The organism is Dictyobacter kobayashii (genome assembly GCF_003967555.1).
Taxonomy (GTDB): domain Bacteria; phylum Chloroflexota; class Ktedonobacteria; order Ktedonobacterales; family Ktedonobacteraceae; genus Dictyobacter; species Dictyobacter kobayashii.
Genome location: NZ_BIFS01000002.1, coordinates 173015 through 230685, shown reverse-complemented (window position 1 = coordinate 230685; position 57671 = coordinate 173015). Strand labels below are relative to the sequence as shown.

48 protein-coding genes and 3 pseudogenes are annotated in these 57671 nt (G+C 52.1%); 31 read left to right on the top strand and 20 right to left on the bottom strand.

The window, feature by feature from the left end; genetic code table 11:
• Window positions 1–149 precede the first annotated feature (149 nt).
• A complete protein-coding gene (locus EL645_RS27830) occupies window positions 150–917 on the top strand; it encodes a sugar phosphate isomerase/epimerase family protein (protein WP_126554710.1) in 768 nt (255 codons plus the stop codon).
• A gap of 92 nt (window positions 918–1009) precedes the next feature.
• Window positions 1010–1222: a dodecin gene (locus EL645_RS27825; RefSeq protein WP_126554708.1), complete on the top strand. Its 213-nt coding sequence runs from the start codon at window positions 1010–1012 to the stop codon at window positions 1220–1222.
• 134 nt (window positions 1223–1356) lie between these two features.
• Here the strand turns inward: EL645_RS27825 and EL645_RS27820 are convergent, their stop codons facing one another.
• Window positions 1357–1818, bottom strand: coding sequence for an FHA domain-containing protein (locus EL645_RS27820; protein WP_161977754.1), 462 nt, complete (start codon window positions 1816–1818; stop codon window positions 1357–1359).
• A 279-nt stretch (window positions 1819–2097) separates the two neighbouring features.
• On the opposite strand from EL645_RS27820, the gene EL645_RS27815 reads away from it, so the two are divergent.
• Window positions 2098–3051 carry a GNAT family N-acetyltransferase gene (locus EL645_RS27815; RefSeq protein ID WP_126554705.1) on the top strand — a complete coding sequence of 318 codons (954 nt, stop codon included), beginning with the start codon at window positions 2098–2100 and terminating at the stop codon, window positions 3049–3051.
• A gap of 9 nt (window positions 3052–3060) precedes the next feature.
• On the opposite strand, the gene EL645_RS27810 is transcribed toward EL645_RS27815, so the two are convergent.
• The 5 genes and pseudogenes from EL645_RS27810 to EL645_RS27790 all read right to left on the bottom strand — a co-directional run bounded on the left by EL645_RS27810 (window position 3061) and on the right by EL645_RS27790 (window position 9343).
• Window positions 3061–3615, bottom strand: a complete 555-nt coding sequence (locus tag EL645_RS27810; protein ID WP_126554704.1) for a GNAT family N-acetyltransferase — start codon at window positions 3613–3615, stop codon at window positions 3061–3063.
• 177 nt (window positions 3616–3792) lie between these two features.
• Entirely contained in the window at window positions 3793–4980 is a 1188-nt protein-coding gene (locus EL645_RS27805; protein ID WP_126554703.1) for a cytochrome P450, read from the bottom strand.
• Window positions 4981–5021: 41 nt separating this feature from the next.
• Entirely contained in the window at window positions 5022–6263 is a 1242-nt protein-coding gene (locus EL645_RS27800; protein WP_126554701.1) for an RNA-guided endonuclease InsQ/TnpB family protein, read from the bottom strand.
• Window positions 6235–6853 (bottom strand): annotated as a pseudogene (locus tag EL645_RS27795) (IS607 family transposase). The gene EL645_RS27800 and the pseudogene EL645_RS27795 overlap by 29 nt, the downstream one beginning before the upstream one ends.
• A gap of 324 nt (window positions 6854–7177) precedes the next feature.
• Entirely contained in the window at window positions 7178–9343 is a 2166-nt protein-coding gene (locus tag EL645_RS27790; RefSeq protein ID WP_126554699.1) for a S9 family peptidase, read from the bottom strand.
• A gap of 368 nt (window positions 9344–9711) precedes the next feature.
• Here EL645_RS27790 and EL645_RS27785 point away from each other — a divergent pair, with 368 nt between their 5' ends.
• Window positions 9712–10344 carry a superoxide dismutase gene (locus EL645_RS27785; RefSeq protein ID WP_126554697.1) on the top strand — a complete coding sequence of 211 codons (633 nt, stop codon included), beginning with the start codon at window positions 9712–9714 and terminating at the stop codon, window positions 10342–10344.
• 132 nt (window positions 10345–10476) lie between these two features.
• Here EL645_RS27785 and EL645_RS27780 read toward each other — a convergent pair whose 3' ends face one another.
• Window positions 10477–11688, bottom strand: a complete 1212-nt coding sequence (locus EL645_RS27780; RefSeq protein WP_126554695.1) for a glycoside hydrolase 5 family protein — start codon at window positions 11686–11688, stop codon at window positions 10477–10479.
• Window positions 11689–11726: 38 nt separating this feature from the next.
• On the opposite strand from EL645_RS27780, the gene EL645_RS39635 reads away from it, so the two are divergent.
• The 5 genes from EL645_RS39635 to EL645_RS27765 all read left to right on the top strand — a co-directional run bounded on the left by EL645_RS39635 (window position 11727) and on the right by EL645_RS27765 (window position 16462).
• A complete protein-coding gene (locus EL645_RS39635) occupies window positions 11727–11867 on the top strand; it encodes a hypothetical protein (protein ID WP_161977753.1) in 141 nt (46 codons plus the stop codon).
• A 224-nt stretch (window positions 11868–12091) separates the two neighbouring features.
• Window positions 12092–13120, top strand: a complete 1029-nt coding sequence (locus EL645_RS27775; RefSeq protein ID WP_161977752.1) for a GntR family transcriptional regulator — start codon at window positions 12092–12094, stop codon at window positions 13118–13120.
• Window positions 13018–13245 carry a type 1 periplasmic-binding domain-containing protein gene (locus EL645_RS45860; protein WP_371865772.1) on the top strand — a complete coding sequence of 76 codons (228 nt, stop codon included), beginning with the start codon at window positions 13018–13020 and terminating at the stop codon, window positions 13243–13245. The genes EL645_RS27775 and EL645_RS45860 overlap by 103 nt, the downstream gene beginning before the upstream one ends.
• A gap of 377 nt (window positions 13246–13622) precedes the next feature.
• Window positions 13623–14417 carry a WD40/YVTN/BNR-like repeat-containing protein gene (locus EL645_RS27770; RefSeq protein ID WP_126554691.1) on the top strand — a complete coding sequence of 265 codons (795 nt, stop codon included), beginning with the start codon at window positions 13623–13625 and terminating at the stop codon, window positions 14415–14417.
• A complete protein-coding gene (locus EL645_RS27765; RefSeq protein ID WP_126554689.1) occupies window positions 14366–16462 on the top strand; it encodes an exo-alpha-sialidase in 2097 nt (698 codons plus the stop codon). The genes EL645_RS27770 and EL645_RS27765 overlap by 52 nt, the downstream gene beginning before the upstream one ends.
• 125 nt (window positions 16463–16587) lie before the next feature.
• Here the strand turns inward: EL645_RS27765 and EL645_RS27760 are convergent, their stop codons facing one another.
• Window positions 16588–17004: a MarR family winged helix-turn-helix transcriptional regulator gene (locus tag EL645_RS27760; protein WP_126554687.1), complete on the bottom strand. Its 417-nt coding sequence runs from the start codon at window positions 17002–17004 to the stop codon at window positions 16588–16590.
• 409 nt (window positions 17005–17413) lie between these two features.
• Between EL645_RS27760 and EL645_RS45855 the strand changes: the two are divergent.
• The 4 genes and pseudogenes from EL645_RS45855 (at window position 17414) to EL645_RS27740 (ending at window position 20521) form a co-directional block, all read left to right on the top strand.
• A pseudogene (locus EL645_RS45855) lies at window positions 17414–18213 on the top strand (alpha/beta fold hydrolase).
• 359 nt (window positions 18214–18572) lie between these two features.
• Window positions 18573–19148, top strand: coding sequence for an alpha-ketoglutarate-dependent dioxygenase AlkB family protein (locus EL645_RS27750; protein WP_126554685.1), 576 nt, complete (start codon window positions 18573–18575; stop codon window positions 19146–19148).
• A gap of 319 nt (window positions 19149–19467) precedes the next feature.
• Complete coding sequence (locus tag EL645_RS27745; RefSeq protein ID WP_126554683.1) at window positions 19468–19965, top strand: hypothetical protein; 498 nt, start codon at window positions 19468–19470, stop codon at window positions 19963–19965.
• Window positions 19966–20323: 358 nt separating this feature from the next.
• Window positions 20324–20521, top strand: a complete 198-nt coding sequence (locus tag EL645_RS27740; protein ID WP_126554681.1) for a hypothetical protein — start codon at window positions 20324–20326, stop codon at window positions 20519–20521.
• 332 nt (window positions 20522–20853) lie between these two features.
• Here the strand turns inward: EL645_RS27740 and EL645_RS27735 are convergent, their stop codons facing one another.
• Complete coding sequence (locus EL645_RS27735; RefSeq protein ID WP_126554679.1) at window positions 20854–21438, bottom strand: dihydrofolate reductase family protein; 585 nt, start codon at window positions 21436–21438, stop codon at window positions 20854–20856.
• A 478-nt stretch (window positions 21439–21916) separates the two neighbouring features.
• On the opposite strand from EL645_RS27735, the gene EL645_RS27730 reads away from it, so the two are divergent.
• Both EL645_RS27730 and EL645_RS39630 read left to right on the top strand, forming a co-directional pair.
• Window positions 21917–22540 (top strand): trimeric intracellular cation channel family protein, encoded by a 624-nt coding sequence (locus EL645_RS27730; RefSeq protein ID WP_126554677.1) that lies wholly within the window; start codon window positions 21917–21919, stop codon window positions 22538–22540.
• A 251-nt stretch (window positions 22541–22791) separates the two neighbouring features.
• The gene (locus EL645_RS39630) at window positions 22792–22962 is read left to right on the top strand and encodes a hypothetical protein (protein ID WP_161977751.1); all 171 of its coding nucleotides are present in this window, start codon (window positions 22792–22794) and stop codon (window positions 22960–22962) included.
• Between the two features lie 237 nt (window positions 22963–23199).
• On the opposite strand, the gene EL645_RS27725 is transcribed toward EL645_RS39630, so the two are convergent.
• The 3 genes from EL645_RS27725 to EL645_RS27715 form a co-directional block, all read right to left on the bottom strand.
• Window positions 23200–24180: a trypsin-like serine peptidase gene (locus EL645_RS27725; protein WP_126554675.1), complete on the bottom strand. Its 981-nt coding sequence runs from the start codon at window positions 24178–24180 to the stop codon at window positions 23200–23202.
• Window positions 24181–24210: 30 nt separating this feature from the next.
• Window positions 24211–24462, bottom strand: a complete 252-nt coding sequence (locus EL645_RS27720) for a hypothetical protein (protein ID WP_126554673.1) — start codon at window positions 24460–24462, stop codon at window positions 24211–24213.
• A gap of 492 nt (window positions 24463–24954) precedes the next feature.
• Window positions 24955–26010 carry a cytochrome P450 gene (locus EL645_RS27715; RefSeq protein WP_218032099.1) on the bottom strand — a complete coding sequence of 352 codons (1056 nt, stop codon included), beginning with the start codon at window positions 26008–26010 and terminating at the stop codon, window positions 24955–24957.
• Between the two features lie 867 nt (window positions 26011–26877).
• Here EL645_RS27715 and EL645_RS27710 point away from each other — a divergent pair.
• Window positions 26878–28218, top strand: a complete 1341-nt coding sequence (locus tag EL645_RS27710) for a glycoside hydrolase family 3 protein (protein ID WP_126554669.1) — start codon at window positions 26878–26880, stop codon at window positions 28216–28218.
• Window positions 28219–28616: 398 nt separating this feature from the next.
• On the opposite strand, the gene EL645_RS27705 is transcribed toward EL645_RS27710, so the two are convergent.
• The gene (locus EL645_RS27705; RefSeq protein WP_126554667.1) at window positions 28617–31028 is read right to left on the bottom strand and encodes a beta-galactosidase; all 2412 of its coding nucleotides are present in this window, start codon (window positions 31026–31028) and stop codon (window positions 28617–28619) included.
• Window positions 31029–31194: 166 nt separating this feature from the next.
• Between EL645_RS27705 and EL645_RS27700 the strand changes: the two genes are divergently transcribed.
• From EL645_RS27700 to EL645_RS27680, 6 genes are all read left to right on the top strand, one after another.
• Window positions 31195–32472, top strand: coding sequence for an ROK family transcriptional regulator (locus EL645_RS27700; RefSeq protein WP_126554665.1), 1278 nt, complete (start codon window positions 31195–31197; stop codon window positions 32470–32472).
• Between the two features lie 145 nt (window positions 32473–32617).
• A complete protein-coding gene (locus EL645_RS27695) occupies window positions 32618–34270 on the top strand; it encodes an ABC transporter substrate-binding protein (RefSeq protein ID WP_126554662.1) in 1653 nt (550 codons plus the stop codon).
• A 125-nt stretch (window positions 34271–34395) separates the two neighbouring features.
• Window positions 34396–35388, top strand: a complete 993-nt coding sequence (locus EL645_RS27690) for an ABC transporter permease (protein WP_126554660.1) — start codon at window positions 34396–34398, stop codon at window positions 35386–35388.
• Entirely contained in the window at window positions 35389–36021 is a 633-nt protein-coding gene (locus EL645_RS41500; protein ID WP_218032098.1) for an ABC transporter permease, read from the top strand.
• Window positions 36018–36377 (top strand): ABC transporter permease subunit, encoded by a 360-nt coding sequence (locus EL645_RS41495; protein WP_218032097.1) that lies wholly within the window; start codon window positions 36018–36020, stop codon window positions 36375–36377. Before EL645_RS41500 ends, EL645_RS41495 begins: the two co-directional genes overlap by 4 nt.
• A 4-nt stretch (window positions 36378–36381) precedes the next feature.
• A complete protein-coding gene (locus tag EL645_RS27680) occupies window positions 36382–38253 on the top strand; it encodes an ABC transporter ATP-binding protein (RefSeq protein WP_126554658.1) in 1872 nt (623 codons plus the stop codon).
• Window positions 38254–38439: 186 nt separating this feature from the next.
• Here EL645_RS27680 and EL645_RS27675 read toward each other — a convergent pair whose 3' ends face one another.
• Entirely contained in the window at window positions 38440–39507 is a 1068-nt protein-coding gene (locus EL645_RS27675; RefSeq protein WP_246035602.1) for an RNA polymerase subunit sigma-70, read from the bottom strand.
• A gap of 532 nt (window positions 39508–40039) precedes the next feature.
• Here EL645_RS27675 and EL645_RS27670 point away from each other — a divergent pair.
• The 3 genes and pseudogenes from EL645_RS27670 (at window position 40040) to EL645_RS27660 (ending at window position 42992) form a co-directional block, all read left to right on the top strand.
• Window positions 40040–40831, top strand: coding sequence for an SDR family NAD(P)-dependent oxidoreductase (locus EL645_RS27670; protein WP_126554654.1), 792 nt, complete (start codon window positions 40040–40042; stop codon window positions 40829–40831).
• Window positions 40832–41147: 316 nt separating this feature from the next.
• Window positions 41148–41345, top strand: a pseudogene (locus EL645_RS27665) (PadR family transcriptional regulator); the annotation flags it as partial.
• A 237-nt stretch (window positions 41346–41582) separates the two neighbouring features.
• Window positions 41583–42992, top strand: a complete 1410-nt coding sequence (locus EL645_RS27660; RefSeq protein ID WP_126554652.1) for a cytochrome P450 — start codon at window positions 41583–41585, stop codon at window positions 42990–42992.
• Window positions 42993–43171: 179 nt separating this feature from the next.
• Here EL645_RS27660 and EL645_RS27655 read toward each other — a convergent pair whose 3' ends face one another.
• The 3 genes from EL645_RS27655 to EL645_RS27645 all read right to left on the bottom strand — a co-directional run bounded on the left by EL645_RS27655 (window position 43172) and on the right by EL645_RS27645 (window position 45851).
• Window positions 43172–43867, bottom strand: coding sequence for a response regulator (locus tag EL645_RS27655; protein WP_126554650.1), 696 nt, complete (start codon window positions 43865–43867; stop codon window positions 43172–43174).
• Window positions 43868–43957: 90 nt separating this feature from the next.
• Window positions 43958–45121 (bottom strand): histidine kinase, encoded by a 1164-nt coding sequence (locus EL645_RS44610; RefSeq protein WP_281276426.1) that lies wholly within the window; start codon window positions 45119–45121, stop codon window positions 43958–43960.
• Between the two features lie 4 nt (window positions 45122–45125).
• Entirely contained in the window at window positions 45126–45851 is a 726-nt protein-coding gene (locus tag EL645_RS27645; protein WP_126554648.1) for an SDR family NAD(P)-dependent oxidoreductase, read from the bottom strand.
• Window positions 45852–46024: 173 nt separating this feature from the next.
• Here EL645_RS27645 and EL645_RS27640 point away from each other — a divergent pair, with 173 nt between their 5' ends.
• Both EL645_RS27640 and EL645_RS27635 read left to right on the top strand, forming a co-directional pair.
• Window positions 46025–46960, top strand: coding sequence for an AraC family transcriptional regulator (locus EL645_RS27640; RefSeq protein ID WP_126554646.1), 936 nt, complete (start codon window positions 46025–46027; stop codon window positions 46958–46960).
• Between the two features lie 400 nt (window positions 46961–47360).
• Window positions 47361–48236: a patatin-like phospholipase family protein gene (locus EL645_RS27635; RefSeq protein WP_126554644.1), complete on the top strand. Its 876-nt coding sequence runs from the start codon at window positions 47361–47363 to the stop codon at window positions 48234–48236.
• 204 nt (window positions 48237–48440) lie between these two features.
• Here EL645_RS27635 and EL645_RS27630 read toward each other — a convergent pair whose 3' ends face one another.
• Complete coding sequence (locus tag EL645_RS27630; protein ID WP_126554642.1) at window positions 48441–51719, bottom strand: AfsR/SARP family transcriptional regulator; 3279 nt, start codon at window positions 51717–51719, stop codon at window positions 48441–48443.
• Window positions 51720–52174: 455 nt separating this feature from the next.
• Between EL645_RS27630 and EL645_RS27625 the strand changes: the two genes are divergently transcribed.
• The 3 genes from EL645_RS27625 to EL645_RS27615 all read left to right on the top strand — a co-directional run bounded on the left by EL645_RS27625 (window position 52175) and on the right by EL645_RS27615 (window position 55570).
• Window positions 52175–52363, top strand: a complete 189-nt coding sequence (locus EL645_RS27625) for a hypothetical protein (RefSeq protein WP_126554640.1) — start codon at window positions 52175–52177, stop codon at window positions 52361–52363.
• Between the two features lie 64 nt (window positions 52364–52427).
• Window positions 52428–52670: a hypothetical protein gene (locus EL645_RS27620; protein WP_126554638.1), complete on the top strand. Its 243-nt coding sequence runs from the start codon at window positions 52428–52430 to the stop codon at window positions 52668–52670.
• Window positions 52671–52831: 161 nt separating this feature from the next.
• Window positions 52832–55570, top strand: coding sequence for a winged helix-turn-helix domain-containing protein (locus tag EL645_RS27615; RefSeq protein WP_126554636.1), 2739 nt, complete (start codon window positions 52832–52834; stop codon window positions 55568–55570).
• Between the two features lie 88 nt (window positions 55571–55658).
• On the opposite strand, the gene panD is transcribed toward EL645_RS27615, so the two are convergent.
• On the bottom strand, window positions 55659–56087 hold the full coding sequence (gene panD / locus EL645_RS27610; protein ID WP_126554634.1) for an aspartate 1-decarboxylase: 429 nt from the start codon (window positions 56085–56087) through the stop codon (window positions 55659–55661).
• An 85-nt stretch (window positions 56088–56172) separates the two neighbouring features.
• On the opposite strand from panD, the gene EL645_RS27605 reads away from it, so the two are divergent.
• On the top strand, window positions 56173–57009 hold the full coding sequence (locus tag EL645_RS27605; protein ID WP_126548740.1) for an IS5 family transposase: 837 nt from the start codon (window positions 56173–56175) through the stop codon (window positions 57007–57009).
• Window positions 57010–57073: 64 nt separating this feature from the next.
• On the opposite strand, the gene EL645_RS27600 is transcribed toward EL645_RS27605, so the two are convergent.
• On the bottom strand, window positions 57074–57604 hold the full coding sequence (locus EL645_RS27600) for a hypothetical protein (protein ID WP_126554632.1): 531 nt from the start codon (window positions 57602–57604) through the stop codon (window positions 57074–57076).
• Window positions 57605–57671 lie beyond the last annotated feature (67 nt).

Genomic DNA, 57671 nt, shown 5'->3' with positions numbered 1-57671 from the left:
ACAATAGCGAATAGACTCGATGTTATCAACCTGGAGTGCGTTCGCGCATGCATTATTTCTCGCCTCTCCGCTCCCTACCTGTTCCTGTGCTGAACGCAGAAGGCTTGTCCATTATAGTGCTCAGTCACAGAGAAAAAAGGAGCATGAAGATGCCAAAACCGATAGCTTTGCAATTGTATACTGTACGCCGTGAGGTCGCGAACGACTTTCAAGGAGTCTTGCGCAGGATCGCGGATATCGGCTATGTTGGCGTGGAAGGTGGCCTGGACTTCTTCTCCGAGGAACAAAAGGATCGCCTGCGCTTCATCAGCGATCTTGGCTTGCAGCTGCCGAGCGTGGGGTTAGGGAAATTACCTGTCGATGAGTCAAGTCAGCGACTGATGGAGCGCGCGGCTCAGGCAGGCTGTAAATACGTTATGCTCTCTCAATCTCCTGATGAATTTACGAGCATCGATAGTGTTAAAGCGGTGGCCGAGCGCTTAAACGCAGCCGACGAGGTTATACGCCGCTCGGGTCTAACCCTCTGCTATCACAATCATTGGTGGGAGTTCGAGAACCGGTTCGATGGGAAGAGTGCCCACGAACTCCTGCGTGAATATGTTGTGCCCACAGTCGGCTTTGAACTGGATGTCTACTGGGCGCAGACCGGAGGGGCTGATCCCGTCACCGAGGTCAAAAAGCTGGGTTCGCGTGCGCCCCTTCTGCACATTAAGGATGGACCCGCTGTAAAAGGCCAACCCATGACGGCCGTTGGTGAAGGAAAGGTCGATATCGCTGGCGTCATTCAGGCCAGCCAGGATCATGCCAGCTGGATGATCGTCGAGCTTGATGAGTGCGCGACCGATATGTTGGAAGCAGTCGAGAAGAGCTATACATACCTGGTCAACAAGGGCCTGGCACATGGCAACAAAGGTTGAGGTCGGCGTAGCAGTCTCGTCTCTATAGGGGAGGCCAGCGTATAGTAAGGAGAGGAGCTATTGAACACAGCAAATGACAAAGGAGGAGCGATATGTCAACACATGAAGCCAAAATCTATCGGAAAACAGAGCTGGTAGGAACCTCAAGTGTTGGTTTTGATGATGCTGTGAGGCGTGCCGTTGCGCGCGCGCAAAAAACGCTGCGCCATGTGCAATGGTTCGAGGTCAAAGAGCAGCGAGGCCGCATCGATGAAGGCAGCATTGAGTACCAGGTCACAGTGGAAATCGGCTTTGCCCTTGAATAAACAAACGATCGTCCCCGACGCCCCAATTGGAGCATCAGGGACGAGCTACTCTGCTTGATCAGGTCGCGCCAGTAGTTCACCATCATTAACACCTTTCATAATGGTTGGCTGGCAAACAAAAGCCAGATAGCTGTTTATGGTTGATGGAAAACGAGCTTATAATTGCCAATAAGCACGTGATCACCATCCTCAAGTATATAGGGGGTCTTTTCTTTGATCGACCGCTCATTGATCATGGTGCCATTGGCACTCTTTTCATCATATAGTACAAAATGATTTTGCTCATAATGGATAGAGGCATGATGGCGAGAAACTAATTTATCTTGTAGAAGTGAAATGTTATTATTGGGTGTTCGACCGATAGTATTTTTTTGAGTATCTAACTGATATTCTTGTACAATCTCACCTGCGCTTGTATATACAATAAGGCGTGCAGAAGCCTGGTTAGCCATTTGTTTCTGTTGATGCTGGTGGGGCAACGGTTGTGAATTTCGGAGCGCAAGACCACAATTCCAGCAAAAATTATCTATAGAGCGAATGCCTGCCCTGCAAGCAGAACATGTATCGCTTCCCAACGTGGTTATAGGATCATCCATATATTGCTCCTTTCCTTTTGCTCGAAGAAGGTACACATAGAGCATAACATCTTTTATTATTATTTACAGCCTTCTCTCACATCCTATCCATTGGCGCGACTCAATATACATAATCCCCTATGCTGAGAGCATAAAAAACCTCTTCACTCAAATCATTGTACTATGGTAGGTTTGTGATACAAACAAGATAGTGAGAAGGAACATATAATGGAAATTGCGGTACTTTATGATATTCAAGAATGATAACTGTTGTTAGGATAATAAAGAGAGGTTAATGAGATGACCGATGCAAGTATGCTAGCGGGCGCTTTCTGGGTGCGTCCGGCGAGGATGGAAGACCTGGAAGCGGTCGTGCGGGTGCAGAACGCGCAGGAGATGGCGGATTTTGGGCGCTTACTCTCGAATGGGGAGAGCCTCAAGCGGCTCTGGCAAGGAAGCAAGCTTGACCTCCAGGCGGATACATGGGTTGTGGGCACGCCCGATGGAGGCATCGTGAGCTATGCCAGCGTCAGGGGACGTGGGCAGGTGCGGCTCTTCGCCAGCGTGTGGTTGTTACCGGAGTATAGCGGACACGGCATTGGCAGGTATCTTCTGCGGCGTGCTGAGGAGCGAGCCGGTTCCTGGGTTGTCGAGGCCCCGCCAGGAGCACGCGTCACCATGGGAGCCAGCTGGATTGGCGAGCGTAACCAGCGGGCCCAACGCCTGCTGGAGCATGCCGGGTATGAGAAGATTTATAGCTTCGCCCATATGGATCTTGAGCTTGATGAGCCGTCAGCACCGCTGCCCGTTGATGGGGAGATCGTCATACGCGCATTCAGTCCAGGCGACGATGAGCGGGCGATATATGCCGCCGACGAGGAGTGCGCACGTGACGAGCGTGGGCATGTACCTGAGACCTTTGAGGCGTGGCGGCAGTGGCATATCTCAGACACAACTCTGCTCTTTGTTGCCTGGGATGGGAGCGAGGTCGCCGGCCTTGTGAGCGGGAGCCAGGGATTCATCGCACACCTCGGAGTCCGGACTCGTTGGCGCCGGCGTGGGCTGGGTATGGCGTTGCTCCGACATATTCAAGGGGAGTTCGCGCGCCAGGGCCTGCGTCTGATGAAACTGAATGTGGATACGCTCAGCTCAACAGGTGCATGCCGGCTCTACGAGCGCGCCGGAATGCATACCCGCTTTTGCTACCACACCTTCGAGAAAGAGCTACGCGCCGGGCAAGATATCCGCTTTTGATACTCTGATTTATGACCCGTTTTCGAGACTTTTTACCATACGCAAATGGGGTTGGTGATAAATGAGGGTCTTTTGAGTGCTGATATAGTGCAGGTGTTGATACAAGGACAACGCCTGTTCGTTTTCTTGCGCGACATTCAACGCGATTTTGTGATAGTGTTGTTGGCGTCCCTGCTGCTCCGCAGCTTGCAACAGGCGCGTACCAATCCCTTTGCGGCCCCAATTAGTGAACACCGCCAGTGCATCAACATACCATTCGTCGTCGTTCGCCTCATGTTCGAGCCGCCACCCAATAGCAGCATTGAGTCGTTCCTCGTCTCGACCTCCAAAGCTCAAAACGAGGCCAACCACCTCTGAACGGTGCTCGGCAACCTGGATATATTGATAGCTAAAACGATTGCCCTGCTCGCGAAAGAAATGCTGTAAACGTTCGCCAAAGCGATTCTCGGTTTCTTCGGGTAGTGGATAGGGTACCTGTCTATGATTGTAGGCTGAGTAAAGGAGAGCCGACGCCCTCTCGGCGTCGTTTGGCTGTGCGGGCCTGAGCTGGATATCTTCATTCATAGTGGTCAGTTATTTTCTCTTGATGATATGACGGTTCTTGTTCTCTGCCATTCTACCACATGAGCGAGAACGATTGGCGAGCCAGCGCCAATCGTTTAGTACTCAACTTGTCCCGCACCAACGCAGCACCGCGAAGTTGAAAAAGATTGATCAGTTGCGAGCAGACGGGTGCGCCTATCAGGCAGATGCGCTCGTACGAGTGAAGGTGATAGGCAGATGTCGCACGCCGTAGATAACCGGGCTAACGAGTGGTTGAAGAAGGATATTGCCTACGCGTTTAATATCATGCATCCGGGTAAGGAGTATTTCCATGGCGATCTTACTTTCCAGTCGTGCCAGAGGGGCTCCGAGACAGAAATGGATGCCGTAGCCAAAGGTCAGATGGCGATTGGGTGAACGGTTGATCTCAAAAACGTCAGGATCGGGAAAGTAGGACGCATCACGGTTAGCCGAGGCCAGCATAGGCATTACCCATTGTCCTGCTTTGATCTGTTGGTCATCCAGTTCGGTATCAGCTATACAGAGACGTGGAGCAGTATGGACAGAGGGAAGAAAACGCAGTGTCTCCTCAATGGCGCTGGGGATCAGATCCGGATTGGCACGTATCTGTTCCATCGCCAGAGGAAAAGCATCCAGGCAAAGAAGCAGGTTGCCGATCAGATTGCGTGTCGTATCATTGCCCGCGAGTAGAATCAAGGAACAGAGTGAGATGAGTTCTCCATCGGTTAGTTTGTGTTCATCTATCTCAGCGTTAAGAAGGGCTGTAATCAAATCGTCCTGAGGCTCACGGCGATGTTGTTCCAAAACATGTTGAAAATAGCTGCCCAGTTCTTGTTGGGCCTGTTGTGCTTCAGGTGTCGTAATCTGGAAAAAATCCTCGGTCCAGCGTCTAAATTGCTCCTGATCTGATGCAGGGACGCCCAGTAACTCGGCGATGACAGTAATCGAGAGAGGATAGGAGAGGTCATCAATCACATCCATCTCGCCACGATCTATGACGCGATCCAACAATGCATGGACAATGCGAATGATGCGTGGCTCCAGTTTGGCGATGGTACGTGGCGTAAAAGCGCTGGCTGCCAGATTGCGATACTGTCGGTGGCGTGGCGGGTCCATTGACAACATGTTGGGTCGTTCAAACGCAGACGAGCTTTTTTTTTGCAAAGGATCAAGCCCGCCACGCTCATTTGAAAATGTGGTGTACTCCTGCAATACACGCTGCACGCTGTCATAGCGGAAGACAAGCCATGTCTGACGCGCAGTATTGTAAAACGCAGGTTGCCCCGGCATGGGAGCAAAGCCAGGAAAAAGGGATTGAGCTTGCGTATCCATCTTCTGTGGGGATAGGGTAGGGTTCTGTTCCATGACAGGTACTCTGCTTTCTAAATTGTGGTAAAACGTGTGTATCACAATCTTCGTTGCTGCACCAGGGTCGGACAGGAAGTCTCCATGACTTCTCCGCTGTTTTGATCCTTCTGCAGTACACCGCACGTCTCCGAAGAGTCCGTGTGTGGCCCTCGCCGGGCAAGGAACCTTGTCAAGATATTGATCGCGCTGTTTTCATCACGATCCATGACAAGTCCACATTCCACGCAACAATAGGTCCGTTTCCACAGTGGCATCGGCTTGAGCTCATGACACTGGGAACACATTTTTGACGTGTCGCGTTCGTCTATCATATGAAGCTCTTTCCCATACAACTGGCACTTATAGGTCAGCATTTCGAGAAACATGAACAGCCCCCAATCGTTGTAGACCATCCGATTGAGCCGCTTGTTCTTTTGCTGATGCTCTTTCATGACCATTTGACGTTGCGAAAGATCTCCGACCACAACGGTGCTTTCAACCAGTTTGTGGCTGATCAGATGGGATGCCTTATGCAGGCTGTCCCTCTGTTTCTGGCGTTTCTTTTCCGAAACGCGCTTATGGACAGTGGACAAGTGTTTATAGCGCCTCGATTTCTTGGTGCACTTGTCCCTTTTTGAGCGAATGTGATCGAGTTGCCGATTGTACCAGCGGGCTCCTTTGAAGCCACCAATCGTATAGATGCGCCCTTGCTCATTGATTCCGGTGGCCAGGGTCTTGATTCCCAGATCAAAGGCAATGACACCGTTATCTTCACAGGGCTCTTCTGGGTGTTCAGAGACAAACGACGCGTAATAGTGTCCTCGTGCATCTCGACTGATGGCCACTTCTTTAAACGCCATCGGAGGTTCTTCGGTGAGCTTCGCGATAATATTTGGGTAGCGTTTGTTCTTCCCTTTCCCGCCTGTGGGCAATTCAATCGTGCCATGTTCGACCGTGAGATACATGGCGGGATAACACAGCGTAAAAAAACAATGTCGAGGGCGAACTCTGGGGAATCCAGGCGTTTTCCCCGCTTTGACGCGGGTGAAAAAGGCCTTCATCGCCTTGTCGAGGCGAAAATAGACCTCCTGGAGCAGTTTCCCATAGACCTGACGAAGCTCAGGATCATACTGTTTGCTTTCTCGCAGCGTTTTTTTGGCTTCGTACAAGTTCCATCTGGCTCCATCCCTCTGCTGCATGACCAACCAATTATAGAGCCCTCGGCATTTTCCTTGCATGAATTCCAGAGTGGCAGCATCCTGATCCGAGACCTCAATGCGGATCTTTGTGCAAAGCAGCATCTTTGATCCCTCGTTTATATGAGCGCAAGCCATGAAGTCGGGCACTAAAAACGGTGGTGATCGCAATCAAGTCTTGTACCATCTCTTGTTCGGGTGACAGGGTCTCCTCATTGAGGACAACAATGTCACAATTGTGCCGTGCACAGAACGCTTCAAAGTAGCTATAGCCAAAGCGAACAAAGCGATCTCGATGGGCAATCACCAGACGTCTGACTTGCCCGAGCTCAACCATCTCCATGACCTGATTAAAGCCTTTGCGCTTGTAATTAAGACCGCTACCCACATCTTGCACCCACATAGTGATGGGAATGGAATGGGCCTGACAATAGGTCTCAAGGGCGTTGATCTGATTTTTGAGATCAGGTTTTTGTGCCAAGCCCGAGACACGGGCATACACAATCGTCTGTCCTTGCTCAACCGCTTTGAGTCCTCGGTATTCAAGGTACTGATCGTGCGTGTAATAGCGCCGGTTCGTCGTAGGAGAGCGATGCGCAATCAATTAATTTGCCTTCACGGTCCCATTTCTGTAAGGTATTGGTGGTTCTGCCAATGAGTTGGCCAAATGCTTTCGGTGAATATATATTGTTCATCCACGCATTTTACTATGTTTCAACGCATTTGTAAACACTGTTATCAAGCTCCTCTGCAATCTGATGGCATATATGGATGAGTCTCAAAAAAGAAAAGGGTTGTCTGAATTCAGGTAAGGGCCGCGGGATCTTTGTGCCCATCTGGTTAAAGTATAGCCTATAAGCTCGAGCGTTACCAGCCTAAGAGCGTGTGCCTGGATGATTTAGCGGTATAGTTGAATGTTGCGCAGTTGGAAGTGTAGTATTCTTTCGCGGCTAGCTCGGAGAGAGCTTTTATCCTTTATCAGGAATGTCTCTCTCCTTTCTCGTGGCAAAGACGGTGTCTTAATGATCGGTTGATAAGTGGCGCTGCAGGAACTCTACCAGTCGCTGTTCCAGGTATTTAAGGTGCGCGGGATTGCGTGGCATGTGGCGTGCTTCCGGGAAGATCATCAATTCATAGTTCCCCGCAGATGTTGCCAGGGCTTCGACGAGGCGCATGGTATGGCGGGCATGCACATTTTCGTCCACCAGGCCGTGTACCAACAATATCTTGCCAGCCAGTTTTTCGGCGTATGGTAACACTGAACTGGTGGCGTAGCCGGTGGCATTGGTGGTTGGGTGCCCCATATAGTGCTCGGTATAGTAGGTATCGTATCCTTCCCAGAAGGTAACTGGTGCGCCAGCAATGCCTACCTTAAACACCTCCGGCGCCCGCAAGAGCGCTCGGCACGTCATATAGCCACCATAGCTCCATCCATAGATGCCCACGCGCTCGCTATCGACGTAGGGTCGGCTACTCAGGAAGTGTACACCCTCCACCTGATCATCAACTTCGAGCTGCCCCAGAGAGTGCGCGATCGCTCCCTCAAAGGCCAGGCCACGATGTGCGCTGCCCCGGTTATCGACTTTCAAGACGACGAAGCCCTGTTGGGCCAGGTATTGCGCGCGCAGGTCCACAGTGAGCGACCAGGTACTGGTCACGGTCTGCGCGTGAGGGCCGCCATAGACCGAGACCACCAGCGGCCGTGGCTGACCTGCGGTGCGTGTATGTTCTGAAGCATAAATTGCCGCGTAGAGTACCGTGCCATCACTTGTGCGGAAGCTAGTAATCTCCGGCACGTACAGTCCGAGCGAAGCGGGCGTGACTCCCTCGCTCTCAAACAGCACTTCCTGTTCTTCCCCATCTTGCAGGCTGCGCAGCGTCAGGCGAGGCGGCTGCTGAGGACTCTGCCAGGTATCGACGAAAAAGCGGTGGTCAGGCGAGATGATTGCGTCGTGCCAACCCGACTCCTGCGTCAGGCGCCGCAGGGATCCGCCATCCAGCGAGACAGCATAGAGATGCCGTTCCAGTGGGCTCTCCCTGGTACCCTGGAAATAGACAAGACGCTGATCCTCATCAACTGCTACCTGGCCAGTCACCATCCATGGTCCCTCGGTCAGTGTCCGTATCTCGTGTCCGTCGCGATCATGGAGTGAAAGATGGCGAAAGCCAGTGCGCTCGCTTGACCAGAGAAATTCACCCGAGCGCAGGAAGCGCAGGTCATCGTGAAGATTGAGCCAGGGCTGTCCCTGTTCCTCAATCAGCGTCGTGGGCGCGCCACTTTGGGGATCGAAGGCCAGTAGCCGCTGAGAACATTGATCGCGGGACTGAAGCAATGCAACCAGCATGCCATCGGGTCGCCAGGTTACACGTGCCAGATAGATATCATCATTTGTACCCAGGTCCATCCATGTGACATCCTCCGGGCGTCCATCCACCGGTACAATACCCAGTTGAACGGCGACATTCTGTGCGCCCGCGAAGGGATAGCGATGTTCCTCCACGGCTACGTGTTCCGTTCCCTGGTGCATGATAGGATAGCGAGGAATATGGCGACTATCGACGCGCACGAACGCCAGCTGTGTGCCATCCGGACTCCACCAATATCCATCCGGGCGATCCATCTCCTCCTGCGCGATATATTCTGCCAGGCCATTGGTCACGCCATCCAGCGCGCCGCTGGTAAGCGTTTGTAGCTGTCCAGCCCCATCGGTCGTGATAACGTGAAGCTCACCGGAGCGCACGAACGCTACACGCGACCCATCCGGGCTGAGTCGCGCATCGAGCGCCCCCTCACTGTCCGCGAGTGGGGCCAGGCTTTGCTCGCCGCGCGCGATATAGAGCCGTCCATCAAAAGGGATCAGCAGGACCAGTGGTGCCCCCTCGGTGGCCCGGGCGAACTGGTAGCTGGTGACGCCGGAGGCACGTTGGCGGCTTCGTTCGCGGCGCAACTCCTCCTCAAGGGAGATCTGACCTGTAGCAGGCGATGCATCACCAGACAGATTCGTGAGCTGCCGTCGTTCCTTGCTGTCTAGATCGTAGCTCCATAATTCTTGAGCAAGCGAACCTGCCGCTCCCTGGCGATAGGTAACCTTCTGGCCGTCGGGAGTGAACGCGATGCCGTTTGGTGCGTCCATGCCCGGACGCGGATATCGTGCGACGTCCTCCAATGATAACTGACTGTCCATTATTTCTCTCCTCCTGTGAAATCCTTGTGTTCAGTGGCGTTATCGTGTTCGCTCATGCGTTATCCTTTCTGCTCAGGCTTGATCACAATATCTATTAATAAGAATTTCAGTGTAACCCGTTCTTGCATGTATTTGCAAGGCGGACGATGGGTGGCGTGTATCATTTAGCGCGTTCGCAGTGGATCTGGTCAATAAAAGCATAGGAGCTGAACTTATTTTTTTTCGCAGTCATCACTCACACTGCTTATCACGTGATGGAGCGCCATACCCACGATCTTCCTACTATTCTGGCTAAGCTGCTATAATATGCTTCAGGAGAGCGCCATGCGTTAGCCTCCATCCATTTTCTATATGAGGAGAACCTTTCTATGGCCTATCGATTACCACCTTTGCCGTATGCATACGATGCGCTGGAACCCTACATTGACGCTCAGACGATGCATCTCCATCACGACAAACATCATCAGGCGTATATTGATAACCTCAACGCGGCGTTGAAAGACTACCCACAGTTCGACAATCTGACGATAGAGGAACTACTGCGACATATTGACGATGTACCGGAACGGATCCGTACAGTGGTGCGTAACCAGGGTGGTGGACACGCTAACCATCAGTTATTCTGGAAGATTCTACGGCGTAATGACGGCGCCCGCCCTACAGGAGACCTGGCAGCGGCCATAGAAGATAATTTTGGCTCGTTCGAGCAATTTCAAGCGACATTTGAGGAGACCGGCCTCAAGCATTTTGGCTCCGGTTGGGTCTTCCTTGTTGTCGATCCGGCAAGCGGCAAGCTCCAGGTGTTCTCGCGCCCGAACCAGGATAGCGTGCTGCTAGAACACAAAGCCGCCCTGCTGGCGAATGATATATGGGAACATGCGTATTACTTGAAATACCAGAATCGCCGCGCCGATTATCTACGCGCATGGTGGAATATCGTCGACTGGGATGTTGTCGCACGCCGTCTGGAGGGCATCAGGGCCGGCAAGTCTCAGCTCTAATGTGTGTTCGCGGGACCAAACAAGGGACTGACTCTATGCTCAGGAAGGCAATACCAAGGGAGTGTGTTTGGTAGGCGGCTGCGGCCGCCTACCAAACACACTCCCCGCATGAAATAGGATATTGATTTCTGGTTAGATATGTCCACGCCACTGCTGAAACAGACGATCAAAGTTGCCCTGAGGATCTTGATACCATTCTTCTGCACTGAGCTTGAGAGGGGCGACTGTTCTCGGGGGCAGTTCACCGGCCGCCACAAGCTGCGCGAAATCGCGCATAGCCTCACCAGATGGTTTGACTGTGCCATCGTAGCGCGTCAGGCCAAAGAAACGTTCATGGACGTTCAGTTTAAGCGGCGGCTTTTCCCATAACGAAGGATCGTAATCAGAGAACATCCAGCCAAAGGCACCGAGTGAGCCACAGCGGGCCAATTTATGGAGGACTTCGCGGTAGTAACGGCCACCATCTGCATCAGACGCAACGTATTGCTGGTGGGGCTTATTCTCGCGCTCGATAGTGATATATCTTGACTCATCGCCTTTTTCTGAGCTGGCATAACCAAACTCTTCCAGCAGGACAGGCTTGCCGCCCAGCGCTTCAGTAATCAGATTAGCCAGAGGGACCACATCACTATTCAATGGCTCGCTATGGGCGGTCAGACTATAGTAGATACTATAGGCATGCATCGAGAGAAAAACATTATAAGGTGCTAACAAATCGGGATGAAAGCCATTGTGACTGGTTAACATTGGCATGTGCATACCCGCACTAATGGGGTACGCAGAATATTTACGAACCGCTGTATATAACAACTGGTTCCAGCGTGCGCTATCCTCAACGCGTTTAGGCCGTGCAAATAAATCTGGCTCATTTGAGAAGTTCCACGAATAGATAGCTGGATGATGCCCATAGCGGGCACAGATCGCCTCAACCAGGCGTATTTCCGCATCAAGCATCAACGGATCTGCATAGGGGTCGCGTCCCATGCGAGCGGTATATTCACCATTGGTGAGTCGCAGTGGATGTGTTATGGGACCTTCTTGATCGAGCAAGGCCCAGATCGGCCACCAGTTGGCCCCCGACATATGGCCCGTAAAAAACGTCGGCATCACTTTAATACCAACTTCCTGAGCCACATCGAGCACCGTACCCAGGTCCGCCAACGCCCGATCACTTATCCGCTCTGGCGCAGGCTGAAAATCTTCCCAGAACAGGAAGATGCGCGCTACCTGCAAATTGAGCGCAGCAATCTCTGAAAACTCCTGCACCACCTCAGAGCGATCAAAATCTTTCCACCAATACATGGCCTTTTTACGTGGCCAATAGTTCACGCCTAGTGTAAACACTATGCAGTCCTTTCTTCTTCCTTGAAAAGGATTGGAAAATGATTGCCGCCAAAGGATCAATCATCGTGCGTTCATCTGGAAGCGGCAGAAATAATATTTATGTCAGTAATTATAATACGAGCAGCAAGCAACCGACTGGTCGCTTCCTTCCGCCGAGCTGGAAAATGCAAGCCAGCTAGCAGGGAAAACCCTGTGGTAGCTTTACCGAGAAAACGCTTCGTGTTCATGTCATCGAGCTGTGTTCTAAAACACAGAACTTTGATATGTAAGTGATTTTGGGAGAATGGTGTGCTATTAACCTCATATTAGAAGAAAAACTTGACAATCTGGCAGATTGTCAGTATGCTTGTTTTAGAACACAGGGGACAAGATCTCTATAAGGACGGAAGCAGTATCCATGGATGTGAGTATCAAAAGTTTCGATGAGAACGATTTACAAATTCCCAAACAACGTCGTTCAGAGCAGTTTCGGCGTGTCAATGCCAAAGTAGCCGATGTATCCGAGCGCCTGCGTGTCCTGGCGTCCGATCTAGGACCAGGGAGTCGCCTGCCGACGATCCGTGAGCTCTGTAGTCTATTGAACACATCGAGTGCAACGTTGACGACAGCGTTGGATCTATTGGAGAATGAACAGATATTTTATCGTAAAGCACGGCATGGGATCTTTGTCTCGGACATTCTCTTAAAACGTTCTATCCATATTGTTTTTAATATCTCATTGATTGCCAGTAACGCTGCCTCTCCATTCTGGTCGCTGCTCTGGGGAAAACTGGCACAGATTGTCGAACAACGGGCGAAAGTCGAAAACGAGTATACCTCATTTCACTTTCTCTCGCGTCCACTGGGTCCCCACCAATTGCCTGACGAACTTATTACTCTTCTCAACGCGCCTACGGTCGACGGTTGTCTGATCATCGGCTTTAATTCCCATAGTGATGATCATGTTCCATTGCTCCCGAAGCCGCATGTGGTTTTCGCGGGCGGTGGAGACTGGATGGTAAAGCATGATGTCATTATGTCGGCCCGTCTGGCGGCTGATGTAATGGTGCGGAAGAATTGTCAACGTATAGGATACTGGTCCGCGGCAGCAGAAGATATTGACAGCGAGTTTGATCAAGCTCATTTTTTTAATCAGGCTTTGCAGCAGCAGCACCTTCCAGTCGATCATTCACTTTTCCGTTATATCCCACAGGTATCGATACCGATGCACCGTACGCTTAGTCTTCAGGAGCGAGGCTATTTGCTGGCAAAGGAAGTATTTGGTTCCCCGCAAGGAGAGAGACCAGACGGCATCTATATCACCGATGACCTGGTTGCTGATGGGCATTGGTGGCGTTTGAAGAATTGGGAATACACATTGGTAAAGATGTTCAGCTTGTTTCTCTCTCGAATGCCGATTCGCCGATCCTCTTCGGGCGTACCAGGAATATGACCTTGCTTGAAATGAATTCTGCCGATCTGATAAGGAGCATGTTTACGTTGCTGGAGTCCTTGATGAATGGCGAGCAGCCACATGAGGATAGCATCTATATTCAACCACGCCTCCGCATGGAATAGATATGGCAACAAAGGCTACCAAGCACCAGCTATAACTCTGGAAGCCAAAAAGTAAATAATATTTCGCGCTCGTGATTCTCACCTATACGGATGGTCATGTGTATGACCACCTGTAAGGTCATCATTGTCTCTTTGTGCAAGGAATCATGATACACCTGTGGTGCTTGATGGTTTTTATGCGGGCACTGCGTACAGCGCAGTGCCCGCATAAAAACCGGCTCGGCCGCGTATGCGGACGCCCGTATGGGGCACTTCGCTTTTTATCATTATGAAAAAAGGAGGAATTCTCTTACAACCATCAAGGCAAGGCTAACGGGGAAATGGATACTTCCCCTTTATCAGACATGAGGCTTTTTCAAGATGAAAAGGAGATTACCATGTTGTATGGATCTATGCAAAGAAGCACCAGGATCATTGCTGCGCTGGTAGGCGTTGGCTTGCTTACTATCATGCTCTTTGCTTCTACAAATCAACTCACCGTTAAAGCCAGTAGCGCAAGTATTGCGCCAGATTACAACTGGAAGCAACTCAAGATCGGTGGTGGTGGCTTTGTCACTGGCATAGCTATCCATCCCACTGTCCCGGGACTGATGTACATCCGCACTGATGTGGGCGGAGCCTATAAACTAGGACCAAATGATACCTGGCAACAATTGATAACCAGCAGCGCTGTTCCCAATCCTACGGGCAGCGATTATAACGTTGAGAGTCTCGCGGTCAGTAAAACAAACGCCCAGACCCTGTATCTGGCTGTTGGCAACGACCTTAGTAATCAGACTGGCCGTATCCTTAAAAGCACCAATCAGGGCCAGACCTTTACGGATAATGGTCAACGCTGGTTCATGGGTGGTAATGCAGATTATCGAACCGGCAGCGAACGCCTGGCGGTTGATCCCAACAATGACAATGTTGTCTACTTTGGATCGCGCGAACAGGGGCTATGGGTGACCACCGATGGTGGAACAACCTGGACGCAAGTGCCGACGAGTAGTGTTCCGGTAGGTTCTGCTAGTGGAAGCACCCCGCTGGTGATCAATTTGTCCTCTTTGATCCTAGCAGTGGTTCAACCAATGGGAAGACAAACCGTGTGTATGTTGGCGTTTCCGGTTCGGGTGTCTATATGTCCGATGATGCCGGTGCAACCTGGACCAACGCTATCAGTTCCTCATTAGTTCCTTATAGCGCCAGTATCGCTTCTGATGGTACATTGTATGTTGGTTTCAACGCAACTTCGGGCGCCGGCGCCGTGGAGCGTTATGATCCTGCCACAAACACAGCAACCACCATCTCACCATCAGCGGGCGGCAATGGTTATGAAGTTGCGGTCGACCCCAGTAATCCCCAACGCGTTATTGTTGGTGCTGGTGGCGTCTCTAACGGCAATATCTGGCGCACAACGAATGGTGGAAGCAACTGGGATACCCTCAATGTCAGTGTTGCATCCTCAAAAATTCCCTGGATCGTGAATACTGACGAGGTCAATTTTATGACCAGTGCCCAGCTTACCTTTGATCCGCTGGTGCCGGATAAGTTGTGGTTCCCACAGGGCACCGGGGTCTGGTATGCAACGAATAATACAGGTCCAACCATCGCCTGGAATTTCTATTCACAGGGTATTGAGGAGACGGTGACAACCGACCTGGTGGCCCCGCCTGGTGGTGCACCGGTTTCTACTATTTATGATCGTCAGGGCTTCTACCATGCCAATGTGGATAGTTATCCGACGCAGCCGCTCGTCGATAGTGCTTTCTGGGGAGGAACCAGCCTGGATTACAGCGGTGGCAGTCCGAATACGCTGGTAACCGTGCAAGCGAAGAATAATTATTATCCTTCCTTAACCGGGCGTGGAGCAACCTCAACCGATGGAGGCAAAACATGGCAACTGTTTGGAAGTACGCCGACAAATAGTGTTGGCGGCAACATCGCCCTATCGGCAACCGATACCAAGAATCTTGTGTGGTTACCCAGCACCGGAGATTTTGGTAAAGGCAATGCCCCATACTATTCAACCGATGGAGGCGCAACCTGGAACCAGAGTACGGGCATCAGTGATAGCGCAGATACGCACTGGCTGTTCTGGTGGGGCTCAAAGCGTGCCTTAGCGTCTGACAAGGTTAATAACGCTTTCTATGCCATTACTTTCTCGACAGGTACTTCATCGACAGGCTCTTTCTATACCTCGACCGATGGGGGCAAAACTTTCGTGCCAGCTGCGAATTCGCCGGCATGTGCACAAAGTGGCGATTGTCATGTCTATGGTCAGATCCACGCGGCACCGGGCTATGCTGGAAACGTCTGGTCGAGCGCCGCGAAAGGTGGCTTGTGGTATACCACTGATGCTGGCCAGAGTGCCTGGACCAAGGTGAGTGCGGTACAGGAGGCGCGTTCCTTTGGCTTTGGCAAACCATTGCCAGGCTATAGCTATCCAGCGATCTACATGTATGGAAAAGCCAATGGTGATACCGCCTATGGCATTTATCGCTCAGCCGACCAGGGAGCAACCTGGATACTGCTTTCAACTGCTCCCGCTGGCATCTATGATAGCGCGAATGTTGTCACTGGTGACATGAATATTGCTGGCCGTGCCTATGTAGGCTTTACTGGCAATGGCTTTGTCTATGGGGATGATCAGAACCTTGCTCGGGAACCAATTCCCACCGGTTTGCTACCGGCTCCCTGGCAACAACAAGATATCGGTTCGGTTGGCAAACCCGGTGCGGCTGCGTTTACCCATAACACCTTTACCGTGCGCGGGTCAGGCAAGGATATTGGGGGCACAGCTGATGCTTTCCACTATGTGTATCAAGCTTTCTCGGGAGATGGTTCAATTGTCGCCCATGTCATGGATATAAATGATACTGATAGTGAGGCCGAAGCGGGCGTGATGTTCCGTGAAAACTTGAATGCGAATGCCTCCTTCGCCGATATAGTGATTACTGCCGAGCATGGCAGCATCTTTCAGCAGCGCACATCGACTGGGGCCGGAGCACTTCATACGCAGGAGGAAAAGGCCAGGGCACCTTACTGGATCAAGCTGACACGGGCAGGCTCAACCTTTACCGGGTTCATCTCCCGTGATGGCAGCTCCTGGACCAAGGTCGGTTCAGCAACCATTTCGATGTCTGATGCTATCTATGTCGGTCTGGCTGTCACAGCTCACAAGGACACCAGCCTGCATACCTCTCGCTTTGACCATGTGAGCCTGTCCCATCCATAATGCATACGAACTGCCGCCCATGCTACTAAGGCACCCGCTATTGATAGCAATAGCTTCGATGCTATCTGAAGCAAGGCGACCGGTTATCAAAACTGAGAAAGTGCAGGGGTTCTCCCTGCACTTTCTCAGTTTTGTGGATGTAGCAGGCGTGTCAGCAGATCGTATAAGGTCTCTTTTTCCGTGGACGAAAGTGACGAGAAGGACTGCGCGAGCACCTCATTGACCACGGTATAACCTTTGCTCAGGAGCTCCTCGCCGGCAGGCGTAAGGTGATGGCGTAGAGCTCTTCCGGGTCCGGGTACTCGATCGATCAGCCCATGGGTCACCAACCGACCCGCCAGGGCACCAAAAGATTGATCGGTCTGGAACGTTAGTTGCGCAAGCCGGTGTGACGACGCATCAGGATGCTGGCTGATCGCCCGCAGCGCGTCCCACTGCACCAGCGTAATTCCCAACGGCATCAGTTTTGCATCGAGCGTGCGATGGTGGCGATATTGTAAGCGTTTGACGGCCTGCCCGAGGTCTTCGAGTGCGACACCCATGAACTTTCTCTCCTTCTCCAATATATAAATATGTTTGTAAATATCTTTATATATACTTGCTTATATAAGGATGTTTATGGTATTATACTTATATAAGCTTGTTTATATAAGCCTGTTGATAAACAGTATAGCAGTTCCAGAGTGATGTCGCAAGCTCTCTCTCTTCCGTGACAGGGCTTTTTCATGCTCCTCTTTGGCGCCTGTGGCGCCGGACTGGGAGTGTGGAGTGTGTGTGATGGGCGGCCGCAGCCGCCCATCACACACACTCCACACCTGAAAGAATGGACATCGTATCGCTTGCTCGTGATGTATTGAAAAAATGAAAAACCCTAAATCCCTGAAGAATTAGAGTGTAGTTCGTAGCCTGTCACAGGCCTCGATAGCAAAAAAGAAAGAAAGAAGAATTTCCATGAGCAATCTCCCTCCTTTTACTACTCGAAGAGAAACGTTCGCTGATGGTTTGACAATACGCGTCGATGAGAGAGGCAGTGGTCGCCCCATTCTCATCTTGCATGGTGGTGGTGGCCCGCAGAGCGTAGCTGGTCTCGCGGCAGGACTATCCAAAGCGCACGTCCTGGTACCAACTCACCCTGGCTTTGAGGGCGAGCCGCGCCCAGAGTGGTTTGACAGTATTGATGATCTCGCCCTCGCCTATCTTGACCTGCTTGAACGGCTTGACCTGCATGATGTGGTGGTCATTGGCTCCTCGATGGGGGCTGGATCGCGTCTGCCATGGCCTTGCGCGACACCTCGCGCCTGATTTGCGGTCTCGTGCTGATCAATGCCGCAGGCATTCAGGTAGAAGGGCATCCCGTTGTTGATGTCGCCACTTTGAAACCCGATGAGCTCTCCGCCCTCAGCTTCCACAATCCGGCGGCCTTCCGTGTCGACCCGGCGACCATAACCCCTGAACAGGTCGAGCTACGCAAGGCTAACCTCCGGACACTCTACGTCTATGATCAGGGGCAGGGCATGGGTGACCTCAAGCTGAGGAGGCGGCTCAGGCGCGTGAGTATCCCGGTCCTGGTTGTATGGGGAGAGAGCGACCGCGTGATCGACCCTGAGTATGGCCGTGCTTATGCCCAGGCGTTCCCGAATGCTCGCTTCGAACTCATCCCAGAAGCCGGCCACCTTCCGCATATCGAGCAGCCTGAACGCCTGCTTCCCCTCGTGCGGGGATTCGCGATCAGCAGCAGGACGACAGTGTAGGGCACCAGATCGTTCATGGAAGAAATACCTGAAATTCCCTTCTTCTGTTGCGTGCTTTGCTGTAATTCTGTATCCGGGATATGGCGTCTCTTGTTCCTGAAGGTATCGTAGGAAGACATACACGGCTAGCTGTTCCAGCATTCAGATGGAACGGCTTTTTTTGTTCCTCAGCAGACCGTTGCACTGCCGCGGTGGAGCCAGGTTCTTCTTGCACACCTTGACATCACCTGTATTTCTAGATATCCTGATCCAGCTATTCCACTAGATAAAGGTAGTTGAGCTATGAATGCGTCCTCAATTGCTACTATGCAAACAGATGGTGGTAGTTTTAGGAACGACACACAGGAGATGACAAAATAATGATCATTACCCTTGATCAGAACGCACGTATGGACTATCGCCGAAACTGGTTGAGCGGCGAAAAGATCGAGGCTTTGCTCGCGGAAATCGAGCAGCTGCCCCGCCAGCAGGAGCGCATCCAACTCTATGGCAAATGGTATGAGCAACCTCGTTTGACCGCATGGGAAGGTATGAGTTGGACGGCTGAAAGTGGCTATCGCGAGCAAGTACCGGCTCCCGATTGGACACCCATGTTCGTAGCATTGCGCGATCAACTTGGTACAGAATTCGAGATTCCATTTAATGCCGTCCTTATTAACGAATATAGAGGTGGTGCCGATAGTATTGGTTGGCATGCCGATAATGATCCTTTGATTGATCAGCGTGTTATCGCCAGCCTTTCCATTGGAGGAGAGCGTGTCTTCAAGATACGCTCAAAACGAGATCACTCAAAAATTTATCAGGTACCGCTTGGTAACGGTGATCTGCTCATCATGCACAATGCGCAAACCCATTGGGAGCACTCCATTGCGAAAACGAAAAAAAACGTTGCCACACGCTTTAACCTCACCTTCAGACACTACCCGGGCAAGTAAAATCTCATTCTTATATCCATGCTGAGCCCCCTCTTTAGTATCCACGAAAATGCAAATATACTCCGATAGTGGGAAATATCATATAACATTTTATCTCTAGTATAGCGAGCATATTGAGAAAAAATAATACACAGGAGTGTGACTAGTAAAAATAGGAATCGAGATATTATAGTTGAAACTGAAAGGAGGATCTCCCTCGAGTGGCCTACAGTAACAGATATGGTTAACGGGACAAATACAGCGTATTCATAGTTTGTTCTTTATAATGCCAATGGGAAATATCTCTTTGAAACTGGGATTAGTCAATAGAGGAGATCTTATGTATAGACGTGTTCTGTTGGCGTTTTTTGTAGTATTGCTAACGCTAATCCTGGCAATATTCAATACAGGAAAAGCTTACGCATATGTTGCCGGAGATCCATTGCAAACTGGATGTTGGAATAACGCCTACATCGCCAATTCGGCAACTCTTCAGGACCACTACAATTCAAGTAAAACTGTGGCAACAATCTATAACTGGTATTCACGTAGTTGTATCACAAACTGGGTAGAAGTTGAATATGATACAAGTGTCACAACGGGAATCAGAATTGATATACATAAAATTGGTACCGATAACTCTGAACCCGTTGGGATCAATCATCAATGCTATCCAACAGATTGTTACTCTACATACACTGGTGATTTATCACCTACATGGAGTGATATGGTAGATGGAGTGCCGAAAGACTGCATTAATGTGCTTATGTATCTGGTGAATCACCACTATGCTCAAACCTGGGACTGGCATCAGTCTAATGACGAGGTATGTGCCTGAGGTTTCATCTCAATCGAGATAGAAAACAGCTCCCTTTCCGCTCCCAGGAAGGGGAGTTTTGCCTGGGTCAAGGTAAAAGTCTGGGTATGAAAAAGGCGATTATGATTTGCCAGTGATACTTAACTGTCATCCTTTGCAAAGCAAAAATCAATGTAGTGTTTGATAAGCCACTATAATGATCATGTTAATCTTATATAGATTACGAGGATGCGAGAGATGAAACGAATTCCGTGCATATCGCGTGCTTCTACAGGTACTTACAGTTACCATGCTTGAGAATTATCATTTATCGCTACCGAGTTGGAAAAAGCTTAACCTCCAAAAGAGGATGAAAGCAAAGAGGATGGAGTAAAATATCATGAGCAACAAACCCGATAACTGCGAACGCTTACATAAACTACATGATCGTCTTGTCGAAGAACTGCGTGTCTTAAAGGAAGATCTGCATGAGGAGGAGGAAGAGGGTGTTAATCCTATCATGACGGTGAACGTCATTAAGAGCTTGCAAAAGACTCTCAGCACCATAACGGTTGAATTGGAAAAGTGCCCCGATTAGCATTGACGTTGCCAGAGACGCAAAAAAATATTGGATGCCATTCATTTGGATGAGCGAAGCTGCCTGACAGGCCGAAACTGTTTGCTTGATACTGATCAATTCGAATGGCTGAGCCAGTGGCAGCGGAGCTAGCCGTGTTCAAGCGGCGTTTCCAAATGCTTTTTACAGCATGCTAATACTGTGCTCGACAGAGTTTTTGGGATGAGACAAGGATCAACCCTGCCGAGCACACCAACATTCTAATCAAAACTGGACCAATAAGGTCGGTTTGCTGGGAACGGGAGTGCTTTTACTGCTCAGCATCATCATTTTTCTATTGCGTAGTCAGCAGTTCATCGTGTACGCGCGTAACGCATGAACACAACACCTGATGGGAGTGGCCTGGCTTCAATCAGGCGCAGATCAACGCGCTGCCCCTCAGGAAAAAGTTGCTTGCCACTGCCGAGCACAATCGGGTAAACATGCAGACTATATTCGTCAATCAGATCGTGCTCGGCCAGGGTATGAATCAGCATGCTACTGCCATCGATAACGATGTTTTTGCCGGGTTGTGCTTTCAATTTGCGTACTTCTTCGACAACCTGGCTGCTAATCAAAGTAGAATTGCGCCAGGCCGAGGTCGTTGTCAGTGTGGTGGAAACAACGTACTTCGGCATGCTGTTCATGAGATCGCCAAAAGGGTCACCGGCTGGCATTGGTTCAAATGCTCCGCCGTGGATCTGCCATGTTTTGCGTCCCAGAAGTAGCGCGTCACTTTGACTCATTGCCTCAAAGAAGTGCGCGCCAATGTCATCGTGCCAGAACGGCCATGTCCACCCACCATGGGTGAAGCCGCCCTCGGTATCTTCTTCTGCACCACCAGGTGCTTGTATGACATTGTCCAAGGACACAAACTCGGATACCACTATGTTTCGCATGATTCCCTCCGTTGCATATATTCATTCAGTAATGGTAAATATAGGTTGATTTTCCAGCGCGTTGGGTCTTCCCTCTGGCTGTTATACTCTGCTGTTCTTTATGTCATTGGCAAAAACGGTTAAGTCTCGGATTTGGCGCCTGCGGCGCCGGGTTGGGAGTGTGGAGTGTGTGGTGGACGGCCGCGGCCGTCCACCACACACTCCACACTTGAAAGAATATCCATCGACGACAGTAAAAAGCCCTGCATTTTTAACTGTATAGTTTATCTAAATAGTTATATATGCTATACTGAAAGCGCAGTTCTTCGTCCCTCACGCACGAATAGTGCCACTATTGCTTACTCCTTCCCTGGGATCTTTCTTTGTCATGGACAAAAAGCGAGCCCATATTTGCCGGTGAGGACCTGCGTTCGCGGGGAGCGAGGGGTACACCTATAAAAATAATTACAGAATCAAGATACAAAAAGGCTTTATCTCTATGTTTATTCACTTACTTGATATACTTGGCACCGCGGTTTTTGCTGTGAGTGGGGTCCTGGCAGCCGGGCGTAAGAGGATGGATATATCGGGCGTGGTGGTGATTGCCGCAGTGACTGCGATCGGCGGTGGTACATTGCGTGATGTGCTACTGGGACGCCATCCGATCTTCTGGTTTCATGATCCCACCTATCTCTATGTCATACTTATCGCCTCGGTTGCGACCATGCTCTATACGCGTTACTTTCGCCCTCCACACCGCTTACTCTTGCTAGCGGATGCTGTGGGTCTGGCCACCTTTGTTGTCCTGGGTGCGAATGCCGCCTCTATGGCAGCGCTTCCTTTCGTGATTGTTATCCTGTTAGCGGTGATGACGGGAGTGGTCGGCGGTGTAATCCGCGATGTGCTCTGCGCGGAGATTCCATTAGTATTGCAAAAGGACATCTATATGCTTGCTGCCCTGGCCGGTGCCAGTGTCTATGTGGTATTAAAGATGGCAAGTTGGGATAATACACTGGTGACGCTGCTGGCAATGAGTACCGTGATCATTTTGCGCCTGGCAGCTATCTTCTGGCATTTGCACTTACCGCGTTACCAGGTGCGTGAGACGCCACTCAAGGGATGATGGTGTCCAACGGGTCCGCAGCGATCAGGACACATTGGATACGCAAGAAAGCAATCTCGGAACTCAGAGCATTTCAAAAAAATTCAAGTTCAGCAACAGCTACTATGAGCCTTAGTCCTACCAAAAACAGGACTATCTCTTACTCAAAGAAGCGAGCGTTACTTCTTGATGAAAGAGACGTTTTCTAAACATGTATGTATTATCTTCAATACGTACATGTTTTATATTTGAAGAATGAAAGAAGGATTCTCATGAAAGTTGGTTCCTTTGCCGTTGCAGCGGTTGGAATTATTGCCCTTATCATTGGCATTGTTCTGAAAGTGACCGGCCAGGCGCATGGTCTCACAATCCTGGGAATCGGTGTTGTGCTATTGATCCTTGGTCTGGTTGGCGCTTTTGTTCTCAAGCCTAAGGCTCAGTAATCATAACAGCCTCTCATTTCACGAGAAAGTCCTCCCCACTGCTCACAAGAGGCAGGAGGAGGGCTTTCTCTTGTCTCTGGTAAGATGGGAAACTCACAGCATTGGAGCACTATCACCAGCGCACCTGATTTCGCAGTGCCGATCGATGCAGTCTCCGCGAGCTCAAGGTCATCATCGCCAGCTAATGATCGCCCAGGTCATTGCCCTCAGCAAGGTGGCAGTCCAGCCTCACTCAGCTCATTTACTTGCTTTATCATAAAGGGCGTACCAGGTATCATCATAGTAGGGAGAGAACATGTGTCCGGGTATGAGACTGCTAATGAAGTCGTTATGACCGTTGAGATACCATTTATCGCCGATCTTGATGAACCAGGGACCACCGCTGGAGCCACCGTTCATAGCGCAAGGAATAGAGACTACATTCCCTCCGCCATGCTGCCAGCTTGTGCCGGGAGAACCTTCGCAAGATTGCCTGGTCTGCCCATCGAATGGATGCATGGCAGGATAGCCACAGGCGTAGAATGGTTGATTGACAGGCTGGTTATAAGCCCAGCCAGCGCCTCCAACAACATCAGTCAAGAGGCCATGGCTATTCGCGGCAACAATGGCCATACCAAAATCATGATGATAATCATTTGGCTTCGCGTTTAGCCAGTCGGAAGGGATCTCCAGATCGCGAGCGGCCCAGCAACCATACGGTGTATTGCCATTATCATATTGAGGACAGAAGAGTACATTTTGCATCCAATCACCATGCTGGTAAAAACAGTGACCCGCAGTATCGACAACGCTGCTGTTAGGGCTGGTGACGGCAGTACCACTGCAAGACATGTTTTGGCCAGCGGCATTAGTAAAAAAGACCTTTCCCACAGTCGAGAGGGGATAAGAAAGACTCTCATCGCTGGGAGGCTGTCCCTGCTGTAGTGATGCTTTGCCCTGGCCTGTGACTGTACCTCTTTCCTGGGTCAGGCTGGAAACGTCGCCGTTTTGTTGATCATCGTCAATGGCATTGCGCATGTTCGCCACCGTCCAATGCTGAACAGCGGTGTTAGAGGTCACATCTATTTGATGTTCAGTGATGGGATCTGAGGGGGCGAACATCCAGAGATAGAGAACATGTCCAAATGCCATCAGATATACCACATAGGCACAGGCCAGTCCGCTCAGAAAGATCCTATCAACCAGAAATGGATGGATGCGTCCAGGTCGTTGTGACATGCTATCATTTACCCGCTTTCATCAAGCCCGCTATGGACGAGGCGTAGGTGGATGTTGTTTACCTCGCTCAAGAGCATCGGTCTTTGGTAGATTGGTGGCTTGCGCATGGCGCATTTTGTCGGCGGTCCAATACTGAAGGACATCATTAGCCGGAGTAGCCACGGGATGCTTTATGATCGTGCCTGCCGCCCCTGATTTTGCAGAGCGTCTCCAGGCGGCCAGGAAGCAAAGAAAAACTGTGCCAATCAGGGATACCTGGATGAATCTACGGAGTCGGGACATAATGCTTCCTTCTTTCATGAAGATGGGTACTTGTGGATAGAATGCGTATGCAGACTATCCCGACAGTTGCGTCCAAGAACAGCTTTTTATTCAAAGACAGAAATATACTTCATTCTAGCTAATTATATCAGCATTTACTGATTTTAAGAAGCTATTTTTGTTACTTCGCAGGTTTTTTTATGTTCCTCTTTGGCGCCTGCGGCGCCGGGTTGGGAGTGTGGAGTGCGTGGTGGGCGGCCGCGGCCGCCCACCACGCACTCCACACAGGAAAGAATGCACATCGTATCGCTTGCTCGTGATCTCCCTACGATTTGTGAACTGCGCTGCTCGATTTCTTTCCGTCCTACATCTGGCCAAACCCGGCCAGCATAAAGAGCATCTATTGCCTCTCTTAAAAGACGCTAGAAGCGGCCTTTTTTTGTGGCCCTCCCCAAAATGGTTTCCTATTCTGAATGGATATGTGCCTGCCGCGTATCCGGGCGTCCCGCATACTTACCATATGACCGGTAGCTCAAATAGCCCGCCGGTTAACACGTGGTTGCGGAACCGGATGTCCTCCAGGGGGATCGCGAGGTGGAGGGTGGGAAAGCGGGACAGGAGGCGGGCGAACACGGCCTGGAGTTCGATGCGGGCCAGCGGGGCTCCGATACAAAAATGGGAGCCGTAGCCAAAGGTGAGGTGTGGATTGGACTGCCGCTTGATGGCAAAGCTGTCGGGTTCGCCAAATACGCGCTCGTCGCGGTTTGCCGCGCCTGCGCTTAGCAACACGGCCTCACCGGGCTGAATGGTCACGTCGCCGATCTCAATGGCCTCACGCGCATATCGTGGCAGCGCACTGGATCCGGTATTGGAGAGGCGCAGGATTTCCTCGACGGCGGTGGCGACCAGCTCGGGATTGCTCAGCAGAGCCTGGCGCTGGTCCGGGTGCGTCAGAAAGAGGAGCGTGCCGATGTCGATGCGCACGACCGTCGTCTCGTGTCCGGCGAAGAGCAGTCCGGCACCCAACCCGGCGATCTGTTCATTGGAGAGGGCGCCATTCCCGACTGCACACAGGCCAGAGAGTACGTCGTCTTGCGGCTGTGCTCGCTTGCGCTCCACCAGCTCCCTCATATAGGCGTTGAGGCTGCTCATGGAAGCAGTGGCACGGGCGCGGTCGTGCAGGTCGGCCATATCGGTGGACCAGAGGTGAAACTGCTCGCGGTCAGCAAAGGGGACGCCCAGCAGTTCACAAATGACCAGCACCGGCAGGGGAAACGACAGCGCTTCGTGCAGGTCCGCCGGCGGTGTCCTGGTGGCAAGCGCGTCCAGGAACTGGTCCACCATCTCCTCGACGCGCGGGCGCAGGGCTGCCATCCTTTTCGCGGAGAAAAAGGGCGTCAACAGGGCGCGCATCTGGGCGTGATCGGCTGGTTCTGTGTCATAATTGCCCATCGGGCCGCCTAGAAGGATGGCATTGCTGATCCGTGGCGCGTGCTCCGGGTCCGGGTGCGATCGTCCCAGCCGCCGATCAGAGAAGAGCGCTTTTACCTCGGCATGCCGGGTGACCAACCACGCCTCATCGCCAGCCGGCGTGCGAACTCTGGTAATCGGACGCTCAGCCTGCAGTGCCCGCAGTAGGGGAGCAATGGCCAACGGCGCTGGCTGTGCAAAGGGCATCGTAGGGAGGGAGGGAGTATCTGTCATCTGCGTCTCTCTTTCATTCCAAGTTGACTATCTCACATGTTCTCCTGGCTTTGTTATGCGAGCGCCTGTTTCTCAGCTCTCGCATCTTCTCATAGAGAGTGTAACAGAGGATGGGCGTAAAGTCACCCACCCCGGGGATGACTTCAGGTTGGATAGGTGCTCACTGTTCTTCTCACTCCTGAGGTGGATGATGGACGCCAGGAGGGAACACCCAATCGCCATTGCGTAACAGTAGTGACAATGTGTTTATGGTATGGTATCATGGTGGGCAACGCAGCCTGCTTGTAATGAGAAACATCACTAGCAGGATCTTGATACGCTATCGTCAACCTGGCCGTAATACGGCTAGCGCTGCCAGCATGCTTACACCACGTGCATGGCCTTGCTAGCGGTAGTGCCTGGACGGATAGCAAGGCAGGGGATGCCGAAAATTCCGGCCCTGTAGGACCTCAGTAATGTACCTGTCTCCTTGCGCGAGACGGCGTAGCTATAAACGTCGCATTAATCCTGACCCATTACCCCCATTGCCCTTCAACGGGGAACAAATTGCATATTCTCGCCTTCTACACATCTCTATTGAGATGTGAAAGAGTTCGCTACAGGCGAACCGGTGAGATTGTGCTTGTACCCCTGTATTAAGGGTAACGAATACCTGCGCCCTCATTGTAAAGCGAAACAAGTAGTAGAGGTAGAGATAAAAACCATGATTTCTGGAGACGAAAGGCTTCCTTTATGATGTATCCTTCTCCATTAGAGCATAACCAACAGCAGTCAGGGGTTCCAGGTAGCGGCTTAAAGCGTATCCTGTTCAGGGCCATGCTTCTGGCCCTTGCGGTATACATCGCCTGCATTTTTGTGATTGGGCAGACATGGCGTATCTCAAATACGTCCGAGCAGCCAATGTCTCCTGCTGTGGGCGCTGTTCATGCTCATCAATCAGCTTCTACGCAATCACCGCAACCCTCATCATCGACATATGCTCCCCTGGCCAATCAGGCTAGCGGGCAGAGCCAGAGTATCAATGCGTATATCGACCACATGACACAGACGCAAAAGATTGGTCAGTTGCTCATGCTGCCTGTCTATACCAACGGCTATAATTCCGCGTTGAATCAGCCGTTGCAACAATGGGATATTGCCAATGTCATTATCTTTACCCAGTACGGTGGGACACTCATGCCGAGTACCCAGAGCGGATTGGCTCAACTGGGTCATGATCTTCAGGCACACGCCAACCAGCGGTTGATCGTGGCGACAGACGATGAGGGGGGAACCGTCGATCGGCTTGCCCCGTATTACGGCTCCACGCCTTCGCCCGGCAGCCTGGCTGCGACAGGTAATACACAACAAGTGTATGCCCAGGCGCGTCAAGATGCCCAGCGCTTGCTGGCCAATGGCATCAACGCCAATTTCGCCCCCCTGGTTGATGTCTATCAAGGTGGCGCCATAGGCCAGAGCCGGATGTTTGGTTCGACACCAGGCGACGTCATTAAGTATGCCGGAGCATTTCTGGATGGCTTACAGCAGAACGGCGTACAGGGAACGCTGAAGCACTGGCCCGGCCTCGGCTCGGCTTCGGCCAATCCCGACAATGGTTTGGCGACCATCACGCACAGCCAGTCTCAGCTCAATTCCACTGACTTCGCACCGTTTCGCGCCCTGTTGTCGCATCAACCTGGAATGATCATGACAACGCACGTTATGGTTCCCGCGTATGACTCAAGCAAACCGGCTTCCCTCTCACCGGTACTGATAAACCAGGTGCTGCGCGGCCAGCTGGGCTATCAGGGTGTCGTCGTTACTGACCAGATGGAGGCAGGAGGGCTGCTCCAGTCCATGCAAAAGCAGGGATATAGCGATCCCTCGCAGGCGATCGCCGAGGCAACTGTCCAGGCTATTCTCGCGGGTAATGACATCGTTGAATGTCCGATGGCACCTGATCGCCTGGCGGCAGTCGTCAATGCCGTTACCTCGGCCGTGCAATCGGGACGCATCTCGCAGGATCGCCTGAACCAGTCGGTGCAGCGCATCCTTGCCCTCAAAGCGAGAATGGGCCTTATCTCGCTGTCGTAGCGCCTCGATTATCCTCCTCTATGGTGATGCTCCCATGCATGATAAATGCGGAGCATCGCCGTAGAGTCCATCTGCCAGGACGTCTTAGACTCCCGCTTCCCACAAGGCTCGACGAGCCTCTTTGATACACAGGTCATCTATTTGTATGGAACTGATATTCCGTCCGTTGATAAAACTGCCCTCCTTGAATGGCCAGGAGGAAAGTATCATGATTTCCATGAAAGGGTACTACCGGTGGATACTTCCGTGCGCTGCTCGTTCGTGGTCGCCGTGATTGTCACCGGGTATGCGTTGTTGACGTTGATGGATGCTTGCGTGAGTTGGTACTGCAAGGTTATGCTTTAAACGTTTATGTCTTAATATATGCATGTTTCTCACAACACCATATATGCTCATCATTATTCAAAGTGAATGGTGAGCTGATCATCAAGTACAGCTGGTTTGCGAGAAATAACCAGTTGTAGTGCCCCGTGCTGCTCCACAGCGTAATCGTGCCCTGGAACAACGTTGCGCGGACCCGCGAATGCGATGATGTCCTGGGGCTGCGTCAGGCGAACCTGGATGGATTGCATAGAGGTCGCTATCAATTCGGCCGTGGAATAGGCGATGCGCATATCCCCGAGGGAGAGATTCAACGGCAGCATTACGCCCTCTCTGCCGCGCATGTGTAGCGAGCGACCCTCAAACAGTGGCTGTCCATGCTCGCTGATATGGAACTCCTTCTCAAAACCGTCAAGGTTCAGGATATGCAGGAGCCTCTCGCCGCTTTCTGTAGCAGAGGTGGTCATAAAGAGGCCGTCATCTTCGCGATCATGAACCAGTCCGGCCCTGGCTCCAAGTTTCTCCAGAATCGTGCGGAACAGGGAGATATCGCTGGGATAGGCGCCCGAGATAATCACGGCACGACCCGCTCCGAGTTGGATGTCGAAGCCACAGGCCTCGCCGGTGGTCGCGGCCTTCAGGAGTATCTCACCCCGGCTCGCGTGCAAGAACTGGGCGTAGTGGGTGCTTACCTCGGCATGTGGCGCTAACCAGCCCTCGGTGCTTAAGGCCAGGAAATAGGTGCCACTTGCATGGCGCTCGCCAGCCGGTGTCAGACCCAGCGCCTCGGCGAGCGTATTGTCCGGCTTCCCCTCCATATCGAACAGCGGTACCTCCCCATAGAGCAGCAGGTTGCCACTGGCGTGCAGGTAGTCCACCAGCGTGTGCTGGAGTGGCCCGGCCATGTACTTCGCGGACGGCAACACCAGCAGTGGCGTCGTTTGTGGATCAAGCGGTCTGTGCTGTATGTCCAGCGCGCCGAAGCGGTAGCCAGCCAGCAGCATCGATCTGGCCAGAGCCTCCCAGGAGCCCGCGCCCCGGTTCGCCTCCAGATTTTTCGCAATCTCGTTCATGCTGGCGCTGGATGGATACCTGTACTCGGTCATATAGTAATCGGGGATGAAGCCAAACGCCAGCGGATCGTGCTCTTCGTGCATGATGGCAAGCTTATCGGCCACGGCCGAGAACACCTTGTTGACGTTTACCAGCGGCCAGTAAGAATAGCTGAGCTTACCTTCAGGATTCACCGGGGCTGCGAACCCATGCCGCTCGCCCGTGAAGGCGATGCGATTATTGCCATCATTGACGGGTTCGGATAAATGATAGTTTCGGCCACCGCAGAAGAGGTAGTAGTTAAGCAACCTGTTTCCCTGCGCGACGCTCATGCGGGCCTTGAAACTGGTGGTTGCAGGATCGTGGCGGCTACCGTTGCTATCGCCATAGTCACCACTACCGCACTCGAACTCCACCGAAGTCAATGGTTGTTCGGGTCTGTTGGTGGCGTCCATGAAAGCATTCATCAGGTAAAGATCCTGGAAGTTTTGTATGCGCAGCTCACCCAGATAGTGATCTGAGCCGGACAGGTAGCCTGCATCTTGCGTATAGGACTCGTACAACTGGCTGATGCCGATGGGGAAGGTGTGTCCGCGACCCGCATCGGTGCCGTGGATGTTCACTACGAATGGTACACCGCTGACGCCGAACTCCTCGGCGTAGCTACGTAAGGTAGCTATATAGCGAGCGAAGCGCTCCCGCATGTAATAGCCAAGATCATGTAGCAACGCGGCGGCGAACTCTTCCCTGGGCGAACGTAGCTCATCATTGCGGAGCTGCGCATTATCGAGCGCGAAGGGATAGCGTGCCTTGAGCGTGTCAGGCTCATAGTGCTGACACAGCCAGTCCGCGAAATCTGCAAGCAAGTTATCGGTGAGGTCGGGGCTATTGCTCACCCAGGCCAGCATTCCCACCTCGTTATCAAGCTGCACGGCAATGATATTGCCGTCCCTGGTATGCAGGCGAGGAGCGATCACACCCATGACATGGCTGTACCAGTGATGGGCCTCCTGTAAAAAGGAAGGTGCCAGATAGTCAATGGTACGCGTAGGGGCTGGCCGACTATCCCAGCCAACTGGCACAATCTCTGGATGTTTCGTGTAGAGCCAGTGGGGCAGACCCTCATTTTTCATCTCGGCCATAATGAAAGGTCCGGGACGCACGATGAAATACAGATCGTTCTGCTGGCAGAGATCTATGAACGCGGCCAGATCGAGCTCTGGCCGGGTCTGGCCATGCAGATCAACTTCTCCATCGCGCGGCTCATGACACAACCAGGGCACATAGGAGGCCACAGTATTACAGCCAGCAGCTTTTAGCTTATCGATGCGGTCTTGCCATTCCTCACGTTTGAGACGAAAATAGTGAATCTCGCCCGAGAGAATCATGCACGCCTTGCCATCCATCAAAATCTGCTTATCTTTAATTTCGATCATGTATACCTCCCTGTACCACTTAAAAGTTTCGCCTGAAAAATTGGCCTGGAGTCGCTTGTGCGTTTCTCGCAGGCCGGTCATCATCTTATGGTTGTGTTTGACAACACCTTCATTATGATGTTAGAGTATTTTTCAATGAAAAAAGTATAGCTGAGGGCCTACGAAAATGTCAAGCAGCAAAGTAAGCAACCAGAGTGTTCGGGTGAGAACCGGCAATCGAGACTTGATGAAAGAGATCAATCTAAGTATTGTACTCAACCTCATCAGGAGTCATGGCCCGTTGTCGCGCACCGATATTGTGCAGCGTTCCGGCCTGAGCCAGGGAGCGGTATCTATTTTGACTGGCGAACTCCTTGCCTCAGGTTTCATCCGAGAAATAGGTGAAGGGCAATCGAAGGGCGGACGGTCGCCGGTCCTGCTCGTCCTTAATCCACACGCGGGCTTTGTCATAGGCATCAAGCTTACCGAGCGAGCGATAGTGGCAGCGATCACCGATCTCGAAGCCGCAGTCGTCTATAGCAAGCTCTATCCTGTAGATTGTTTGCAAGATCCGCAGGTTGCTATCGAAGCTATCATTCAGGTGGTAGAGAAAACGCTTGCGGACTCGGCTATCCCTAGATCGGACGTCATCGGCATCGGTATTGGTCTGGCAGGCATTATTGACAGCCAGGAAGCGATCTGTTGCTACTCACCCATTCTGGGTTGGCGGCAGGTACCGCTGGCACAGCCGATCGAACAACGCTTACACCTGCCTGTCTATATCGAAAATGACGTGAACACCCTGACCATCGCCGAACACTGGTTTGGCACTGGTCGTGGCGTTTCGCATTTCCTGGTGGTCACTATCGGCCGTGGCATTGGCATGGGGATCATTGTGAATGGTCAGCTTGACCGGGGTATCATAGGGGGCGCTGGCGAATTTGGGCACATTGTTCTCCAGCCGGGTAAGCCACAATGTAGCTGTGGCAAAGCTGGCTGTCTGGAGGCGCTGGCCGCTGATCCGGCCGTCGTCAGAATGGCCCGTGAGGCTATAGAGGAGGGCAGACAGACAACGATGTTGCAGGGTGTTCATGATATCAGTCAGTTGACGTTTGATCATGTTGCCCAGGCTGCCAATCAAGGTGGCGAGGTGGCGCTGGAGATCCTGACAGAGGCGGGTTGCTGGTTAGGGCGTGGACTTTCATACCTGGTCAACCTGTTTAACCCGAAGCTGATCATCCTGTCAGGGGAGGGCACAAAAACAGGTGATGCTCGCATAGAGGCGGCTCGCCAGGTAATGATGCAATATATTTTCGACCGGTTGGACAAGGACCTCGATCTGATCGTCAAACCGATGGAAGAGGAAGCATGGGCGCGGGGAGCTGCCTGTGTGGTGTTGGGCGAACTGTTCAAACACCCCATTAACAGAGACAACCGCATTGGTCTTCTGCGAGGTGTTGTGTAACTGATTTCTTATAGAACATGAGGCAAGGAGGTATGTAACAAAAGCGGGCCAGCTACAATTTTGCATTGTTGAGTTTTCCTCTTTGAAGAGAGGGAGGAAGCACACCCACATTGAAGATATTTGAATAAATGTGAAAGGTAATGTGATGGACAGACAACGCCGTTTTATTTTCCTCACTGTTTTATTACTGGTCGTGATTTTGGCACTTTCCGCCTGCGGTGGAGCGCAGAGCGGAGCAAAGCAACCGGCTGGCAAGGATGGCATGATTGACAAACTTGACGGAGGCGGTTTCGGAGGCGGCTCCAATCCTCAGGTAAACTTCAATCCTTACTCGCCTAATGTATTGGTAACTGGCTATATATATGAGCCTCTTATGGTTGAGAACTCCTATGCGTGTCAGCCGACGCCCTGGCTGGCTACATCCTATAAGTGGCAGGACGCGCAGACACTGACCTTCACTCTCCGTGATGGTGTGAAATGGAGCGATGGCCAGCCTTTTAGTGCTAACGACGTAGTCTTTACCATGAACATGCTGCATAAGAATGCGGCGCTTGACCTCTATGGTGTATGGGCGAACCTGGGCAGCGTCACAGCGCAAGGTAATCAGGTCATCTTCAAGTTCAAAGGACCGTCTGTCCCGATGTTCTTACGTGTGATCGAGACCCCTATTGTCTCCCAGCACATCTGGGGAAAGGTCAGCGATCCTGTCAAATACACTGATGACAAGGCAGTAGGAACAGGTCCCTTTGTACCTGGTAGCTTTAACCAGGAGCAATTAGTCCTCCAGCGCAATCCTACGTATTGGCAGGCCAGCAAGGTCAGGGTGAAAAGCCTCGTCTTCCACAAGGCTGGCACTCCACAGGTTGAAACCCTCAAAATGGCACGCGGTGCGTACGACTGGAATGCGATGTTCGTGCCTGATGTTTCGCAGTCCTATATATCCAGAGATCCAACGCACAACCACTACTGGTTCCCAGCTGGAGGCGAGATCGCGCTGGGTATGAATCTGAGCAAAGCACCATTCAACGACGTGGAATTCCGCCGTGCTATGGCTTACGCGATCAACCGCGATGAGATTTCCCAGAAGGCTGAATTCGGATACGTCAAGCCAGCCAGTCAGAGTGGCCTGTCGGTCCCTGGCCAGGATAGTTTCTTACCTTCCGACATTTCCAACAAAGGCATCTTCTCCTTCGATCAGAAGCAGGCCCTTGACATCCTGAGCAAGGCTGGATACAAGAAGGACTCCAGTGGCAAGCTGTTGGGTAAAGATGGCAAGCCGCTCAATGTTACCTTCCTGGTGCAAAATGGTTGGACGGACTGGATTCAGGCTGCCCAGATTATCCAGAGCAACTTGAGTGCGTTGGGTTTAACCGTCAATGTACAGACTCCTTCGCCGGACATCGTTGAGTCTCGTCGTGCGGCGGCTGACTTCGATATGGTCTTTAGCGTACATGGTGGTTCCTGCAGCATGTATGATACCTACTCATATCTCGACAGCCGAGAGCCCTCCACGATCAACTACATTCACTCCAAGGATCCAGTAGTCAACAATCTACTTGATCAGCTGAATGGAGCGATAACGACTGATGCCCAGAAGAAGGTCGTGGGTCAGTTGGCCGAATACAGCTACAAGCAGTTCCCCGATGTGCCACTGTGGTATGGCGCGAACTGGTTCGAGTTTAGTACGAAGAGTGCTGTAGGATGGCCGGATGCCAGTAATCCGTATGCCAAGCCTACCGATTCCCTTCTCATTATCACTAACTTGAAACAGAGCCCGGACTACCAGCCAGGTAAGTAGTAGCAAGGGGCGCGTGACTGGTGATCAGTCACGCACCTTCCTGATATTTTCATCCAATGTGATTGATTAACACACTTATTTTGCGAGGAAGCACTATTACCTCGCTGTATGGGGAGGGAGCCACTTTGCGCTATTTTATTCGACGCTTCTTCTTTTTTCTGCTGACGTTGTGGACAGCGGTAACGCTGAACTTTATTATTCCACGGCTCGAGCCCGGTGATCCCGCCGAAAGCATCGTGCGTAAGCTTGTCGGCCAGAACAAGGCGGTGGACCCGGCGCAGCTACATGCCATTCGTCTGATGCTGGGCATGCCGGGCGGCAACATTTTCCAACAATACATAGAATATCTGGGCACTGTATGCCATGGGCAGTTTGGCATCTCCTATACCTACTTTCCCTACTCCGTGACCTCCCTGATCGGCCAGTCGATCTGGTGGACCGTCGGACTCGTGTTGACCACGAATATCATCGGCTTCGTGGTTGGCAACCTGTTGGGAGCCTTCGCGGCCTGGAAACGCAACAGCGCTTTTGATTCGTTTGTTAGCGTTGGCCTGAGCTTTGTGGGAACGCTGCCGTATATGTGGATCGCCATGATGCTGCTCTTTCTTTTCGCTTTTCTGCTGCAGTGGCTGCCAATGAGTGGTGGATTTAGCGAGACGGCGACGCGGCAACTCAGCTGGGGATATACCATAGATATCGCCCAGCACGCCGTGCTACCGGCGCTCTCGATTCTGATTACCGGGCCGATTGGCTGGATCATGGGTATGCGTAATAATATGGTCCAGACACTACGCGAAGATTACACGCGACTGGCCATCGCCAAAGGCTTAAAGCCCTGGAAGGTGGCGCTACTCTACAGTGCACGTAACGCGATTCTCCCCAACGTGACCGGTTTTGCCATGTCGCTCGGTGGCATCATGGGTGGCGTAGTTGTGGTAGAAGAAATATTTGACTATCCCGGCATGGGGCGCCTCTTCTTTGAAGCGGTTGGCAATCGTGACTATCCATTGATGCAGACCATTCTTCTGTTTACTATTGTGGGCATGCTCCTGGCTAACCTGCTCGCCGATTTCGTGGTTGGTTGGCTTGATCCGCGGGTACGAAAGGGGGAACGCTAAATGGATATGCAAAATCACAAACATCCAGAGACGGTGGAGGAAGAAGGGCTTACTCCCACGCTGGGTTTCAATGCTGTAGATTCAGATGTAGCTATCGAAGAAGCGGCGCAAGATGAAAACGCCACGGCGCAGAAAGCTCGGAAACGTCGCATGCCGGACTGGTTTGAGGTGTTATGGAGTAATCGTAAGGCACGCATCGGGCTGATGATGCTCGTCTTCTTTATCGTGGTGGCGGTCTTCGCCCAACAGATTGCACCATATGATCCCCGCGATATCAGTTTCGGACCCTCCCAGGCGCCGAGCGCGCAACACTGGCTGGGCACGACCCAGGCGGGACAGGACGTATACTCGCAGCTCATCTACGGCACACGCACATCACTACTTGTGGGGGCTGTGGGTGGTGGCCTGGCCACGATCATTGCCCTGTTCATTGGCATGGTTGCCGGCTATGTAGGTGGCATTGTCGACGAGATCCTGTCGTTTGTCATCAATCTTGGCCTGGTAGTGCCAGCCCTGCCACTGATGGTTACCGTGGCCGCCTATTCACCCGTGAAAGGCCCAACGATCATCATCCTGGTCATCGGTTTTACTGGCTGGGCCTGGGGGCGCGTTTCAAGCGATCGCAGGTCTTGACGCTACGCGTGCGTGACTACATTACTTCGGCCCAGTTTGCCGGTGATGGCACCCTGCGTATTGTCTTCCGTGAGATCATGCCAAACATGCTCTCGCTCACAGTACTGAGCTATATTGGCGCGGCGATCGGGGCGATCGGGGCCGAGGCCGGTCTAGAGTTCCTGGGCGTTGGCGACCCAAACACGATCAGCTGGGGCATGATGCTGTACTGGGCCAACAATGGCGGTGCCATGGTTACCGGACAGTGGGCCTGGCTTGTCGCACCGGGCCTGGCACTGGCGGCCATTACCAGCTGCCTGATGCTGATCAACTTCGGCGTTGACGCGCTGAGCAATCCGCAGTTACGAGAGGAGTAAGATTATGGCCCTGCTTGAAGTCGAAAATCTCGACGTTACGTATGCCACCAAGCAGCGACCGCCTCTGTTCGCGGTGCGTAACGTCAGCTTTGAGCTCAAAGCTGGTGAGTTTGTGGGACTAGTTGGAGAGTCTGGTAGTGGTAAGTCCACACTGGGCAACGCCATATTGCAGTTGCTGCTGCCGCCGGGACGTATCACGGCTGGCAACGTGCGCTTCGAAGGGAAGGATCTGACCAGCATACCCGCAGAGGAACTGCGCCAGATGCGCTGGCGAGACTTCTCTACTGTATTCCAGAGCAGCATGAACTCCTTGAATCCCGTGACGAGGATCGAGGCACAGTTCCGGGACGTCATGAAAGAAAAATCTGACCTGAGCAACGAGCAGATCCGCGAACGTACGGCCGAGCTGCTGCAGATGGTCAAAATCGACCCCTCGTTTATGCGCTTCTATCCGCACGAATTATCAGGTGGTATGAAGCAGAGGGTCGCCCTGGCCCTGGCCCTGGCCCTCAAACCCAGGTTCGTGCTGCTCGATGAGCCAACTACTGGTCTGGACGTATTGGTGCAGAAGGAGATTATCCAGAACCTGCGCGAGCTGCAGCGCCAGCAGGGTTTCGCGGTCCTGTTTATCAGTCATGACCTGGGGACCGTGTTGGAGGTATCCGATCGGATACTGGTAATGTACGCGGGAGAAGTGATCGAGGATGCGCCGAAGAGCGGTATGTTAAAGCATCCTATTCACCCATATACCCATGGTCTGCTCGGTTCATACGCCGACCCGTCCGCCGAAGATGTGGCGATCAGCTACATCCCGGGCCGTCCACCCGACCTGACCAGGCCACCCAAAGCCTGTCCTTACGCCCCTCGCTGCCCCGAAGCGATCCAGATCTGCAGGCAGAGCGCGCCAAAGCTGGTGCAGATGTGGGACGGTAAGGCAGCCTGTCATGTTGCTCAGATGCAGTGGGAGTCGCGAGAAGAGGTGCGCGATCGAGGTCTGGCGGATGGACCAAAGTTGAAGGATGCCGCCTTTTCCGAGGCCACATCGCATAAGGCCATGAAGCTAGAGGGGGACGAGGTGCTGCGCGTCGAGAATATCGGCAAAATATACCAGCGAAGGACAGGCTTCAAGAAGTCCTCAGTGATCGCGGTCGATGATGTCTCATTCAATCTGCGCGCGGGCCATGTGACTGGATTGGTGGGCCAGAGCGGTAGCGGCAAAACGACCATCGCTCGTCTGATTACCGGCACCGAGAATCCGAGCAGCGGCAGCATCAGGTTTGGCAAGACGCAGGTGAACAATTTATGGGGGAAAGCGCTGCATGATTATCGCAAGCACGTGCAGTATGTGTTTCAGGACCCATTTTCCGCCCTGAACCCGGCTCACACGATCCAATATCTCTTGATACGTCCCCTGTTGAACTATGGGAGGGTCAACGCTGCGCAGGCCCGCCAGCAGGTACGCGACCTGCTAGAGACGGTGGGCCTGTCACCGGCTGAGCAGTTTGAGGACAAGCGTCCCCACCAGCTATCGGGTGGACAGCGACAGCGTGTCGTCGTGGCGCGAGCACTGGCGCCTGATCCCGATATCATCATCGCGGACGAACCGATCTCGATGCTGGACGTATCGATACGGGCCGAGATCCTGCAACTGCTCGACAAGCTGGTGCGGGAGCGCCGGATTGCCATGCTCTATATCACCCACGACCTCTTGAGTGCCCGCCTCCTCTCAGATGAGATACTGGTGCTCAATCATGGTAAGGTGGTAGAACAAGGAACGGCCCAGAACGTCATTCGCCATCCATCTGATGAATACACGCGGCTCCTGCTGGATGCCATCCCCAAACTCGAGAGCCTGGCTGACAGCCAACCCCTGTAGCTTACGACCTTTGTGGTCGTTTCCGCCGCGCGGCGGAAACGACCGCGAGGATCGTACGTTATATTAGTCGTCTCTTCCGGACCAGGTAAAAGTTGCCGCAACGCCGGCGGACAGCGTGTACGAGTGAGTGGCTCTGTTCGTCAACTTCTCGAAAAACCAATGGGGTATAAGCGCGGGATGCTGCATTTATTGGGGGAGTTGAAGTGGGAAGCCGAAAGAAGTGACAAGCTTCGGACTAAGGAATGCCGTCACATCGGCGACCTGCCCCTGATCGCGCCGCGAACCATCGAGGGTAACGACTTGAAGCGCGAACGCTCGATAGGACTTCGTCGCTTCGTCAGCTCGATACACGGCAAATGCAGGCTGACTATTGGCGCGCGTCGGAAATAAACGCCACCGCTTCTGCACGCCAGATGGAAATAAGACAGCAAGGAGCATCGTACGAATCGCTTCTCGTCCCTGGTACCACGAAGGGACCGGTGGCATGGAGAGCGTCGCATCTTCTTTCAGAAGGGTCACGAGTCCATCCACATCGTCTGTTTCCCACGCCTGCAGATAGCGGGCAAGCAACATATTCGTGGCTGTATCAGCGTGGCTGACCTGCGGCAGCTCTCGCTGCTCACTGTGATAGTTTTTCTCAAGCGTCACCCGAGCGCGGTGCAAGGCGCTGTTCACTGCTGAGACCGAGATCTCAAGCAGTTGCGCGATCTCGACGGCACGCCAGTCCAGCACATCCGAGAGGAGCAAGATGGCTCGTTGGCGGGGTGGGAGCAACTGTAGGGCGGTAAGGAAGGCCAGCGAAACACTCTCCTGTCTGGTATAGCGTGCTTCCGGATTCTCGGTCGCCTCAGTCAGCCAACTGTCAGGGAAAGGTTCAAGCCAGAGCACTTCGTCACTTCTGGGCGCAACTGGCCTCGCCGGGTCGGACATACGAGAGGTTGCGGTTGGCAGCGTGCGAGCTGAACGTTTCTTGAGGGTATCCAGGCTGGTGTTGGTTGCAATCGTGTACAGCCAGGTGCGCAGCGATCCCGGACCCAGATCCGTGAACGTGTCAAAGTGCCGCCAGGCCCGCAGCATGGCTTCTTGTACTGCATCCTCGGCATCGTAGAGTGACCCCAGGAGGCGATAACAGTGCAAGAGTAACTCCCTGCGATAGGGTTCTATCAAGAGGTCACGCTCAGATTGGCCATGGGCAGCAACATCTGTGATCAGAGCCTCATGAACGTGATCAGTCTTCCTATGTTTCTCGGCCACACTGTTTCCCCTGGTTGCTATGTTTTTTTGGAGAGTCCTGTTTGCTGGAACTCTCGCGCTTGTCCGGGCTATTGGATGTGTTCCCATCTTTTTCGACCTGCTCCACTTGAGTATGCTACCCTGTTCGTGCGCCCACTATCATCGGAACGCCCCCGTCGGATAGATATTAAACTGTCGTAAAGAGCAAAACTGTGCGGTCTGATGGGAGATATTTTCTGCTCAGCTTCTCGCCGCTGAACTGGCTCATCAATGCAAGCAGGCCGCTGGTGCGATATTCTTGCGCCAAACATGCTTATGCTACCACATGATGCAGGCTCTTTGCCATTCGTCCGAGCGCTCCAAAATCGTGCGCATCACCTGTCCTATCAAGCAGGAAACATCTCCATCAGACCGCACAGTTTTGCTCTTTACGACAGTTTAATAAGTGCTATCCAACTGGGTATGACTCGACATTGTTGCTGGAGGGTCTGCTCAGCAGAAGCCACTCTGACAGATAGAAGAAAAAAGATGAGAACACATCAGGAGGATCAACATGCTGCTTGAGAAGAAAAATGCCGTGATCTATGGGGCGGGAGGAGCCATTGGCGGTGCGGTTGCACGGGCCTTCGCACGCGAGGGGGCCAGGGTGTTCCTGACCGGTCGTCGGTTGGCTTCGGTCGATGCTTTGGCCAGGGAGATCCTGGACGGAGGAGGAGTCGCCGAGGCGGCTCAGGTCGATGCGCTCGATGAGTTGGCCATTGAGAAGCACCTGAGCACAGTAACTGAGAAGGCTGGGAGCATTGATATTTCCATCAATACCATCGGCCTTCCTCCGCAAAGGGTTCAGGGGATGCCGCTCATTGAAATGCCAGCTGAGCGCTTCGCCCTCCCCATCACGACCCTCACGCAGACCCACTTCTTGACCGCCAGGGCTGCTGCGCGGCACATGGTCGAAAAGAGGTCAGGCGTAATCGTCACGCTCAGCGCTACGGCGAGCCGTCTGCCTGTCCCTGGTTTGGGTGCTATGTCTTCGACATGGGCGGCCATCGAGGCGCTCACTCGCAGCCTGGCAGTAGAACTGGGGCCGCAGGGCATCCGCGTCATCTGTCTCCAGTCGAACGCTATCCCCGAGACAGCCACGATTCAAGAGACGTATGGTCGCGTTGCCGAGACGCTAGGTATCACACGTGAGCAGGTTGTGGCTCAGCAGTCAGCCACGGCTCCTTTGCGGCGGCTGCCAACGCTTGTGGAGGTAGCGAACGTGGCAGCCTTTATGGCTTCCGATCAGGCCAGTGCCATGACGGCAACTGCTGTCAATCTGAGTTGTGGCATCCTCGCCGACTAGTATCCAACACCCGATTTCCTGAAAGCCAGGCCAGGATCGTGTGAAGCAAGAGTTCACCGCGACCCTGGCCTTCTCCGTGCTGTGCCTTTGGTGTTAGCTTCGGCATAAATATCATGGGTATGATCTGGGCCAACCTGCTTTACGAACTCAGCCAGTCGGTAATCAGTTTCAAGATTGGAGTATGTACGAAACAAGGACAGGAATCCGGCAGATGCTGATATGGATATATCATGTTTGCCAAACAAAGTATTGCAATTGGGATACTACCTTGACAATCATAGTACCATGACGTATAATACAAATACGAGGTGATGATATGAGTGAAAACAAGCCGACCTCCGACCTGCTACGCGGACATACCGATACGATGATTTTACGGCTCTTATCGGAAGCTGACCGCTACGGTTACGAGATTGTCAAACTGATTGCTGAGCGTTCGGGTGGTGAATATGAATTAAAGGAAGCCACGATGTACTCCAGCGTCCGGCGACTTGAGTTGGACAGTGATATCGAATGATATTGGGGCGATGAATCTCAGGGAGGAAGGCGGAACCTATCGATACCTGAAGCATGTCCTCATGACAAAGAGTTGGCAGGATGTACGATAGTCTGTGACAAACGCAAATGCTTCTCTAAGACTTTAGAGAAGACGAGCCACAATTTGGCCATGCATCCCATCACAACCGCAGCCGCTCCTTTGAACGCGTAAAGGAGCGGAAAAATCACCTGAGAAGAAAATGGAGATAGTCTTATGGCAACAAACACCGTTTCACAAAAAACGCTTCCCGGTCCATTTGCCTTGCCGCTGCTTGGCAGAGGAGCGAATATGGCCAAAGTATTCGTCGACGTGTGGACGAACACGTCTCGGCTCCATGACACCTACGGGGATGTTGTCGCGCTGGCGCAGGGTGATCCTACCTACGTCTTTGCCTTTGGGCCTGCGCTCAACTTCCAGTTGCTTTCGCAGCCCGCCCTCTTCTTGGGGGGAAAGGAGAAGATCATGAAAGGGATGAAAGATCCCATCTTGAGGCGCCTCTTCCTCCCGAATCTGCTCAATATGAATGGGGAGCGTCATAAACAGCAGCGTCATTTGATGTTGCCAGCCTTCCATGCACGACAGATCGGGCGGTATCACGATGACATGGCGGCGCTCACCCAGCGGATGCTGGAACGCTGGCAGTCGCTCTCCCAGGTTGAACTGTACGCGGAAATGAAGCGACTCACCCAGCGGATCACGGTCAAGACCTTGCTCGGGCTAGATGACGAGCGAGTGATTGACCAGATTGGGACGCTCTTCCAGCAGTTAATGGCGTCAATGGAATGGCTGATGTTCACGCCGTCCATCGATGTACCAGGCATGCCCTATCATCGCACGCTCAAGCTCGCCAGGCAATGGGAAAGCTTTCTTCACGCCCTGATTGCACAGAAACGTCAAGAGGCCGAGGCGACCGATGTCCTGGCCGCACTGGTGCAGGCACATGATGAAGACGGAACCAGGCTCACGGATGACGAGTTGTTCAGCCAGACCTTCTTCTTATATGCTGCTGGACACGTAACCACCTCAACCACACTGAGCTGGACCATCTTCCTGCTGCATCAGCATCCACGCATCCACGCTGACCTGCTTGCTGAACTTGATGGCACGCTGCACGGTGAGGTCCCGACGTTTGCGTCGCTTCAGCACCTCTCCCTGCTTGATGGCGTCATCAAAGAGAGCCTGCGTCTGTTGCCGCCCACGCCCACCAGCATGCGCACCACAGCCATGCCGTGTGAGCTTGGCGGCTTCGCGCTGCCCAAAGGAGCAACGATCTTCTACAGCCCGTTCCTGACCCACCGCTTACCGGAGTTGTATGAGGAGCCCGACCGTTTCCTGCCGCAACGCTGGGAAACGCTCAGCCGAACGCCTTACGAATATCTGCCGTTCGCCGCCGGACCACACCGCTGTATCGCAGCGGAATTCGCGCTGCTAGAGATCAAAGTGGTGGTAGCGATGCTGATCCAGCAGTACCGTCTGGCGGTTGTGCCTAATGCCAGGATTGAACCGAAAGGGAGCGAGACTGCCCCGGCCCATGGGATGCCTATGCGCATCTTCCCCCAGGACCGGCGCTTTGAGCGCGTCCCGGTACGCGGCAACATCCATCGCCTGGTCGAATTTGGGTAAAAGCGTTCTCAAGAGAAGGAGAGATACCAGGTCGGTGAGGGTGACGACTTGAAGCGCGAATGCTCGATAGGACTTTGTCGCTTCATCAGCTCGATACATGGCAAATGCAGGCTGTGATCTAGCGAAAACGGCGTTTTCGATACAAACAGGAAATTTTATATGAGAAAAATGACGCCGCACTACAGCAAGCCGAGTTCTCTTGCTTTCAAGGCCGCCTGCGTCCGGTCGCGCACCCTTAGCTTACCCAGGATGTTGCTGAGATGGTTCTTGACGGTGCCACCGGCGATGTAGAGGGTCTCGCTGATCTCGCGATTGGAAGCGCCACGCGCAAGCAAGGCCAGGATCTCCCGCTCCCGCTCGGTCAACGGCACCATGTCGCTCACGCCATCGAACGCAGGGGGGACCGGAGTGGTCACTGCGGGCTCGATGGAGGCAGAGGAGAAAGAGGCAATGACCTTGCTTGCAACGTCTGGATGCAGGAGGACTTGCCCCTGTGCGACCACGCGAATGGTCGTGGCGAGTTGCTCGGCGGTGATGTCTTTGAGCACATAGCCCATGGCTCCTGCTTGCAAACCAGACTGGATCAGTTCTCGATCGTCGAAGGTTGTCAGGATGACAATGTGGATCTCAGGCCAGCGCTCTTTGAAAGCACGTGTCGCAGCAATGCCATCCAGACGCGGCATGCGCACATCCATCAGCACCACATCGGGGGCTGTTTGCTCGGCATAGAGGAGTTTGACTGTCGCCAACGCTTCCTCGCCATCCCCGGCCATACCTACTACCTCCAGGTTCGGCTCCAGCTCAATGAGCTTGCGAAAGCCCTCGCGCAGCAGGCGCTGGTCATCCACAATCACCACACGGATACGCTCTGCCATGGCTAGACTTTCTCCCTGGTTTCGTTGACTTCCGCTTGCCCCCGAATCTTCCGCGGGAGCACCACTTCGACGCGCCAGCCGTGCCCGGGTTCAGGGCCAGCCCGCAGCGTCCCATCCAGGAGCGCCACGCGCTCGCCCATACCCAGCAGCCCGAAGCCAGAGCAGACGGGGATCGCCGCGCGCTTCGAGCTGCGTGGCTGTTTCCAACTGGACCGCGAGTAATGTCAGTGCATGGCCGAGCGTGTCGTGGATCTCACGTGCAATCCGGTTGCGCTCGCGGATAACCGAGAGTTCCTCCACCTGAGCGCTATACGCCTGGAGTTGCGTATGGGCCAGCGCGAGTTCGCGGATCGTCGCCGCGCATCCACAGGTGGAGCAAAACGAGATCAGGAGGATCACCTGGCCACCGATATACCACTGCCTGGTGAGGAGGCTGAGCGCGAGGCTGGTACTTAGCCAGAGGGCGCCTGCCGCGAGTGCACCAGGGAGCCGTGATCTGGTTGCCGTCATCAAACAAGCAGTCGTCGTCGGCAGGATTGGGAGCCAATAGACATTGGTACTCGGCAAGGGGATCAAGAGGGAGGCGCAGGCCAGGCAGAACAGAGCAAGCAACCACCAGGGATGGGAGCGTCGTCTCCCGATATGATAGATCAAGAGCCAGGCACCATAAATCGTGACACCGGCTGTCTGGATTCGCGGAACCATTGTCGCAGCCAGCGCCTTGCTCACAACCCTCTTCGTTGTCCAGATGGCCCGTGGCTCCGGCAGTGGATATCTCCGCCTACGGATCGTTTCAGTGATCATGTTGGTGGCCATCGTGACCATCATCATGCTCCCCGGCCTCTTCCCGGTGTGGATGAAGGTTGAACAGGGCGTCTGCGGGCTCCTCCTGCTTGGCGTCGTCGTGGTCGTCAACAGCAAGCACCTGCGATCGACGTTTGCCACCAGGTAAATCAAGTGTACGCGCGCCGATTGTGCTCGTGGGTCCAGACTGGACCCACGAGCACAATCGGCTGCTGTGCCGCGCTTTGAACGCTGAGGTTTTTGGTTCGCGTCCCAGGTGAGTAGCTGTGGCGAGACGCTCTCTGATGGTTTCCACGGTGCCAATGAGACCATATGCCTCCTTCTCTCCAGGGAAGAAGGCATGTGCCCATCCGGGGATTGGTGCCCTGCCTGCTCGTCGGTCTCAGCAAGGATACAACGTGTCAGGTCTGTCCGATGAATGCGCTTGCCTTCGCCGGGCGGCCTGGCCATGTGCTCATGACTTGTCCCTCTCTGTGGCTACCAAGGTCGCATTCTGGCGCTCAAGCTCCTTGACCGCACCACTGCGCCAGCTCTCTGCCAGGGACTCAGACATGGGATCGGGAAAGATTTCTTCCTCTCCCTTTTCCACTCCGTCGAAGAGAGCTCGCGCGACGGACTCTGGAGAGGTCTTTGGTATGTCCAGGGATCGGGACATCTCGGTATCTATCGGTCCGGGGAGGACAGCATGAACGCTGACGCTCTGTCCAGCCAACAAAGCGCGGAGTGATTGCGTCAGGTTGAACGCGGCTGCCTTTGCGATTGAGTAAGGGGGAATGACCGGCAAGGCAGCCAGGGCGGCCACGGATAGGACATTGACGATGGCTCCGCGAGAACGAGTAAGGAGCGGCAGGAAGGCCTGGGTCATGTCATATGTGCCGAAGAAGATGACAGCAAGATGCTCTTCAATCGCGGTCCGATTGCTCACATCATCAGAAAGCGCGATACTGGCATTGTTGATGAGGATATCAAGAGATGTGACCTTCTCGACCGCTGCCTGAATGTGGGCCGCATTTGTTATATCCAGGGGCAAAGGCGTGACGCGCTTATCTGAATGTTCCATTGGGACACGCGTACCGGCATACACCTGCTTCGCGCCTCTCCTCAAGGCTTCCTCAACCAATGCCTTCCCAAGGCCGCGATTGGTGCCTGTGATCAAAATTGTTTTGCCTGTAATGCTCATAAGATTTTGACTCCTTCTTTCCTCTTTCTCTTGACGTATTTGGAATAACTTGTTAAGAGAATAGACCCACTTGCGAATTACAAGTACAAACCGAGTATATCTTTGGATGCCGAGAACATCTATGCTAGATGGTCTCAAAGAGTTGTCTGATCGTCTTAAAAGAGGAGAAACCTATGGACGTGCTCACCGATGTCCTGAATGCACTCGAACTGAAAGGGCAGGTCACTGCACGTAGAGCGCTTGTACCTCCGTGGCGCTACAAATTTGCCGCCAGTCAGGATATGATCTTTCACCTGCTCAGCTCTGGTGGTGGCTACCTTTCTTTTGAAGGAGATCCAACACCGCCGATGAGAATCGAGGGTGGGGGTGTCCTACTCTTTCCCTTTGGGCACGCTCACTCAATCTGCGATGAGCTCACGTCACCCCTGACCGGGGTCTCGCATATAGCGTATTCCGCGCAAAGTGAGCTCCGAGCCTTCCCAGATATAGATGAGGGATCAAAGATGGTCGTGCTCTGTGGCGCGTTCCGTTTGGAACATTCGAAAGCATTTCCCTTGCTGCACAGCTTGCCAAAAGTGATTCACATTCCCACCGAACAGGGTCACATAGCGCCGGGCTTCACTGAGATTGTGCATTTGATCGCACGTGAAGCAGCTGCACCTCGACTGGGAACGGAAGTGATGCTCAGGCGATTAACCGAACTACTCTTCATCCAGATCATCCGGATCTGGGCGGAGCAGCAAGCGGGGGCCTCAACTGGATGGTTAGCAGCGCTCCACGATCATTCCATCAGCACGGCTCTGGGTCTGATCCATCAATCGCCTGAACGCGGGTGGAAGGTTGAGGAACTGGCGGAGGCAGTGGCACTCTCCCGCGCGGTCTTCTCTGCTCGCTTTACCCGTCTGGTAGGTGAGCCACCCATCACGTATCTGACCCGTTGGCGTATGCACAGAGCGACCCGTTTGCTCAAAAACAACGTCGAGATGGAAAAGATCGCAGAACTTGTTGGCTACGAGTCAGAAGTGGCCTTTCGCAAGGCCTTTAAGCGAGAGGTCGGCATGCCCCCGGCCAAATATCAGAAGCTTGGGGAACCAGTCTCCATGATGTGACAGAGCGTAGGCTTACATTAGAGACATGGGCGAAGACCGGGAGAATCAGGTGACGAAATCCTGTACTGACTACCTCAAATGGGAGATCGGGGTGAAAATCACCTGGGAGAAGATCAAACGCATGAGCAAAGAGATCGCGTTCAGGTACCACTCCCAGCTTGCGTGTTCAGCAGGAAGCGGATGTATACCCAATGGTGACATAACGTTGTCGCCATTCTTGTAGTATGCTTTGCTGAGAGGAGTACCCGCATGGCAAAGCGTACCTCTTTTCTTTCGCATTCATTGCAGAGAAACCATGCGGCGGCGCTGCTCTACGGAACATGAAACCGAGGGAGACAATGGACGGTTCACTTTTCTCCAGCAGTTTCAGATGAAATTTCTACAGAAGCGAGATCAACAGATGACAAAGACAAAACAACAACAAACGAAAGCACTCGTACTTGGTGGAGGAGGTATTGCGGGAATTTCCTGGGAGACTGGAATACTTGTCGGATTGGCTCATGCTGGGATAGATGTTCGCAATGCCGATCTCTTTTTAGGAACTTCAGCAGGTTCTAATGTTGCGGCGCAGATCACCAGCGGCCTGTCGCTAGATGAACTCTTTCAGCGTCAGGTTGATCCAGCGTTACAGGCTCATGAATTGGCGCCTCAGCCCGACTTCGCGAAGATGGTAGCTGATTTCACACATGCTTTCGAAGAAGGAGGGACTCATTCTGAGATCATGCAACGTATGGGCGCTCTAGCGCTCGCTGCTCCTACAATGTCCGAGGCCCAACGCCGGGAGGTAATTGCCTCACGTCTGCCGGTGCATAGCTGGCCCGAAAGCCCGCTAGAAATCGTCGCTGTTGATGCATTCAGTGGCGAGCGAACTATTTTTACACGTGAGTCCGAGGTTGAGTTAGTCGACGCGGTAATGGCGAGTAGCGCAGTACCTTATGTATGGCCACCAACTACAGTCAATCAGAGTCGCTATATCGATGGTGGATGTTATTCGATGGCAAATCTAGATCTGGCCGCTGGCTTCGACAAGATACTAGTACTCCAGCCCGATATTCCTCCATTTGCAATACTGGAAAGCTTAGAGGAGCAAATAGAGCGCTTGCAGCGCGAGGGAGCACAGATCGAAGTCATCACGCCCGACGAAGCGATGAAGGCTGCTTTGGCAGCTGCCGGAGGCAATGCGCTTGATCCAACCTTGCGAGGAATCGCCGCCAATCTGGGTCGAGAGCAGAGCCAGCACGAAGCTGCCCGCGTGGCGGCTCTATGGCATAAGTAGTCCATACGCTAATGAAACGCCATCAATTATGAAAAAGCATCCTCTTTTACGAACGAGAATCATACTGGTGAAATAGGCTATCAACATGTCCTTATTTTACGAGCCGAAACATCAAACATTGTTTCGGCTTTGTATCCGTAAGAAGTGATACCTGAAACAACACCACTGCAAGTCAAAGGAGGAGATTTGATAGATGCATTGGCGCTACCCCTGGCTCAACGTCTTAAAGAGTTTTTGTATTGATGGACCCGGTTCAATCGTCAATTCGTTTTTCAGCACAGATGCGCATAATTGATATTGGCGAATAGCCAGGTTGCGCTTACCTGTTTTTATATAGCAACGCATGATGCCATAATACGCTTCCTCGTAGCAGTTATCGACAAGCAGCATTTTTTGCCACTGCTCGATGCTGGCGTCGAACTGCTCATTTTCCCAGTAAATGAGTGCTAATTGGCGCAGTGACTGAAAATAGGCTTGCTTTAGCATGTCTCGTGGTTGTGAGCACCAGTCGCTGTAGAGTGTCTGTAGATAATGGCCACGATAGAGTTTGATGATGGTGTGTAAGGTCACTATTTTTTCAGCTGTCGGCAGGTCCTGGCGCAGCTTATCGATGTTGATCTGAAACTGTTCGACGTCGTACCATACACTCTGCTCGTCGGCCATGGCAAGGTTGAGTGTGTATGTACCTGCTTTATGTACAATGATCGTTTCGCCCAGTACCTTGCGCAGATAATAGATGGTGGCGCGCAGATTTTGTTCCATGTGATCATCTGGTTCAGGCCACAAATCTGTCATAATCTGTTCTTTATGCACAGGGCGGTTGGCATGTAACAGATAAAAGAAGAGCTCCATAGAGCGCATCATACGCCAGCGTGTTATGGGTTTGTTCTGAAGCAGTACGATAGGCTCGCCAAGGGCGTAGATGCTTATGGTATGAACTTTCTCCGTACTCTCTACCAGCGTTATTGATGGGGCTAGTTCTAATGTGTCTGGTTGACTGTATGCAAGCGTTTTTTGCTGTTTCTCCTCTGCTTCGATTGCTTCTTTTAATGTTGGTAGGCGGTGTAGCTCAAGATTGGCCAGATGTTTAAGCTGATGCTGTTCCATAAGTACCTTTATTTCGCTCAGTGAAGTTTGCACCGCTTCCTGTTTATTCTGTGCCAGGTAGCAAGCAGTTCGGTAGAGCATGGCGCGTAGTTGAAGAGGTCTGGCGTTGGCCAGGTGTTGCGAGTGGTCGATGAACGAGAGGCACGCGAGCATCTCGCTATAGCGCTGCTGCCGGAAAAAAATGATACTTCGGGTAACATTGCAGAGTATTCCCTCATAACTCAGCATGTCACTATTATTAATTTGGGCCTCCTCTACATACAGTAGCGCAGTGTGGGGATCACCTATAAATAAATAGTTTAAGGCCAGAATGCATAGTGCGCAGTTTGTCAAATAGTTGTCGTGTAGTTGGCGCGATAGCGTCAATGCATCCTCTGCTACGACCAGGGACTGTTCATAAAGGTCCTCGTCCTGGTAGATTTCCCCCAGCGTAATCAAGGCGTACGCTTCACCACTCATAAAATGGAGGTGGCGTGTCGTCTGCAGCGTTTCTTGCGCAATAATCTTGGCTTCGGTTAGCTCTCCTTTAAGCCGTTTGGTTGTGCTCAGGCCAATCTGGTTATGCAGCTTTCCCCAGTCATCGCCGAGATGTTCAAAGTACATAATGGCTCTTTTTCGATGATGCTCGGATAATACATAATTGCTGACCATATTGTAAGCGTTGGCCAGATAGGTATGGAGCAAAGCTGTCTGGCGGGTTTCTATATTGTGGCCCCACAGCTGTAGGGCCTGTTGTAACTGGGCAATGCCGCTGGTGGGATCATTTAGCAGGCAGGAACAGGCTCCCAGCCGTTGATAGACCTGCGTGCGGAGCTCTATCTCGTGCTCCGGCAGCAGCTCCAGAGCCTGCTGGCATACCTGCTGCGTGCGAATATATTCTCCATTGCGGAATAGTGCTACACTTTTTGCGATCAATATTTCTGCTGCCAGATTGGGATGAAGCAGGCTAGTCTGCTCGGGAGGTATGTCGTGACAGAGGGTTGTAGCTTGCTCTAGAAATGGCAGCGATTGATTGGTCTCAAATCGCATAAGATGGAGGTGAGCTCGAACAAGCAGCAGCAGTGGATCATGAAAAAGGATGTTCTGGGGTAAGGCATCGATCCAGGCGGCCAGATTCTCTGAATAACCTTTACGCAAGATTGTATAGGCAATGCGGCGAATGTACTGTGCGGCTAGAGCTGGTTCCTCAGCGGCATACGCATGTTTGATTGCCTGCTGTTCATCATTTCTATCGCTAAATATGAAAGCCGCCTTTTTATGTAAGTGTTTATATTGTTGAGGATCGGTGTTGCGCAACTCATTGACTAATATTTCTTTTAGAACAGGGGGGCAAGAATACAATGGCTCATTGTCCTGGTGGCTGCGCGTTAAAAACAGGCCTTGCTGCACGATATAATTGAGACGTTCAGAGGATCCTTCTGTCGAGAGCAATGCATCACAGAGCTCGGGCGTGATTTGTTGCAGGATCGAGATATTTTTGAGAAAGGCATAGACTTCTTGCTCATTTGTAAATACTTCAGATACGAGGTAAGCGAATAAATGCTGTTGATCGACCGGTGTCATGGTACTGAAAGATATCGAGCCGCTTTGCTTGTGTATAGGTAACACATGGCTGTTGCCGAGGCGCGTTCCCAACAGGATGCCTGATATCCAGCCATCAAAGGTCGTACAGAGTTGCTCTGCGTCATCGGTAGAGCAGGGTACCGTGTAGAGCATACGCGTGAGATTGCAGATGTCATCCACGCTGAAACGGAGTTCTTCGGTCCCAATACCTACCATTTGCCGTCGTGCCAGCAGTGGCGTGAATTCCAGGTGCGGTACCGCTCGACTCTCAATAATAATTGTGCAGCCGCATGGTAGGTTTTGTAGCAGTCGATTAACCAGGTGATTAATTTCCTTGTTGGCATTGACTTCGTGATAGTTGCAAAGGATAATGGCAAATGGCTGCGTGATATGATGCTCAATCGTTGCTACTAGCGTGTCGACGAGCCTTTCAAAGTATCCCATATCCAATGGTTGATCAATATCTCTGGTGCTGGAGTCGGCAATGATGTTGTGCAGGAGGGTTTCCATCTGTGGGAAACGCTGGCTAATGCTTGTTAATACCAGGTCTAAGAATGCATATGTATCATTGTCGAGAGAGTCAAGCATCAACCAGCAGCAAGGAACCGTTGCATGACGTGCGAAATCTGCTAACAGGGTTGTTTTGCCATACCCCGCAGGCGAGCACAACAATAAAAGCTTGTGCCAGGTCGCTGTGTTTGTTGTGGAATGAGTGAAGGTTCTCTGTAAAATATCGGTCAGGTGTGGTCGATGCAAGACAACTGGTGGTAATTCTGGTGCAGCAAATTTTCTCAACATATGAGTCTGGCGCACAGTATTTCTTCCTTTTTGCTCATGCTGGCCTGGATCGAGCGTTTGTAGAATACATACAGGCGCTCGATCAAAAATGTGAATGGTGTGGAGACTTATTAGATAATTGTAGCGACACCCCAACGGTTGGTAAACGGTCAAGAACACAAATTTTTTATATACACATAGCTTGATTTCTACCCTTACACAGTATATACACTATGCGCATCGCTTAAATCAAGCATAGCCCGCCAGGTTATGGCTAGCAAAATAACCTGATTATCCTCAAACACAGGTAATATATATGCGCAGGGAGAGCTGGCTTCTTTAACTAACGCGCCCACCGCAATTTTCTAGTTAGCATTTTTGTTTAATTTTGCCGGTTGCTTTTTTGACTCATTTTTAACTGTCTCTATTTATACTGACTCTCAGATAATGTAACAAATGAAAATCGTCTTCCAGAAAGAAAGGGTAAAGTCATGAAGAGCTTCTGGGTTATCACACAAATTTTACGCCTGCCCAATCGATATTTGCACTGGCTGTTTGTAGTAGCATGCTTACTCATTATTTGTATAGTTTTTTTCACTGTAACTCGTGGCCAGCATGCCGACGCATGGCAGGCGCTGGCACAAACATCTTCTATCCATGATGTTGATCCCTGGCCCTAGCCTTGATTCTCCTGGTACAGGATACATCTGTGTTCTGTTCCTGTTTTAGATAAGGAAAGTAGTTTTGTCTAAAGAAGACATACACATGATATTGGGGCTGGCTTCTGTCGATCAGACTTTTTGCAAAGCGCTATTGTTAGATCCATGCCATGCGGTTTGTGAAAAGGGTTTCCATTTAACGCAAGAGGAATGTGATCTTCTCAATCATGCTGAGAGGGATACCATTTATACGCTAAGCCAGTATCTCATGGAACACTTAATTTTACCGTCAGCTTCAAAGAGGTCAGATACCTTTAAAGAAGACTGATGGCGGCATGCCTATGGTTATCTGGTTCTTTTGAAGAAGGATGACCTCTCTTCAATTTTGAACCTTATAAGATGTATGGCAAAAGATCGTGAATTATTGGATTATTGGCAATAGAAGAAGAGCTGAGATGGCTTTTTACAAAGGGTGATTGAGTAGAAGCTATGCTATTACAGAAACTATTTCTCACATCAAAGTTTTGTGTGCCCGTGCCCCCACATGTGCTTATCCCTCGTTTTCGTTTGAAAGATCGTCTCACTGAGGGCAGCGCGGATAAACTGACTCTGATTTCTGCACCTGCTGGTTTTGGTAAGACGATGTTACTTTGTGATTGGTTGAGCTCTCAGAAAGAGAGCCCTCGATCAGTCGCCTGGATTACAGTAGATGAGCGTGATAATGATCTGCGTCGGTTCTGGGAGTGTGTGCTTACTGCACTCGACGCGTGTATTCCTGGCCTGAGCCAACCCGCCCTTGTTATATTACATGGCTCACACGAGTTTGTATTGTCAGATATCCTTCATGCCCTCTTTGTCGCTCTAGAGAAGTCCGATGTTGCCAATGTTACCCTGGTGCTTGATAATTGCCAGCACTTATATGAGCCTGCTATCTATGTCTCTTTGATCACTTTGCTGGAACTGCTTCCCCCTCAACTCCATCTGGTACTATCAACGCGCCAGGACCCTCCATTGCCGTTGGCACGATTGCGAGGTTATGGTCGATTGCTTGAAATACGTGGTGAAGAGTTACGTTTCACGCGCGAGGAAATTAGAGCATTTTTGTCAGAGGTGATGGAGTTGGATCTGGGTGAAGAGGTTATCCAGGAACTTACACAGCGTACCGAAGGCTGGATTGTTGGTGTGAGATTAATGGCGTTCGCACTTTCTCATCCTGATGGCGTTTCACTGCCTGCCTCCGAGCTTGTTAGAGGGTATGAGAAGACTTCCTATGTGCGTGAATATTTCTTGAAAGAAGTGTTCCAACGCCAGCCGCAATCGATACAGATCTTCCTGTTGCGTACCGCGATGTTAGAGCAGTTATCTGCACCTTTGTGTAACGAACTGCTGGAGTTGAGTGATAGCCAGGATATCTTATCGTATCTAGTGAAGGCAAATGTATTTCTTTTTCCCTTGCATCAGCAAACGGGCTGGTACCGCTACCACCCTCTTTGGGCGCAGTTCTTGCGGGAGATGATGGAGCAAAATCATGGCTATTTATTGCCTGGTTTATATCATCGTGTGAGCGCGTGGTATGAACGCCAGCAGGATTTTGCTCGTGCCATTGAATATGCGCTACGTGCTGAAGAATGGCAGCGCTGCGCTACCTTGATTGAGCAGGCTGGCCTTCCTTCGACCTTGCCTGGTTATGGCATTGCAAACGTGACTGGATGGTTACAGCGTCTTCCAGTTTCTGTGATACAGGCAAGGCCAGTACTTTGTTTGCTTTACGCCTATGTACTATACCTGTCTGATGCAAGATCTCTAGCAGCGGGGTGGTTAGATGAGGCCGAGTCGTCCCTGTTGGTATGTCAGGAACGCTTAATTGCCATGGGTCAGCAGGTTATATCTGACCCATTTCAAAGGGTTCAGCATCTAATAGGGGTACAAACGGTCTATCGCGCATATATAACGCTGCCCGATGATGCTATTGCAGTGTTAAGTTTATGCCAAAAGGCGCGCCAATTATTGGCGGAAAATGATTTCGCGCATCGAGCACTGGTATCACTGGCTGAATCATATGTGCATTATTATTATGGTGAAGCAGAAAAGGCAGCTAGAAGTGCCTTTGATGCGTCGATATTAGCCCTTACTGCCGAGCACTTCCCCTTATTGTTAGTATGCGTAAGTTCACAGGCTATGTATCTGATGCAACAGGGTTACCTGGGGGAAGCGTGGCGTCTGTTATGTCAGGCAGTTCAGAATGTCGAAGAGGGCCAGGCCGAGAACCTGGCAACCCTGGGATGTGTCTATATTCAGCAGAGCTGTATTCTCTATGAGTGGAATCAACTTGAGGTAGCTCGTCAACTGGTGAAACAGGGTATTGATGCTTTAGAGCAAGCAAATATATCGTTATTTCTGGAAAAGGGATATCTGCAGTTAGCGCGCATCTGTATCGCAACGAGCCAATGGCAAGACGCCTCGGCCGCCTTGCTACAGGGCGAGCGTCTGATGATGCGTTCCAATGGTGCTTATTATCCTGGTAGTCTCTACGTGGACCTGCAAATCCAGATCTGTCTGGCATGCGGAGAGGTACGGCGAGCAGCGTATTGGAGTGAGAAACTGCTGGAGCATCGGGTAACACACCAGGTCTATGTGCAGGAACATGAAGATATTGGTCGCGTCCATGTTTTGCTCAACCTTCATAGGGCTGAAGAAGCCCTTGAATTATTAGATCCGCTGGCAGCACAGGCGAGTGCGCAGGAACGCCGTGGTGATTTGCTCAGGATTTTGCTCTTACAGGTGCAAGCTCACCAGTTGCTGCAACAATCCGATGTGGCCAGCAACATCTTAGAACAGGCCTTATATATTGCGCAGCAAGAGAATTATCTACGCTGCTTCATTGATTTTGGTGAATATATCGCGCCTTTGATAAAGTCGCTAGCAAATCGGTCATGTGGCGGACTTCCGTTCATTGATACCGTATTGAAAGCCTTTCAGTCCGCCGATATCGAGGTTGAAGTTGCTCATCCGACGGTTGAAATCGTCTCACTTTTAAGTGAGCGCGAACTTGATGTGCTCAGGCTGCTTGGGAATGGCGTTTCCAATCAGGAAATTGGAGCCAGGCTGATGGTCACATTGAGCACCGTCAAGGGACATGTAAGCAGCATCTTTTCAAAATTGGATGTGAGCAATCGTACGCAGGCGGTTGTACGCGCTCAGGAACTTGGACTGCTGGTTTTGGAATAGATAAAACTTGAAGGCCAGTGAAACACAATAGCCCGGGATGCTACTATGTGATCCCGGGCTATTGTGTTTCACTGGCCAGTCAGGCTTTCTAGGAATAGACGAACGTTGTTTGCAGGTTCTCATCAAACTGGTTAGTGGGAAGCATTTCGTTCAGATCAACCACTTTTTGCTCAATAAGTTGATTATTTTCATCCACAAAAACAATGTGTGGTTTCAATGTGCGAATCTCTTCTTCGTGGCAGTCAGCATAACTGATGATAATGACGATATCTTTTTCCGCTACCATACGCGCGGCCGCGCCATTGAGACAGATCACCCCCGATCCACGTGCTCCCGCGATGGTATATGTTTCCAGTCGAGCTCCATTGTTAATATTAACCACCTGAACTTTTTCGTAGGGATAAATATTGGCGGCATCTAGCAGATCCTGATCGACTGTAATGCTACCTACATAATTGAGATTGGCCTGCGTAACGGTGGCGCGATGAATTTTTCCTTTGCACATGGTACGTCTCATCAGTATCTTTCTCCTTTGTCTCAACTAAGACCTTATCCGAAAACCAGTGATACAATACAGACAAAAAACGATGAGGTGAACAACGATGGTACGAACACGACCGTGGGAAGTCAGCGATGAACTGTGGGAACGCGTACGCCCCCTGATCCCAGAACGGCCGCCGCATCCCAAAGGCGGAAGGCCTGCAGCCGATGATCGCAAGATGTTTGCCGCCATCGTCTATGTGTTGCGAACCGGCATTCAATGGAACGCCCTGCCTCGTGAGTTGGGAGCATCCAGCACCGTCTATGACCGCTTCCGCGAGTGGGAAGCCCAAGGCGTCTTTGAGCGCTTGTGGCAGGCTGGCCTGCAACACTATGACGACTTGGTCGGCATCAGCTGGGACTGGCAGAGCGCCGACAGCTCGACCGTGAAAGCCCCTTTCGCCAGAGCCGCCGTCGGCCCCGCTCCCACCGATCGCGGCAAACAGGGAACCAAACGGAGCATTCTGTGTGATCGCCGTGGCTTGCCCCTGGCGCTGTGCATTGATGGGGCCAACCGCCATGATAGCAAGCTGCTTTTCTCCACCCTGGATGCTCTCGTCGCTGAACAACCAGAACCCACCGTGGAGCATCCTCAAAACCTGTGCTTGGATGCGGCGTATGATCATGAGGCAATCTATGGTGAGCTCTATGAACGAGGCTATGAACCACACGTGCGGCTCAACCGGAAGTACCACACGTGGTATCAGCCTCCCCAGGAAGAAGCCAACAGCCTGGAACCAGGAAAAACGCCGCGTCGATGGGTGGTCGAGCGCTTTTTCTCCTGGCTCAATCGGTGGCGCCGCTTGCTGGTCCGCTGGGAAAAGCTTGGTCAAACGTATCAAGCGTTCTTGCAGCTGGCTTGCGGACTCATTTGTTTTCAGTATGCTTCTCATCATTAGGTTTTCGGATAAGATCTAATACAACATTGTGTATAAATCTGTCTCTACAGCTACCCATTAAGGATCACTGATATACTTTTTCACATGTGGCTGGTTGTGTTGCGATGTGAGCTTTAGCGGGTCTATCTTGCCTGTCGGTATCCCGAAGGCCCGGATTGGGACTGTGTGCTTGTGGTGTTATCGCTGCAATGATCAGGTGGCGCGAGGCGGTTCCTACCCAGTCTCCGCTGGCACATAGCAACCAGGCTAGCATGAGAGTGAATACGATGACGATCGAACTACTATAGGCTGGTGGGAGGCCGATGATGCCTCCAACTACAGCCGCCGTTTCTACAATATTTGCGTTGCGTGCCTGCCATAACAGATCTACTCCCCACCCTGCCAGGGCTGTAGTGCAGGTGGCTATCAAGTGCAGGTTCTTTCCTCGTATGAGCCAACCAAAACCCATGCCAGTTATAATGATCAGCCACCAGAGGCCGTGATGATTACCTACCCAGACCAATGCACTACCAATAAGTGTGGCCGGTAACAATAATCTATTGGATTTGTTCCCAGGCCACATACGGGTCTGTTTTAATGGTTGCTCGTTTTTCATTGTGTCCTTATTCCTCATGTTATGAATGCCATATTTGGTGGCGCTACTGATGAGCCGCTATTGTAGC

What these genes read in the sequence shown, in the direction of transcription:
- EL645_RS27830 (WP_126554710.1), top strand. Translation starts at nt 150, where the DNA reads ATGCCAAAACCGATAGCTTTGCAATTGTATACTGTACGCCGTGAGGTC.
- EL645_RS27825 (WP_126554708.1), top strand. Translation starts at nt 1,010, where the DNA reads ATGTCAACACATGAAGCCAAAATCTATCGGAAAACAGAGCTGGTAGGA.
- EL645_RS27820 (WP_161977754.1), bottom strand. Translation starts at nt 1,818, where the DNA reads ATGGATGATCCTATAACCACGTTGGGAAGCGATACATGTTCTGCTTGC.
- EL645_RS27815 (WP_126554705.1), top strand. Translation starts at nt 2,098, where the DNA reads ATGACCGATGCAAGTATGCTAGCGGGCGCTTTCTGGGTGCGTCCGGCG.
- EL645_RS27810 (WP_126554704.1), bottom strand. Translation starts at nt 3,615, where the DNA reads ATGAATGAAGATATCCAGCTCAGGCCCGCACAGCCAAACGACGCCGAG.
- EL645_RS27805 (WP_126554703.1), bottom strand. Translation starts at nt 4,980, where the DNA reads ATGGAACAGAACCCTACCCTATCCCCACAGAAGATGGATACGCAAGCT.
- EL645_RS27800 (WP_126554701.1), bottom strand. Translation starts at nt 6,263, where the DNA reads ATGCTGCTTTGCACAAAGATCCGCATTGAGGTCTCGGATCAGGATGCT.
- EL645_RS27790 (WP_126554699.1), bottom strand. Translation starts at nt 9,343, where the DNA reads ATGGACAGTCAGTTATCATTGGAGGACGTCGCACGATATCCGCGTCCG.
- EL645_RS27785 (WP_126554697.1), top strand. Translation starts at nt 9,712, where the DNA reads ATGGCCTATCGATTACCACCTTTGCCGTATGCATACGATGCGCTGGAA.
- EL645_RS39635 (WP_161977753.1), top strand. Translation starts at nt 11,727, where the DNA reads ATGATTGCCGCCAAAGGATCAATCATCGTGCGTTCATCTGGAAGCGGC.
- EL645_RS27770 (WP_126554691.1), top strand. Translation starts at nt 13,623, where the DNA reads ATGTTGTATGGATCTATGCAAAGAAGCACCAGGATCATTGCTGCGCTG.
- EL645_RS27765 (WP_126554689.1), top strand. Translation starts at nt 14,366, where the DNA reads ATGTCCGATGATGCCGGTGCAACCTGGACCAACGCTATCAGTTCCTCA.
- EL645_RS27760 (WP_126554687.1), bottom strand. Translation starts at nt 17,004, where the DNA reads ATGGGTGTCGCACTCGAAGACCTCGGGCAGGCCGTCAAACGCTTACAA.
- EL645_RS27750 (WP_126554685.1), top strand. Translation starts at nt 18,573, where the DNA reads ATGATCATTACCCTTGATCAGAACGCACGTATGGACTATCGCCGAAAC.
- EL645_RS27745 (WP_126554683.1), top strand. Translation starts at nt 19,468, where the DNA reads ATGTATAGACGTGTTCTGTTGGCGTTTTTTGTAGTATTGCTAACGCTA.
- EL645_RS27740 (WP_126554681.1), top strand. Translation starts at nt 20,324, where the DNA reads ATGAGCAACAAACCCGATAACTGCGAACGCTTACATAAACTACATGAT.
- EL645_RS27735 (WP_126554679.1), bottom strand. Translation starts at nt 21,438, where the DNA reads ATGCGAAACATAGTGGTATCCGAGTTTGTGTCCTTGGACAATGTCATA.
- EL645_RS27730 (WP_126554677.1), top strand. Translation starts at nt 21,917, where the DNA reads ATGTTTATTCACTTACTTGATATACTTGGCACCGCGGTTTTTGCTGTG.
- EL645_RS39630 (WP_161977751.1), top strand. Translation starts at nt 22,792, where the DNA reads ATGAAAGTTGGTTCCTTTGCCGTTGCAGCGGTTGGAATTATTGCCCTT.
- EL645_RS27725 (WP_126554675.1), bottom strand. Translation starts at nt 24,180, where the DNA reads ATGTCACAACGACCTGGACGCATCCATCCATTTCTGGTTGATAGGATC.
- EL645_RS27720 (WP_126554673.1), bottom strand. Translation starts at nt 24,462, where the DNA reads ATGTCCCGACTCCGTAGATTCATCCAGGTATCCCTGATTGGCACAGTT.
- EL645_RS27710 (WP_126554669.1), top strand. Translation starts at nt 26,878, where the DNA reads ATGATGTATCCTTCTCCATTAGAGCATAACCAACAGCAGTCAGGGGTT.
- EL645_RS27705 (WP_126554667.1), bottom strand. Translation starts at nt 31,028, where the DNA reads ATGATCGAAATTAAAGATAAGCAGATTTTGATGGATGGCAAGGCGTGC.
- EL645_RS27700 (WP_126554665.1), top strand. Translation starts at nt 31,195, where the DNA reads ATGTCAAGCAGCAAAGTAAGCAACCAGAGTGTTCGGGTGAGAACCGGC.
- EL645_RS27695 (WP_126554662.1), top strand. Translation starts at nt 32,618, where the DNA reads ATGGACAGACAACGCCGTTTTATTTTCCTCACTGTTTTATTACTGGTC.
- EL645_RS41500 (WP_218032098.1), top strand. Translation starts at nt 35,389, where the DNA reads ATGGATATGCAAAATCACAAACATCCAGAGACGGTGGAGGAAGAAGGG.
- EL645_RS27680 (WP_126554658.1), top strand. Translation starts at nt 36,382, where the DNA reads ATGGCCCTGCTTGAAGTCGAAAATCTCGACGTTACGTATGCCACCAAG.
- EL645_RS27670 (WP_126554654.1), top strand. Translation starts at nt 40,040, where the DNA reads ATGCTGCTTGAGAAGAAAAATGCCGTGATCTATGGGGCGGGAGGAGCC.
- EL645_RS27660 (WP_126554652.1), top strand. Translation starts at nt 41,583, where the DNA reads ATGGCAACAAACACCGTTTCACAAAAAACGCTTCCCGGTCCATTTGCC.
- EL645_RS27655 (WP_126554650.1), bottom strand. Translation starts at nt 43,867, where the DNA reads ATGGCAGAGCGTATCCGTGTGGTGATTGTGGATGACCAGCGCCTGCTG.
- EL645_RS44610 (WP_281276426.1), bottom strand. Translation starts at nt 45,121, where the DNA reads ATGGCCAGGCCGCCCGGCGAAGGCAAGCGCATTCATCGGACAGACCTG.
- EL645_RS27645 (WP_126554648.1), bottom strand. Translation starts at nt 45,851, where the DNA reads ATGAGCATTACAGGCAAAACAATTTTGATCACAGGCACCAATCGCGGC.
- EL645_RS27640 (WP_126554646.1), top strand. Translation starts at nt 46,025, where the DNA reads ATGGACGTGCTCACCGATGTCCTGAATGCACTCGAACTGAAAGGGCAG.
- EL645_RS27635 (WP_126554644.1), top strand. Translation starts at nt 47,361, where the DNA reads ATGACAAAGACAAAACAACAACAAACGAAAGCACTCGTACTTGGTGGA.
- EL645_RS27625 (WP_126554640.1), top strand. Translation starts at nt 52,175, where the DNA reads ATGAAGAGCTTCTGGGTTATCACACAAATTTTACGCCTGCCCAATCGA.
- EL645_RS27615 (WP_126554636.1), top strand. Translation starts at nt 52,832, where the DNA reads ATGCTATTACAGAAACTATTTCTCACATCAAAGTTTTGTGTGCCCGTG.
- panD (WP_126554634.1), bottom strand. Translation starts at nt 56,087, where the DNA reads ATGAGACGTACCATGTGCAAAGGAAAAATTCATCGCGCCACCGTTACG.
- EL645_RS27605 (WP_126548740.1), top strand. Translation starts at nt 56,173, where the DNA reads ATGGTACGAACACGACCGTGGGAAGTCAGCGATGAACTGTGGGAACGC.
- EL645_RS27600 (WP_126554632.1), bottom strand. Translation starts at nt 57,604, where the DNA reads ATGAAAAACGAGCAACCATTAAAACAGACCCGTATGTGGCCTGGGAAC.